Origin of the sequence: Pseudoalteromonas sp. PAB 2.2, from assembly GCF_001938575.1 — a bacterium.
Lineage (GTDB): Bacteria > Pseudomonadota > Gammaproteobacteria > Enterobacterales > Alteromonadaceae > Pseudoalteromonas > Pseudoalteromonas lipolytica.
The window spans coordinates 1-57671 of sequence record NZ_LYPI01000013.1; the positions used below are offsets into that span (position 1 = coordinate 1).

Below are 57671 nucleotides of genomic sequence, written 5' to 3' on the forward strand. Positions count from 1 at the left end.
ACAGTTACAGTTTCGTTTCGGAATAAACTCATTCCAATTACAGACCACATAATAGCTTCTAGCGGTAACCGCCTTCTGCGAACAGTGGCAACTCCCGCATGTTCAAATGCTTGTTCAAGAATATCTGGGTCAAGAACCTGCTTAAGTTTGTCGAGTGTATGTACATCATCTAAAAAGGAGGACATATCATCGAAGTGTTGAATTAGAGACATAAAAAAATCCGATACTATTTCTAATATCGGATTGTGAAGCTATGAAAAGATCAGTCAAGTGATCATAAAAATATGCTTAACTGATCTGCATTACGCCCGTTGGCGTGCTTTTTAATTATAGCTCGAACGGGGCAACACCGACGGCTTTCATTTTATAGCCTACTTGGGCTATTTCACCGGACCAAGTCTCAGTGCTTATTACCCCTGTTACCACAATGGCATCATATAGGCTCTCGATTGGTACGCCACCTTTAATGGTTACATGAACAATTTGATTAGGCGGTGGAGGTGGTACATGAATACAAGCTCCAAAATACGGCACAAGTAAAAACTCAGTAATTACCTCACTGTCCCCTTCAAGCGGGACGACAAAGCCCGGAAGGCTGACTGATTGGCCATCAAGTTCTTTGACTACAGGAGCATCAAGGTCTGGTTGTACCCAGTTTTGCTCGCTGCCTTCATGGTTTGCTTGTGCTTGCGTGTCAATTTGCACGTGCCCTTTAGGGATTAAATCTTCCCAGAAGATTTCCTTTGGTGGTCCAGCATAAGCCCCTGTGCATAGTAATAATGTCGCTAAGACTGCGAACTTTTGAAAAAACTGCATAACATTCCTTAAATTTTAATACTCATACCATCTGCAAGTGAGTAGAAATACGCGCGGGTCGCAGGAATTAACCCAACAATAAAGCCTGCTGCTATTATCGCAGCTAATAGCATGAGTTCATAGGATGACAATAACGCTATATTTAGACTTATTCCTGCATGGCTTTGCAAGTAATCTGCGCTCAGTAGCATTAAGCCATAGAACAGTACAATGCCGAGCAGGCAACCTAACCCAGTGATGAGAATCGATTCAACACTGATCAAGGTGAATATATGCCACGGTCTCGCGCCAACAGAACGCAAAATTGCCAACTCTCTTCGGCGTTGGTTTAGGCTCGATAACAGGCTAGTTAGCATACCAAGTAAACTAATTAAGACCACGACGATGGAAAACAGCAGCAAGATTTTTTCGACAATTGACAGCATCTCCCACAGTTCACGCAATGTGACTCCCGGCATAATCGCTAATAAAGCCTCCGGTTTATATTGGTTGATATTACGGCGAACTTGTAATGTGTAAAGCGGTGAATCGAAGCCAAGCAAAAAAGCGGTGATTTGCTTAGGATTTCCAACCAAATTAATCTCGTCATGCTCATGCTCATGCTCATGCTCATGCTCATGAGATTCATCTTCGACATGGTCGGCTTCGTGCGTATGAGATTTACCATGAATCGTGTCAATTGCAGCAAGTGGTATATGGAGAGTTTTATCAACCGGCGTACCTGTTGGCTCTAAAATACCGACTACCGTGAATGGGTTATCATCATGATTATGAAAACTAGTGTTACCCATGCCATGCGCAATAACGACTTTATCGCCCAATTTATAATTAAGCGAACTGGCAACTTCTGAACCCAGCACCACTTCAAATAAGTGATTAAACTGCTGGCCTGATGCAAAACGAAGAGGCTGCTTTTTTCCGAACCGATAATGGTTGAAATAATCTTTATTGGTCCCGAGCACTGCAAGGCCTTTGTGACTATCACCCAACGACAGTGGAATGGCCCATTTTACGCCACGTTGTTGCGTAATGTATTGATAGCTGTGCCAGCTAACCCCGTTATTAGCATGGCCAATACGAAACACCGAAGATAACAATAATTGGATGTCGCCGGTGCGAGCACCAACAATTAAGTCAGTGCCGGAAATCGTGTTACTAAAGCTACTTTTAGCATCGACCCGCACTCGCTCAATTGACATCAAGAGCATGACGCTAATGGCAATCGTAAATAAGGTGAGTAAGGCACTAGCTTTGCGGTTTAGTAAACTTTTAATCGCGAGTTTAAGCAGCGACATGTGTGCCTCCTTGTAACTCAACAAGGTTAACACTGCGCTTAAAAAGCCCTTGCAGGGTTTCGTCATGGCTCACAAATACCAGCGTACTGTGCGTTGCTTTAGCTTGTTCAAACAGCAGTTTAACGAATGCTTGGCGATTTTGTGTATCGAGTGCGGAGGTTGGTTCATCGGCAATAATAATTTCAGGGCTGCCAATGAATGCACGTGCAGCTGCAACACGTTGTTGCTGACCGATACTCAGTTTAGAGACAGCCTGATGCTGTAACGCATCTGTCAAACCAAGTGCTGTTAAAAGACGACTTGCTTCAAGGTTAATAGAAGGGCTGTTATTAAGCGCCTGCTTTTGCCGTAATTTAGAAAATTGGCAGCCTAAAATTACGTTTTCAATAGGTGATAAATACGGCAATAAATTAAAGTTTTGAAAAATATAACCAATGTGATCGGCTCGAAAACGATCGCGTTTACTATTACTTAATTGGTTAACAGCCTTATCTAAAAGAGTGATAGTCCCTTGGTTGGGAGTGGTGACGCCCGCAAGCAAAGACAATAGCGTCGACTTACCACAACCACTCGGGCCATGTAAAAACACATGCTCACCTTGCTCAATATGCAGCGAAGCAATATTAATGGTGGGCGAAGCTTGTTGTGCGTGCCATTTAAATAGCACATTTGAAAGCGTGATCATAACGACCTATTCGTTGTTACCATCGCCAGTAATTTAACTTTTTACGCATTTTAAAATTACGAATAAAGTTACGTGGTTTTGGCTTAAGTACTGGATTGTTCAATAGTAATTCATTGCTTGCTGCAAGTACACGCTGACTCGATAAGCCATCTTGGTAGGGGTGCAACTGCTGACAAAAGTGCTCAATTTTTGTCATCAGCTCAGTAGGCGTTGTGAGCGCATAATCGATTGCTTCTTCAACTTTATCTGGGTTTGTTACATCAATAAGGTGCTCACCGGGTGCTTGATTACAAAAAGTTACCACGGGCTTTCTTTGCAGTAAAAACATCAGCAGAATAGAGGAGGTATCACATAGCATGACATCTGCCGCTTGTAGTAGCGGTAATACGTTATCGGTTTCTACGAAAGTTAAATTATCGTTTTGTAAGTCTTTATATTGCTCGACTAACTCACTCGGCATTTTTGGGTGGAATTGCACTAAAATACGCCACTTACCTTGCTGACTGTATGCTTTAATGTGTTCGTAAAGTTTAGGGGCTAGCGATAATCGCTTTGAAAACGTTGAGCAGATCAATAAGGTCTTTCTAGGATCATTTGGGTTTTTATAAGGGTTATTTGCGATCTGTGAAAAGAACGGATCGAGCGTTGGCCAACCGGTTTCTTTCACTTCAAAAAAGCCATGTTTTGTTGCAAGTGCCTTAAATGGAGCCGTCGTATTCGGTCCTTGAGTACAATATAAGTCAAAACAACCACGAATTTTAAAGTGATCATTCTCGCCTTTTCTGTTTAGCTTTCCGGCATCAAACCCATGAAAAACGCCGACTTTAATTCCTGGAATAAATGTAGGAATAATATTTGAAGGTGCATAAACAACATCAGGTTGCCAGTTGTGAACCTCTTCTATAGTACTCAGAGTCTGTTCACCCTCATTTAAGAATTCATGATTAACGTTGCTACCCTCTAAAAACCACCTAACTTGGCCACCGCGCGCTAAGATTTCTTGCTGTAATGGGCGCAAAATAGCGTACGAATAGTTTTGTGAAATATACATTAAGTATTTTTTTTCTGCGGTAGCTGTTAAGTAATCCAAAAAAACCTCCTATTGCGAGAGGCGTATTATAGCTAAATATTGTTTATGACAGCAAAATTACGGAGATTTTAATTTTTTTTGATTTTATCTGCGGAGCCTCGTAGCGGATCTGAGCGCAATGATTGAGCTTTCACAGCGTCTAGATTATTATAGGCGGCCATAACCCCAATCCCATACATGTGCTTTTAAGAGCATGCCAAATACTATCGGAGATAGCATGACTAGCTATAAAGTTTTAGACGTAAACGATGATTTACCGATCCGTACCAAAGGTGCGGTACACAGTGGTAAAGTGCGTTCAGTTTATTGGTTAACTGATGAGGACAGCGCGCGTTTAATTAGTGAAAAAGGGTATCAGGTTCCAAAGGGGACTGAGCTTGCTATTATGGTTATCTCTGACCGTATTTCAGCATTTGATTGTATTTGGCAAGGTGAGAATGGCTTAAATGGCGTGCCTGGTAAGGGGATCGCGTTAAATTCAGTTGCATCTCATTGGTTTAAATTGTTTGATAAAGCAGGCCTTGCTGGTAACCATATCGTTGATATTCCTCACCCTTATGTGTGGATTGTACGCAAAGCAAGTACAGTCAAAGTGGAAGCAATTGCACGCCAATACATCACGGGCAGCATGTGGCGCGATTACGCAAAGGGTACCCGTAACTTTTGTGGTATCGATTTACCAGAAGGTCTAACAGCAAATCAAAAGCTAGATAACGTACTTATCACTCCTTCAACGAAAGGAATTATTACCGGCGTAGCTGAAATCCCCGAAGTGGATGATGTCAATATCACGCGTGAAAACATCACTAATAACTTGTCAGTATTTAATTTTAAGTCGGCAGATGATGTTGCGAAGTACGAACAGTTACTGGTTGAAGGCTTTAAATTAATCAGCGAAGAGCTTGCTAAACTTGACCAAATTTTTGTAGATACGAAATTTGAGTTTGGTTACGTTGAAGACGTTGATGGTTCTGACAAACTTATATACATCGACGAAGTGGGTACGCCTGATTCATCACGTATTTGGGATGGGCAAGCGTATCGCGATGGTAAAATTATCGAAAACTCTAAAGAAGGCTTCCGTCAGTTATTAATCAATAATGTGCCTGACAGTGATGTGTTATTAAACAAAGATCGTATGGATGAGCGTGAGCAGCTTGCAAAAGACTACACCTTGCCAGAATCTGTGATGCTTGAGGTATCAGATACTTATGTGGGTATTGCAAGTAAGATCATTGGCCAAGAGATCACTATTCCAAGTGATCCACGCAGTGAAGTGATTGCCATTTTAGATACAGAGTACGGCTTAATTAAGCAGGGCTAAGCTGTATTCTTTCGTAAGTGACGCACTGATGTAGCGTATAAAAGCCAAGTTTGCTAAAAGAGCACTTGGCTTTTTTGTTTCGAGATGGGTTAAATATGATACCAACCCGCAATAGTGCTTAATCATTGTGAGGGATTAAACCCGTCACTACCTGTGTTAAAAATTTCTTATTTACGACTGCATGGATGCAGGAGGTAGAGCAATGCAGGAGCAATTGCCGAGAACCACTAAATAACGAAATTTTTGTTTTGTTATCAACGAGGTTTTATTGTCTCAAAATAGACCACTTAATTAAGCGAGTTGCTATTACTCGTTTTAAATAAGCTGAGTCACGGCATGACTAATCTGTTCAGGCTTTATATCGCGAATAAATTCACTTTCTTTAAGTTGCTGACCATTGGCGACTAAGGCAATATAATTTTTTTGTTTTGGAGCAACCGTGCTCCAAGGTGAAGTACCTAAACCAACAACGGCAATGAAAGGAACATTGACAGCTGCAGCTATATGCATTGGTCCAGAATCGATTGATATTAGCAAGTCTAAGCTAGCAATTACATCAACCATTTCAATAAGTGATGTTTTACCAACTAAGTTAGTGATATGGATTGTATCTTGTTGAAGCTGAGAAGTTAGAAGCTCTGAGTCTTTTTTTTCAGTTGGATCGCCGACAAGATAGAAATGACAACTTTTATATTCAGCATTTATTTTTTGCAAAGCGTCAATTGCTAAGTCTACAGGATAGTGACGGTGTCCTTTGTTTGTCCCGCCAAAATAAATACCAATATTTTTGCTTTCACTTTTCTTAATTATCAAGTTACTTTTTTTATAATGTAAATTGGTATTGGGAAATTGGGAGAAAGGCTCGCCGTGACTTTCATTGACTAAGCGACAATAACGATAAATATAATGGTGGTTTTTATTCAGCTTAAACTTATGTGTTAAGAGTGGAGAGCGGCCGTTTTGTGCATAACCAACACGAAACTTTATACACGCTGCGTAACATAGTAGTGCTTCAGAAAGAGAATTACGGAGTATGATTGCTAGTCCTATATTCTTTTCTTTTAACTTTTTCGCTTGGCCTAATAAAGAAGTAGGTTGGTTTTTGTTAAACCTTTCATCACTGATAACATGGATTGTTTCATCTCTAGCAAGAATATCAACTAGATGAGGACGAGCAAGAACGTAAATTTGTTTTTGTGGATAAAGATTTTTTAATATGCCGATTGTAGGGGTACAGTTGACAACATCACCAATAAATTTTGGTAATACAATTAGTACATTTCCGCTGATTGAGAGGTTATTTATAGTTGATAAGTTTTTCATTAGTATTTAAATATGCTTCAACAATCCGTTTTTATATATTCGTTATAACTATTTTCTCAATATCTGCAGTTTTCACTTTTCGTTGCAAATACATGTTAATTCTATACTTTAGGTTCCTAAGGAATGTGGATCGTGATGAGTGCCTTCCAGAATTTGCCATCACTATATCACTTTCAAAACTTCTGTCTTCTGAAATTGGATAGGGTTTGATACCGATCATTTGTAGCCCTACCTCGCTATGAAATTGCATATCCACATCGACAGGCCGGCAGAAGGGTTTTCGAATAAGTAATTTTTCTGCTCCAGATAAGCTTAAAAGGTAGCCTTGTGTGCCATTTGGGGCTTTTCGATAATTACCAAGTGTGAAATTATGTTGAAGGCTTTTGCTATCAATAAACGGAAAATCTCTGTTGTCAGAAAGCTTAATGAGATCCCAACCATGCAGCGAACTTGATAAGTCTATGATTGATATTAGGTGCTCTTCAATAAACAGGTCGTCTTCAAGCACTAAACAATGATTAATTTTTTCATCGACCATTTTTTGCCATATACGCATGTGGCTTACATAGCAGCCTATTTCGCCTAGCGTTAAGTCACGATGATATTTTTGTTTATTGTTTTGCGGTGAATACCACTCATCTAATTGCTCTTTAGTGAGTTCCTTGCCAATTGTCGCAGGAAACCTCTCGGCGCTGATACCTATGTTCGTAAGTCTATTATTGAGTGTTTTCCAGCGCTTTTCACTGCCTTGCATGTTAATGACAAATATAGGAACTGACATGACTTCTATTAATTAACCTTTTCTAATTTTTATTCTAACATTTAGAATAAAAGATACATCCAGAATTTGAAAGTTTGATGAATTGCGTGAGCAGCGTTTAAACACTTATGACTAAACAGGAATTAAATGAAAAATATAGTCTCAGCCTCATGGTTAAATAATAACCTGACAGCGAAGGATCTGGTTATTTTTGATGCGGGTATGGTTCGCCCAGGTCAGGAGGGCAGCTACGCTCCAGCCGCTATGCTACCGAATGCACAGCGCTTTGATTTTAAAAATACACTGGCTGATAACTGTAATCCGGTCCCAAGTATGATGTGTAGTAGCGAGCAATTCACCGAACACATGCAAGTCGCGGGAGTTAATCAGAATTCACGTGTTGTTATTTATGAAGACCAAGGTTTATTTAGTTCAGCACGGGCATGGTGGATGTTTAAGGCTATGGGCTTTGATAACGTAAAAGTCTTAAGTGGAGGTTTAGCAAAGTGGTTGGCTCAGGGATTTGATGTTCACTCTGAGTATTATACGCCGACAACAAAAGGTAACTTTGTTGCACAGCCCCGTAAAGATTATTTTATCACGGCAGAACAGGTACTAAATTCACTTTCAGATACGAGTATTATCACGCTAGATGCAAGGCCTACAGCTCGTTTTACTGGCGAGCAAGCAGAGCCACGTGATGGCATGCGCAGTGGTCATATTCCGGGTAGTCGTTCTTTACCTTTGTCAGATTTATTGAATGGCGGGGAGCTTAAGTCTCTTGATGCATTACACACATTGTTCAACTCACATGTAAATGGACACACTCAGCTGCAATTTAGCTGTGGTTCAGGAGTGACGGCCTGTGCCCTTGCTTTGTGTGCGGATGAGTGTGGTTATACTAACCTTCGGGTTTACGATGGTTCATGGAGTGAGTGGGGAGCTTGTCACGATTTACCTATTGAAAAAGGCCCGCATCAATAAATGCAGCGTAGTTATGCCAGCTGCCGATACTATTTTTGTTAAGTGGCTGGCGAATTTGCTTTTTACTCGCTGTCGCAGATGCTGCGTTATTTTTATAAAATGCCAAACAGCTTGCTTGCCAATTTAAGTTACAAAATGCATAAAGCTTTTGGGTTTGTTTAATTGGCTCTTCGACTAACTGCTCGTAACTCTGTAAATACACTTGTTTAGGGTACTTAGTGGCAAAGTGCGTCGCTAAAGCGGTGTAGTCTTGGTGAAAGGCGACAATATCGTAAAATGTAAAGCTGTAATGGTGAAAGACACTTTGCGGGTTATATAACTGCCTGTAATTGGCTACGCTGCAATCATGCCAATTTCGTTGCATACACACTATTTTGGCGTGAGGAAAAGCCGCTAAAATAAAATCAATATAGTAAAAATTAAACGGTTGTTTATCACAACTGCGCAGTGTGTTACTGAGTTTTTCGGCTCGTTGTTGGTAGTGGGTTATTGTTTGGTGAATGTCAGCGCTAGCGTAAGCCTTGGCGAACATTTCACTATCAATAACACGGTTTGATTGTGTGCCATGTTGCATGAGTTGTGCGATATCATTCAGTTCGCCAATCCCTTGTAATTCATCACTTTGGTTAAGTATTTTTTCAACGAGAGTGGTGCCTGAGCGCGGCATCCCTACAACAAACACAGGGGCAAAGTCAGAGTTACTAGGGGATAATTGACTGTGTGTGCTGTGTCTCATTAATGTTTGGCAAAACTGACGATGTTGCTGTGATTGATAGTTAAGTTGTTGCGCAATAGCTTGTTTACTGTGCGTAAAGTACTTAAATGCATTCTCGTAGTCGTTTAAATGCTCATAATTTAAAGCAAGACTATGGAAATACGCCTGTTGATCACTCGCTGTATGTACGCGTTTAGCTTGGGGGTGTAACACGTTTAAGTGCTGCTTAGCTTCTTCGGTATTGTTCAACTCGGCCAGTGAATAATGGGCTTGATAATAGTGCTCGTGTTCAGTAATAAGCTGCTTTAATAGTGTTTTAGCTTCGCCAAACAGGCCGTGAACTTTTAAGGCCACTGCTAAGTTATAGCTTATTTGAGGTGTTTGCTTATCAAGTTGATAGGCTGATTGTTGAAATGTAAGGGCATCATCATAATAGCCTAAGCGAGTTGCAATGTTGGCGAGTGTATCTAACTCCAACGCACTGTAATGCTGTGTTGCCATTGCACTTTTATAATGAACAGTGGCGCGACTTATCTCCCCTCGCAATATAAGGTGCTTAGCGAGGTTTAAATGATAAATATTTAAAGGCTCAATACTGAGGGCTTTTTCAATTAACTTAACCGCTTTATTTAAATCACCGGCAGCTGTATTTACTTCACTGAGTAAAAAGTAGCTAACGTGATCATGCGGGTTTTGCTGCAGGCGTAAAACTAACTGCTGGTGGGCTTCAGCCAGTTGTTTATTCGCTAGAAGTTGATGTATATGTGTGCGAAGCGCGTGTTGAGTACTATTAAGCATGGTTCATCTTAAAAGCCTTGCGGTAAACCAGCAAGGCTTTTATGAGATAGGCTAATTATAGCTCAAAGTTATAACTAAATTTTAAGCCAATAGTACGGGGTGCTGTTGTGTAGTGGCCATATACACGTTGTAACTCAGGTAACTCTTTGTTTAGCTCAGCATATTGAGACTGTCCTGCCCATGACTTATCACGGCGTACAGAGGTAAATGCATACTTATCAAACAGGTTATCGATGTATAAGGTTGCTGACCACATATCGCCTGTAATTTTTGCTGATAAATTGCTAAGAGCGTAACCTGGCAGTATTTCACCGTCGGCTTTTAAACCTACTTTTGTGATTACATCGCTTTGGGCTGTAATCCCGTAGTTTACGCTAAGTAACTTATCACCGAGGATGTCTTGCTCATAACGCAGACCAAATGAGAACTGATGTTCAGGTGCTCCCGGTAAACGGTCTCCTTTTGCGCCGTCATAGTAGCTTTGATAGTGTGCAAGTTTGTCATCAAGAACACCAAATAAGTAAGGTGTATCTTCAGTTAGCTCTGCTTTAGCGTACGCGTAGGTTGCATAAGCAGCCCATCTGTCGCCGATCATGGCACGGGTAGACAGTTCAACACCTTTTGAATTGGCAGAGCCTGCATTTGACGTGATAAGTTCTTGGCCGTTAACAGTACTGCTGCCGACTTGTGCATCTTTCCAATCAACGTTGAATAGCGCGGCATTAAAGTGCAAGCGATTACGCAACCACGATGATTTAAAACCAAGCTCGTAGTTAACGGTGGTATCCGGTTTATAATCTTCTTCGTTTGGAAGTGCACAAACGATTTGTTGCTCTGGTAACACGTCTGGGCATGGTGCAATCCCATTACCACCACCAATACGGAAACCTTCACTGACGGTAAAGTAAGCAAGAATACCATTATCAAACGTGTAATTAGCATTAAACTTAAATAAGTTACCACTATCGCTTGCACTGACATTTTCCATTACTAGGTTATCAAGTGAATCAAAGTCGCCTGAATATAGTGGTGTTGCAGAGCCCGACGTAGTCGATACGTCATATTCATAAAAACGCGCACCTAAGGTGACATCAAACTGATCAGTGATGCTGTAGCCAATTTCACCGAAAATAGCTTTTTCAGTGGTTTCACTATCTGAAATGAGAATGTATTCAAGATCTTCTTCTACATTTAAAATGCCACCCCCCCAGTACTCAGTAAGACCCGGCGTATACTCGCGGTCATCAGAGTGGCTTTCTAGTTTGTTGTAGAAACCGCCGACAATCCAGTTGAGATTACTACTGCTGTTTGATACGAGGCGCAGCTCTTGAGTGAAATTATCGCGCTCTGATGTATCGTGCGTGTAACCAACAAATGCAGGGAAATCAGCATAGCCAGACCAAATATCGTAGAGTAGGTCTGTTTGGTCTCGTTGGCCCGACTGCTCGTAGCTTGACCAGCCAGATGCTGAAACAAGTTCAGCAAAACCAAGATCTGCCTTTATTTCTAAGCTTAATAAATCGTTTTCTTCTTCACCAGGTTCAAGCACTCGCGCGACATTGTCGTATTTACCTGATACGCCTTGCAAAGCACTGCTATCAGCCAACGAGCCGTATTGCGATGTTGAGTTGCCGCCATTTTCTTGTTTTTGATAGAAGTAGTTAAGCGTTGCATCAACTGTTTCTGTTGCTAACCAACGCAGTGATAAGCGGGCAGTGGTAATTTGCTCATCGTTCACGTCACTGACGCTTTTAAGGTTCGCATTAACGTCGCTACTGTCGCTAAAGTCAGGATTTGGGTTAGACACACCCGGCTCTTTAACCACGTGGGTGTAATCAATGTAACCTGGGTTATCGTAATAGTTCAAGCTGGCACGTAATGCGAGTTTATCGTCAATGAGTGGGGTGTTAAATACCACACCAAACTCACCGCCAGTGCCATCACTTTCATTCATGCTGAATACATCACCGGTTACTTTACCTTCAGTGATATCAAGTTCTGGCTGCTTTAATAAATAGCGAATTGCGCCACCTAAAGTACCTGCACCATACAGGGTGCCCTGCGGACCAATGAGGACCTCTACACGGTCAACATCAGTTAAACGCAAATCGATGCTGAGCGGTATTTCACCAACATAAGTTGCAACAGTGCCACTGTCAGAAATACGGTCTGAGGTATTTGTATTAAGACCACGTACAATGATCGGAGACCCTTCACGACCACCTTGGTCAGAAATTGTTAAACCGGGTACCCAGCGTGCAACATCTTCAAGATCGCCAATATTCTGATCGCTAATTACATCACCATTTAAAGCGGTGATATTAAGTGGCGCATCTTGTACTGAACCTGCTCGTCGCGTTGCAGTGATTTGAATAGTTTCAATTGATTTATCAAGTTCAACAGTATCATCAGCAGCGAGTGCGATGTTGCTATTGATTAAAACCGCAGAAATTGCACTGGCAAGTAGAGCAGGCTTAAAGGTATTCATGTTTGATTCCGATAAAGTTACAATAAAATTATGCTTAAAATACACACTAAGTTAATAGTTTAAGCAATAAATAAGGGATATTAAGTGAATTTATATCCAATTATAATGTATTTTTATTCTTTCAGTCATGCGTTATTTGCAATTAAATGCAAAATAACTGAATAAATACTCTACTTTACTGTTGTTTATCGGTAAATGGGCAGTGAGTGCAGCCATTGGAACAGCAATGACCACGCTTTAAAAAGAACCAGCGGCTAAATACCATGTAGTTGTTCTGCATTGTGTAATCGAGATTTTCTATTAAGTTTCCATGATGCGAAAAGGGTTTAGCAAAAGCCAATTGCTGTGCAAGGGGCTGTTCATATAGCGTAGATAAAAATAGATTTATCTTTTTAATTGTACAATCACGGCATAAACAGGATGTTGCGGCGTCATCAAGTGGTAAAATAGCAGGTAATTCATTACACCAGCATGCGTTTATATCGTCGGCACGGCATGTCAGTGTCGCATTACACTGTGAGCAACTAAGGATGGTCATTGGCTAGAAGTAATTTTTTGATATTAATAGGTAAGCATAGCAAATGGATAAATTAGACGCACTAAGTCAGTTTGCGAGTTTTGGTAAGAAACGCGAGCAAGCTGTGGCTGTAATCGTTAATACCGCAGATGATCAAGGCGCTATATATACACTCACAAAAGCAACTTTTTGTAATGTACTAGAGCGTGTGATCAGCAATGAAATTGATATTGATGAGTTAGAATTATGGGCGAGTGTTTTAGAGTCACGCCAAGATATCGATGAAAGTGCTGTTGAAGGGGCTATTTTTGCGTTGAGTAATGCTGAGCAAATGGGCGAGCTGAGTAAAGAGACGCTGATTACGTTATTAGCACTTATTAAGTAACTTTTTTGGCCGCCAACGCGGTGATTGCACAACCGGGAGTGAGTAATAAAAAACCGTGCTGCTTTAACAAACACGGTTTTATTATTTTTTATAGCTGTCGCTACTTATGATAACCCAAGCAAGTTTCTACTTCGTTTTTGGAACCTAAAATCACCGCAACACGTTGGTGAATGGCATTAGGTTGGATATCCATAATGCGCTCAGTGCCGGTAGAAGCAATACCGCCAGCTTGTTCAATTAACATTGCCATAGGGTTTGCTTCGTATAGTAAACGTAATTTGTTTGGTTTATTGGGATCTTTTGTGTCAGTAGGGTAAGTAAAAATCCCCCCTCGACATAACACGCGGTGAACATCTCCGACCATTGCGGCAATCCAGCGCATGTTAAAGTTGCGTCCACGAGGACCTGTATCACCAGCAATCAAGTCAGTAATGTAGTTTTGCATAGCCGGTTGCCAATGACGTTGGTTAGAGGCGTTAATTGCAAACTCACTGGTCTCTTCAGGGATACTGGCAAAGTCTTCTGTTAATAAAAAGGTACCGTGTGTTTTATCTAACGTAAAAAAGCGAGTGCCTTTACCCGTTGTTAATGCCAGTACTGTCGATGGGCCATATAAAACATAACCAGCCGCAACTTGGTTTTTACCTGGTTGCATGAAAATACTTTGGTCAGCTGGGTCTGCACCTTCAGGGGCTTCCATTATTGAAAAAATAGTACCAACTAAGGAGTTTATGTCGGTATTTGATGAACCATCAAGCGGGTCAAACGCCACAATATACTTTGCGTCCGGATTCCCTGCTACAGTGAAATCTTCTTCTTCAGAAGCGATGGCTTTTACGTAGCCCGATTCTAATAAGATATCTTTTAAAAGCTGGTTGGTAAGGACATCAAGCTTCTTTTGTGTTTCACCTTGAATATTTTCATCAAGAGTTGACCCTAATACGCCAGAAAGGGCGCCTTGGCCAACACGGAATGAAATTTCTTTACATGCCGCAAGAACCGTTCTGATCAATGAAATCAGTTCTCGTGGGCAGCCATCTTCTAGCAATACCGGTGGGAGTCTACGCATTCTATTTTCCTGATAACGTTGTAGCTAGACATTTTTTAGTGTGAGAGAGAATGTCTTAGCAAGCGCTGAATTTCGTCTTAAATAGCTGTTTTTTATCGGCGATACTTTATACTGCCTAATACCTGTACAGTATTTAAAACGCGAATAACAAAGATAAGATTATGCAAAAAATACCATTACTACGATACCTGCTCTTAGCTGTGTTACTTACTATGATAACCCAAGCACACGCAGCAATTAAGTCTATAAATGATTTTACTGAAAAAATGACACATTTTTCAGGTTACTTTTCCTTTTATTACGACACTGAAAACGGCAAAGTCTATGTTGAGGTAGATAAACTCACGCAGCCGTTTTTATTACAACAAAGCTTGCCGTATGGCGTTGGCTCGAATGATATTGGTCTAGACCGAGGGCAACTTGGCAATACCCACCTTGTGCAGTTCGAGCGTTTTGGCGATAAAGTCATGTTACGTGCACTCAATACGTATTATCGCGCTAACACTACCAATGTCGCTGAACAACAAAGTATAAAAGAGGCATTTGCGTCAAGTATTCTTGCCGGCTTTGATGTTGTCGCCCAATCCGATTCTGCCACCCTAATTGATTACACTCCTTACTTATTAAGTGATGTACATGGCGTTACTCGCAGCTTAGCAGCTCGGGGGCAGGGTAGTTTTAATGTAGACGCCAATCGAAGTGCGGTGTATTTAACGCGCTCAAACGCATTCCCAGAAAATACTGAGCTTGAAGCGGTTTTAACCTTTCAAGGTAGCAACCCTGGTAAGTATGTTCGTCAAGTTAGTGCGCACCCTTATGCGCTGACAGTGCACATGCATCACTCTTTAATTAAATTACCCGATGACAACTACACGCCGCGTAAATTCCATCCGCAGGCTGGTTTTTGGAGTATTGAACATAAAGATTATGCGGCACCACTGGATGAAACCATGTATGTGCGTTATATCCCGCGTCACCGTTTAGCTAAAAAAGATCCAAGCTTACCAGTTAGTGAGCCCGTTGAGCCGATTGTGTATTATTTAGATCCAGGTGTGCCTGAGCCAGTGAAAACAGCACTGATAGATGGGGCTAAATGGTGGAACGATGCTTTCACAGCAGCAGGCTACAAAAATGCCTTTATTGTGAAGGTGCTGCCTGATGATGCTGACCCTATGGATGTGCGCTACAACGTGATTCAATGGGTGCATAGAGCAACCCGAGGATGGTCATATGGCAGTTCAGTGATTGACCCACGTACGGGTGAAATTATTAAAGGCCACGTGACTCTTGGTTCATTGCGTGTACGTCAAGATATCTTACTAGCAGAAGCATTAGCTGCCCCGTATTTAGAAGGGAATGAAGTGGCAACGCGTTTACATGCGATGGCGCTTGACCGTATTCGCCAACTCAGTGCGCACGAAGTAGGGCACACACTGGGTATTTCTCACAACTTTGCAGCGTCTGTTGCCGACAGAGCCTCTGTCATGGATTACCCGCATCCTTTATTAAGTTTTAATGAGCACGGTAAATTGGATGTTAGTCGCGGCTATGCATCTGGGATGGGCGTTTGGGATACTCAAGTCGTTAAATATGGCTACAGTGATTTTAGCAATCAAGATGAAACAAAGCAGCTTGCTGCTATTCTTGCCGAAAACAAAAGTAAAGGTCTTGAGTTCATCTCAGACAGTGATGCTCGGGCACAAGGTGGGGCACACCCTACGGGACATCTTTGGGATAATGGCAGTTCGCCCAGTGATGAATTAATGCGTGTACTTGCTGTGCGCAAACAAGCACTCGCTAGTTTTGGCATTCATAATATTAAAACGGGTACTGCATTGTCGCAGTTAGAGGAAATGTTAGTGCCGTTATATTTGTTCCACCGCTATCAAGTTGAAGCTGCAGTAAAGCTCGTAGCTGGCGTAAACTACGAATATGAAGTACGAAATGGCTCACAACCTAAAGGTGCACAGGTGGTTGCAAAACAAACGCAACAATTAGCCGTTAATGCGCTTCTTGAAACGCTTAAGGCTGATAATCTTGTCTTGCCTGAATCGATATTATCGCTTATTCCGCCGAAAGCGTACGGAGAGTCAAAATCACGTGAGAGTATTGTTGGTCGTACAGGACTGACCCTTGATGCAATGGCACTTCCCGAAGTGGCGGCGACACATAGTTTAAGCTTACTGTTTAATAGTCAACGTGTTAACCGTTTGGCACAACAACACGCTAGAAGCGATGCGTTTTATGGGTTAGATGCGTTATTAGCACAAACGTATCAGCAAATTTTTGAGCAAAAAATGGGTGACGGCCTAGCGGGTAAAATAACTCAGCGTGTACAACTGTTAACGGCAAAGCAGTTCGCTGATTTAGTTGCCAGTGATGAGGTTGATCCTGAGGTGCAAGCGCAGTTTCGTTATTACTTGGCAAAGCTTGCAAAAAGTTATCAGCAAGAGTCAATGCTAGGCAGTGCCTCGGTAGGGAACAGTGCATTTAAGCAATTTTTGAGCGAGCAGGTGTCGCAATTTTTAGACACGGGGAAATGGCCGGATAACTTTAAGGCATTACCCATGCCTCCGGGCTCGCCAATTTAACTTATTAGTCTAAAAAGTAAAACGCCAAGCCTTACCATGGATGAACGTTTGAGCTATTGCGAAAGCGACGTTAGGCCTTGGCGTTTTACTTGCATAAAATTGGATATTTGCTAATCTAGCGGCCTCTCTTTTTTGTCTTTTTGGGGTGTATATGGCGTTACTCTCTCGCTCGTTATTGGCAGCGGCCATTGCATTCTCTAGCTTTTCTAGTTATGCCTCGTTAGAAAAAAAACAATGTGAGGTCGAGCTAAGTCATGGCTTAATTATTACTGACGATGTCATTCGTATTGTTGATAAAGGCCAAACTCGTGTGCAAATTAATAATAATAACCAGCTGTTTATTCGTGGTTATTGGGTTGATTTAAATCCAGAAGAAACCAAAGTTGTTGAGCAATTTAGTCTTGGTATCCGAGATACGGTGCCAGAATTAGTTGAACTGGCCACTGACGGTGTGAATTTAGGGTTGAGCGCAATTGAACAAGTTGTTGAAGGGATGTCTGATAAAGAGCCTGAAGTATTAAAAACTCAACTACAATATGTAGAACGCGCGTTGATGGATAAATTTAAGCGCGGTGATGACTTTTTCTTTATTGCTCCGCAATCATTATCGAAAATTGATGATTTCTTTACTAAAGAGATCAGTCAAAAAATTCACTCAGCGGTGCATGGTTCATTAGGCGCTATTTTAGTTTCGTTAGGGGATGCCTTTAAATCTCGCGAAGGAAATATTGAAGACCGCATCAACGACATGGGACAGCGTATGGATATTATATCTAAAGAAATAGATAAGTCCCTCCAAAAGAAAGCAGAGCAACTTGAAATGAAAGCTTCTGAGTATTGTGAGTGTTTGAACTCGTTAGATGTTACCGAGTCACGGTTGCAAAAAATAGTACCAGGGATGGCTGACTTTGATTTGGTACAGATTAAATCCTAGTACAGTTAAGGTCTTAGTTAGGTAATCAATAATAAAAAGCCCAGTTGTTTACTGGGCTTTTTAGTGTCATGTACTGTGTTGTTTTAAATGTGCTGACACATTGAGAACTCATTATGACAAATGCACATAAATAACACGTTAAGTGTACTCATTAGCTAAACTTAGCTGTTTCGGTTTCTAAGTTTATGGTGAGGCCTTTAATTAAATCAGTCGCAGTGTGTGCTTGATTTGATACATTGGCTGTTTGTGCTGCGGTATCAGAGATGGTCACAATACGTTTTGCTGTATCTTCACCTGCATCTAGCTGCTCCTTCGCTGCAATTGCAATTTGGTGACTCATTTGAGCAATGGCACTAAGCGAGCTGGCGACGCGATTAAGTGCTTCGTTCGCTTTAGTCGACTTTTCTACCGTTTGTTCACTGGTTGCAATACTTAACGACACGGATGATTTAGCGTCTTGCGTTGCTGATTGCAGTTTCCCAATCATATTACGTATTTCTTCGGTACTGGTTTGAGTACGCTGCGCAAGACCACGCACTTCATCGGCGACAACGGCAAAACCACGACCTTGCTCCCCCGCTCGGGCGGCTTCAATGGCTGCATTCAAAGCAAGTAAATTTGTTTGCTCAGCAATACCTTGAATAACGCTAAGTACGTTAGCGATATTATTTACCTCATCATCAAGTACTTGAATGTTATTGCCCGCATTGTCAATTTGCTTCTCTAACAGGGCAATGGTTTCGGCTGCTTCGTTGGTTAAATGGCTGGCACTTTGCCCTTGATTCTCAGCTTCTTGGACTGAATAAGCGGCTTGCTCAGCATGCTCAACGACGGTTTGCGCTGAGGCGGTTAATTCGGTAATTGCAGAGGCGACTATCTGCGTTTCCTCATTTAAGCTGCGAGTAAGTCTATCAAGTTCAATTGAACGTGATTCATTGTCAACACTTTGATTTTGTAAGCTGTCGGTCACGTCTTTAATACCGCCAACAACGCCTCGCAAACCTTGTTGCATATAATGCATTGCGGCAATAATGCTTTCACTAGGAGCATCTTGGCGAATAGGCGAATGTAAATTACCACGCGATACGTTTTTAACAATGCCAATTACTTCATCAATTTCACCGCCTAAAGCATTGGTGAGTGATGAGCCAAACCGAGCGATAGCAAACGTGAGAGCTATCGCAATGAGCATTGATAAAGCGAGCAACCATTTTGCGGTGCTCCAGTAGCGCTCATCAACTTCTTTTGCGCTGATACCAGTACCAACATACCAACCGAACAGAGGTGTTTTTTGCACGACAGAGGTTAAGTCGACGGTTTCACCGTCACGGACAGAGTCCCAATGATAAGTAATAATTTTATTGGTAGTATTACCCACCAGTTTTTCAACCATGCGACCAATACTGTTACCACTGGCATCTTTAAAGTCATTAAAGCTCGTACCATGCAACTCGGGATCATGCGGAGTAGCAACAAAATCAAGGTTGTTGTCGACCACATACACGTATTCAGAGTCGTGATATTTATTTTCTCTAAGTACTTGGATTGCGAGTTTTTTGGCTTGTGCTTCTTCAAGTTGACCGTTTTTAACCATCAACTCAAATTGTTCTACAATGTTGGTAGTACTTTTCATTAGTTGGTTTATGCGAGCGATATTGTCGCTTTCACTGGCATGACGTAATGATTGCAAACCTAGTAAAGCTATCGCTGATAACGCGATAAAAATAGCGATAGCAAAAAAGGTGATTTTTGTTTTTAAAGCTAGTCCTGATAACACAGTCAGCCTCCTTTATTATTTCCCCTTTAATCTTCTACCATGTTTATCAGCATTAATTAAGAAAAAATGACAGCGTTATCATGATTTTTACTCAAGTCCCTATTTAGAGTATCAGTTCAGCGTCTGTTAGCGGACGATACTCACCACTATTTAAGTTTTCATCAAGGTGAATGTCGCCTATTTTTTCACGATGTAATTCAACGACTTTATTGCCAACAGCGGCAAGCATTCGCTTAACTTGATGGTACTTACCTTCGCAGATTGATAAACGTAAACTGTAACTCGCAAGTTGCTCAACAATGGCTGGGCGAGTTAGCTCTTTTTCGTTATGTAATTGCACACCTTGCTGCAGAGCTAAAATAGCATCTTCATCGATAGGCTCTTGTGTTTCAACTAAATACGTTTTGAATTTATTGTGTTTAGGAGCCGTAATTTTGTGTGACCAATCGCCATCGTTAGTGATGATAACAAGACCTGTCGTATCGATATCTAAGCGTCCGGCAACATGAAAATCACTCATGTTTGGTTCGTCTAATAAATCAAACACAGTTGGGTGTAAGTCATCTTTATTTGCGCATACATAGCCTGAGGGCTTATTGAGCATAAAGTAGCGTTTACCTAAAAATACTAACGGTTCGCCTTGCCAACGTACATCGTCTTCTTGAGTTATTGAATAATCAAACGAGGTGATCACCTCACCATTAACGCTAGCGTACTTACGCTTTATACCCGCTCTGGTTTTACTGCGAGGTAACTCTGCAATATGGCTGATAAATTTATCTAAACGGCATGGAAATTTCATTGGGATCACATTTTTAGTCGGCTACAATGGCGGCGAGTATAGCGGATACTAGTGACCTATGACAGTACAGCAAGGACAAATTTTACAGTACTACAATGCGCAAATAGAGCAGGGAGTCTTAAGTGATGATGTTGCTCAGCGCAATGCCATTACTGCGCTTGATAGTTTAGCCTTTGAGTTAACAGTCCCAACACCTTTCTGGAAAAGACGAAAGCCAATTAAAGGCCTTTATCTGCACGGTCCAGTTGGACGCGGTAAGTCGATGCTGATGGATGTGTTTTTCCATCATGTCGATATCGAAGCAAAAGTGCGGTTGCACTTTCACCATTTTATGAAGCAAGTGCATGCACGTTTGGGAGAATTACAAGGACAAAAAAATCCGCTGTCTGTTATTGCCAAAGAGTGGGCCGCGCGAATTAAACTACTTTGTTTTGATGAATTTTTTGTCTCTGATATTGGCGATGCAATGATTTTAGCAGGGCTTTTTGAAGCGCTATTCGAGCATCAAGTTGTACTGGTTGCCACCTCAAATTGTCAGCCTGAGAGGCTATATTGGAATGGCCTACAACGTGCACGTTTTTTACCGACTATTGATTTATTACAACAACATTGCTGTGTGATGAGTATTGCGGGCGAGACAGATCATCGGCTTCGCTTTGGAAAACAAAATAAACATTTTGTTATCAATAATGATGAAGCAATAAAAGAGCGCTTTTATGCGCAAGAGCAAGCAATTACTGAGAATCAGGCTATAACGGTTCACAATCGACATATTCGCTCCGTGCTAAAGGCAAAAGAAGCCATTATGTTTGATTTTATGGCGCTGTGCTCAGGAGCACGCAGTACGGCTGATTATATCTATTTAGCTGAGCAGTTTAAGCGAGTGTATTTACTTAACGTCCCCGTTATGGGACGAGGTGCGACAGGTAAGCAGATAGTACACGGTATTGAAGATAGTTATCAGCGTGAGAAACAAGATTTGCAAGAACATTTTTTAGATGATGAAGCGCGGCGTTTTATTGCTTTAGTGGATGAATTTTATGATAGAAATAGGCTGTTGATTATATCAGCCGAGGGGAGCATAAGTGAGTTGTATCAAGGGCACAAGTTAGCATTTGAATACGCCCGAGCAGAATCACGCCTTATTGAGGTACAAACATGGTGAAAAAAAGACGAAGCCATCACGCTTCGCCTTTACCAGGGATTGCTTGGGAGCATTAAAATATTTTTTTAGAAGCTATATTGCGCTCCAATAAACATATAGCGGCCTTTACCACCACCCCAATCAGAGTTGAAGTTACCTGTTCCATGTGGGAAAAACGCCCCATTGTTATCAAAGATGTTGTTAATACCACCTGATAAACGTAATTCGCTGTTATTATCTAGTTCCATAGTGTATGAAGCTGCTAAGTTGTGTTTTATAAATGAGCCAAACTTTTGAAATGCAAGTGGCTCAGGGTTACTAATACAATCAGCTGATTCATTTGCACACTTTTCAGTATTTTTAGCAATCGCTTTTTCGTAATCTCGATCTAGCTGTTCATCTTCTCGGAAGCTTCCTTGGAACTGAGAGCTCCAACGAATACGTAAGTTTTCATTGCTCCACGAAAGCGAGAATGCAGCTTTATCTTTACCTCGTCCATAGCCAACATAGTTGGTTGTTACGAAATCACCATCTTCACCTAAAAATGTTTGAGAGTGTTCAATGATATGGTTGTAATCAAGTTTGACTGCGATATTACCCATGTCATCTAGGTCAAAGTTATAGGTAGCTACAACGTCATAACCGCGAGTTCTAATTTCATCAAGGTTATATTCACGCTGCTGTATCTTATTGATTTGTCCATCACTACCGCGGGTAATATCATTACAAAATGGGTTAGTCGTACCATAGCCAGTATTTGATGCGTAACATTGATATAGAATATTCTCATTACTTATTTCATCAATTGCATCCTCAATTGCGATATCGTAATAATCAACCGCTAAATTGAAGTCTTTTAGACTCTCTGGTGAATAAGTAAAGCCAGCAGTATAAGTATCTGCGGTTTCTTCTTTTATATTACTGTTACCAGATGATGGAGAATAACCACTGTTGTCATCATCAAGTTCAAAACTAGCATCCTCTGTAATTAGAGCTGCGATAGCTGGATCTAGACGACAGTTATTGTGACCTATATCGTCAGAAGTTGCTGTCACCCCATCACAGATGTCTTTGTATGAATCGTAATCACCACGTTCAGGTGACATGAATTCGGTAATTGTAGGAGCGCGTTGAGCTCGTGCATAATTTGCACGTAAAGCGAGTGTATCAACAGGTTTCCAAAATAACCCTAACTTATAACTAGCAACAGTGCCTACTTCGTCAATGTCGTAGTTAGAGATACGTATTGATGTTTCAGCGTCTAAACTTTTTGCTAAAGGAGCATCACGTAAAAGGGGAATACCAAACTCTGCGAAGGCCTCAACTACATCAATTTCACCGTAAAATTCTGGCATGTAGTTATAAGTAATACCGCCCGTTTGCATGTCTGTAGATGTTTTAATGTCTTGCGAATCTCTACGGTATTCACCACCAAAAACAGACGACACATAACCCGCTGGTAATTCGAATAAATCACCACTAATGTAACCCATTAAGGTAAGTTGTTCATTGGTTGTTTCAAGTACTGGTGTCGAGCGGATCCAGTCAGCCATTTCAGGTGTGATAGAGCCTTCACCAAATAAATTAACAGCCACACAACCTTCATCACGTGCATCACTGTCAGCACATTGAATAGTGCCATCATTTAGCTTTTCAGCATCAAGGGCTTGTGCTAAACGTACTAAGCTAAGTTCATTGGCGCGTACTTGTTTTTGCTTGTATCGACCATAACCTACAGAAACATCCCAATCCCACATTTCATCAAACATAGTGCCTTGTAAGCCCGCCCATGTTCGAATTGTCTCGCGGTTATTGTCAGTGCTAATATTGCCCACTTCATTGAATCTTCGGTCCCAATATATACGGTCTTTATACGGGTCGCTATCGATAATTCTTTGCGGTACGTAAGGGTTATCAATAGGAATATAACCAGCTGAGAATGGTTCTGCTTCACCAGTCGTTGGGTTAATATAAACGACCTCACTGCCTTCTGATGTGTCTTCTGGTGATTTGTTATTAAATGAACCACTTTTACTAAATTGCACTTGCGCATATGCAGTAGTGCTATCATTGATATCAAAATCAGCTTTTAGAGCAAGTGATAAGTTATCACTCGGTACGTTTAACATTACATACTGAGCTGAGTTGATGCCGTATAATTCTTCGTTTCCAGCCCAATCATCACGTAAATTTGTACCGTCATACCAAAACTGCGTATCATTCTTTGAGCTTTCTAAGAAAACACCGCCAGGAAGACCGTCACTTCTATCTCGCCAGTCAGCACGTGTGGTATCGCGCATACATTGGTCGCCCGTAGTTGTGCCAACACCATTACATAGTTCATCTTCGTTATAGAATACGTCGGCTTCCATCTGGGCACGCTTTCTATCGTAGTAACTAATACCAAAATCGCGGTCCCAGTTTGCACTGACATACATATAACCACGATCTTCTGCAAATGAACTGCCGTAGTTTGCATCTATGGTAAAGGTTTTACCTCCACCTTCATCAGTGCGGCCAGTTTTAGCCGAAAAGTCAAAGCCTTCTTTTTTCGACTGGGTAATAATATTAACTACACCGGCTACGGCATCAGCGCCATAAGTAGCAGAGGCACCACCACTAATGATTTCAACACGTTCAACCATACCACTCGGGATAGTGTTAAGGCTTACATAGTTACCACTGTAACTATTTGCTACAACACGACGACCATCTATTAGGGTAAGAGTTCTATTAGCACCTAGATTACGAAGTTCGACAGTTGATAAACCTGTATTAGAGTTATTTGATTGGCTAGTTGTGTTACCAATATCTATACCTAAACCGGGCATATTATCCACAAGTATATCTGATAAATTAGATAAACCAGTGTCTTCAATCGCCGCTTTGTCCATCGTTACTAAGGGGGTTGTTACAGAAAAACTATCACGCTTTAAGCGCGAACCAGTAACAATGATTTGCTCAACGTCTTCTTTGGCTTCGGGTTTAACATTAACAGAGTTCGTTGTTTGTTGACGGTCAATTTTAACTTCTTCAGCTTCATTTGCATAAGCTTGCTGGCATAAAGCGCTCGTTACAGCAAGCGCGATAGCACACGGTTTGATTAGTTGATTTCTCACGGGTGTTCCTACTTATGTTGTGTTTATTTTTAGTTCTAAAAAACCAGAGTGAAGCTCAATTAAGGGCAGTTAAGTATAAATGTACAGCGAGCAACACTCTGGTTGTCAGGTATTGACGTTAAAACTTTTATATAAATGTGAATGCAACTACAACTAATCATGACTCGTTTATGTCTCTATTTAACATCTATTGAATGTCTATTTATTTAAAATCAGTTGGTTAACTGTGAAGGTGCTATTAACTAGTTCTTAACTTTAAAGCTGGTTAAAAGGGAGGATTTAAGATAACTTGAATAAGCTATATACTGCTGCATACCAACAATGAGGGTTATTTTGAGTTAATGGAAACAACTAATCGTGCTTATCAATTGGGTCGTTGTGTTATTAACCCGCTAGAAAACAAACTGATCCATGATAATAGCGAGCAAATCCTACAACCAAAGTTTATTGAATTACTCGCTTGTCTTGTTGCGCGTTATCCTGAAGCTATTACCCGAGAAGAGTTAATCAATATTGTATGGGAGGGGAATTTTTATGTTGGTGAAAAAGCATTAACCAATGCAATATGGCATTTACGTAAAGCATTTAAAGAGCTTGACCCTGAACAGACTTATATAGAAACGTTGCGTAAAACAGGATATCGACTGGTTCAACCTCCCTCTGAATGTGCGTTAAGTGGAAACGAAAAAAACAAAAGTAGGCGCTTATCATTGATTAGGCCGATTCTTGCGGGGGCTTTTGTAGCCATTTCTGTTATTAGTGTTGTTGCTTTGTATTGGCAGTTTTCTACCCAACCTGATAATCAAGATAATACTGCATTTTCACTCCCCCTTAACAGTATCGAAAGCGTAACAGCAAGTCCCGGGCGAGAAATATACCCTGCGATATCAAACGACCAGCATTATTTAGTGTATTTATGGCGACAGTTAGGCAAACCGACCAACTTATACTTACGTGATTTGCACTTTCCTGAGCACCCAGCAAAACAACTCACTGACTCACCTTACACTAAAGGCCACTCTGTATTCAGTCCTGATGCAAAGACTCTCTATTATTATCGGTATCAAACAAATAAGTTTTGTGAGATTGTTAAACTCTCTTTAGTGAACGCAACCAGTGTGGTACTGACTGAGTGTAGTCGTCAGTTTCGAACTGATTTAGACATTAGTGCTGATGGTCGTACATTAGTTTATATTGATGAACAAATTTCTGAATCTGGTAAGTCTGTTAGTCGCTTAAAACTACTTGATTTACATGCTAATCAATTAAGTGAAACATTTATACCCTGTACAGATCACTGTGACGTAATCGATGAATCAGTGTCATTTTCTCCGGATGCTCAGCAAGTAGTGGTGACTCGAAATGTTGAAAATGATCAAAAAGCATTGTTTTTAATCGATGTGTCTTCTGGGGAAAGCCGCCGCATTACCGATAATTTTGTTGATATTCATGGCGTTGATTGGCATCCACATAAAGATAAACTGGCTTTTACAGCTGTGGAAGCAGGAAAGCGTTATGGGTACTTTTACGACATAAGTGACAACTCTTTAATAAATACACAAATTGCAGGTATGAGTTCACCTAACTTTAGTAGTGATGGCAGTGTGTATTATCATCAGTGGGATCTCGATAGAGTGATCACGCGCTTGAAAATAGACGAGCAAGTTGCAAGTTCACCTTTTTCAATGCTTTCAACTAATTTTAGCTCTCGTTTTCCTGAATATAACGAGCAACAGAATAAACTTTTATATGTATCTGATGAATCTGGTAGTTCACAATTATGGATTGTGAACCCTGATAGTAGTTCTCGCAAACAGCTTACTGATTTTAGTCATGTTACAGGGCAAATACTCGATCCTACGTGGTCACCTGATGGCCGCTATATTTTGTTCTTTTTGGAAAACAAAGGACGCACGTCTTTATATTTTTATGATTTCAAAGTCGAGCAAAGCCAAGCGCTAACGCTGCCATTTAAGCCTGATATTAAGCCGAGATTTTCAGCAGACAGTCAATCGTTTTTGGTGTCGGATGGTGATTATTTATACCGTTATGATTTAAATGGGCAAATTAAAGGCAAGGCTGTAAATACTAAAGCTCGTTATGGTATTGAGACATCGCAAGGCGATATATTATTTAGTAACTCAAATGATGCTATTTGGGTTAAGCATCACGACACAGGTGTAGAAGAATTACTGGTACAGGATATTAATTTAGCGCATCACTATACATGGTTATATGTTGCTGAAAATGCTTTTCATGAAGGGCGTATTTATTACTATAAAGTGCGCTTAGGCGACTATCGTATTAGCTATTATGATTTAGAAACACAACGTCATTTTGATTTAATTGCGTTACCTGAACGAGCATACAGCCGCTCATCAGGTTTAACCTACATACCTAATGAGCGTTGGTTAGTCTATACCGCTTATTTATTGCCTGATATAGAGATCAAGCGTTTACCTGCCGAGTTTATACCCTAGTTTCTCTAACTCTAGTTTTGCTGCCACTGTTTTACAGCTTTGCCGGTAAGTATTAAAAGAAAAGGCATGTATATGTAATTACGGTGTCTTTATCTGATAGCCAAGGCAGCGAAATAGGGGACAAATTCTGTGTAAAACAAGAGGGCTTAAGGCTAAGCGCGTACAAGACTAAGTGGGTTTTAACACTGTGGGTTTAAAACTAAATGCCTTAAGTGCAAGTACGTCTTAATCTGTTCAGTTACCTGTTATTCATTACCCATTCTCATTAACGGTGTAGTTAACTGCAACATTAAGCACTCCTTTAAGCATTGGGTGGTTAATGTTGCAGCTTTAAATTGCATTTATTACAGTGGCTTTTTTTCACCGGTAAGCGTTGCTCTAAAAAACTGGTTGTTTTCCCATAGGAGCAATTCACCTTCTTTTCCTCGTTTGATTGAGCTGTCGATCGCGATAACCTTACCATCGAAACGCGTTTCGATTGATGGCATTGAAGTATGGCCTACGATTACTTTACTCGCTTGTAACTTTCTTAGCACGCCAGCAACCGCTTCATCTTTAAGTTGCTCATCTCTAAAGTAGCCTCGATACCAGATAGGGCCTGTTTTTCCATGTAAAGTAGCCCATAAAGGATTGGCTTTTAATTCCTTCTTACTTTTAGATATGCTGTCTCTAAACGCTTGGTTTGCACTTTCAAGTGTCATGTTTAGATTCAGAAAGTCCTCATGAATGCCCCCATGTAAAAAAATAAAGTCATTTAATTTTATAATGGTTGATTTACTTCTTAACCAGCGGCCTAACACACTTTGCACGCTGTATTGCTCTGTTAGATTATCGTTAAAAAACGAGACGGTATGTTTATATTTGGGGTGCAGGTAGCGTTGGTCATTTCGCAAAACTAGATATTCATGATTACCGAGAAGGTAATGAACGTGACCTCCGGCAATTGCTGCTTGTTGCTCAAGCTTGAATACTAGCCAAAGTGCTTCTGTAACAGTGTCGCCACGGTCAAAAATATCGCCAGTTATGATTAGGTGCCCAGTACCATACTGCCAATTTAATGCGTCGTTTATTACACCATTGTTGATGAGCAATTTTTTAAATATTGCAAATTGCCCATGGATATCACTGATTGCAGCAAACTTTTTTACATCACTATATTGATCCTTGTCTGTCGCTTTAAACTCCTCAGGAATAGCAAGTGGGCCAGCATAGTTTGTAATTTCTAGCTTGCTGTTAATCACATCAAATTGTTGGATGTGATTGTTATTATAAAATAAATAAGGGCCATCATCATACTTGGTGCTTTTTTCATCGTTATTGTGTGCCAATGCTGTGGTGATAAACAATGAGTTTGTAAGAAGTAATGTGTAAATTAAAAACTTAGAAAAGAGCATGTTAATACCTCGGGTTCTCTTTAATTGCGTATTACAAAGCTTTAAGTGATATAAAGCAAAGTGAGTAAATATATAAAGAGCAGATTAATGTAACGAAAATAATAAACGTAAAATCAAGCATTAAAGCCAGTACACCTTTTTGCTCTTCACGATACTTATGCTTTCGCTTTGCTATGGAGTGATTATTCATTTTTACCTCCTAATTTTCTATGTGCGTTACGTTATTTGTCTCTATCATCAGGTGCTAGGGATGTACTCGAAGGTGTTAATTCATTGCAACATCCATCACTAAGGTAAGGCGAAAAGAGCACCTGTAATGAGTTATCGCAATTACAGAATGAGGTAACAAATCATTTAAACTCTATTTTTGATGGCTTATATGTCTTTTTTACATCTATTTTTAAATATTGTTTAATAAAAACAATTTGTTATGTTTTTGATGATTTTAAAGAGAAGCGAATAAGATTGTAGCTATGTAACTCATTAGTCTAAAGTGAGTACGTTAAAGCCAGTACCTAAAAGCCAGTACCTAAAAGCTAGTAACTATGTAATATTCGCTCTCTTTTGATGGTTTATTAGCTTGTTTTATTACTGAGTCACACCTTGAAAAAGCGACTACTAAGATAAGAGCATTCGGCGCTGAAATAGTGTTAGAGGGAGAGTAAAGCATTGAGTGAGAACCACGACACTAATCTAAGTGTACTGAGGATGTTCGCTTAATGACTAAGCAAGCAAGTTATTATCATTTTTAAACAGCACATTCTTTTGATTTAAAGGGAGAGCTGAATATGCACAGAGTTGCTCATTGGGTTTTGTATTGTTGCCCAATGAGCGTGGTGAGTGCTTACTGCTTATTTGTTGCCTTAAATAGAAATGAAATGCTTATGAACAGAGTTTCTAACTCAGCAAATTGTTTAACACTTGCAGTAAATGTCTGGGTTCATGTCGGAAATGTTGACACTTAAGCTGTACGAACGACGACAGTATGTTCTTAAACAATTCAGCAATTGCTCACTCAAGAGTTGCTTTTGTTCAACGGTACGACCTTGCATTATCGATGCGCTAATGTGAATAAAACCGTCTTTTCCTTCACCTAGCTGGTAGTGTTGATAAGCGATGGCACGCGTTTTTATGGTTGATAGTTCGAATAAACCAGAATCAAAGACTGCCAAGTGTACTTTTTCAACCAGCACTTGCGGAAGAATTGGTAAGTCTTCAGAGTGTTCAATAACAATATGCGGCATGGGGTGTTCCTTAAAAGCGGTAGCTAAAACCGATGTTTGTCTGAAATTGGTTCAACACATCACCGTCGAAATGCCAAAGGCATTGTTCGTTTTCTGATGTGGGCAAGGTACATGACACATTACTTGCATTATTTACAATAGTCGCCAACCAGCGACTTTCAACATAAACACGTACATTGTCGGTAAATAAGTACTCAGCACCGGCATATAAGCCTGTGGTAAAAAAGGTATCAGACTCTGTAAAGTTGGTACTAACATGGTTTGCACCAATTTGTGCACCGACAAAGCCATTGATGTTTTTACCTAGAGGCACTTCAACAGCACTTTGAAATAGTAGGTATTGCATCTCGATTTTCTTATCACTCTGTGCTTCCATATTCAATGTTGTTGCTGAGTAAAATAGCCCATACCGTGCTGATTCAATAGTTCGGTCAATGCTGAATGTAAATTGACTATCATCGTCGAGATCAATTTTTAGGTTTTCTTCGGTTTCTAATGATTGACTGAAATTCTTGCCAAAACCTGCACTGACAGAATACCCAGCAGAGGCGGTGAAACTCGTTAGCATTAAGCACAATACAGTTAGCGACTTTTTCATTGTTTAGGTGCTCGTTGTTGAGGATGTTTTGAGATAGTATTGAAACATAGCAGGCAAATTGTTGTAAATGCATAACGCGCGTTTTTATAAGGATAACTAACATGAAGTTACTGAAATATGTAGCCTGTGCAGCGACTTTGGCGTTGCTCAACGGCTGTTCGGATGAGGCTGCGTCAGTCAGTTTAGGGCTATTTACGACTAAAGATATTAAAGTTGTATCACAACAAGACCCACTTATTAGCGGTGTAACCTGTCATATTAGTCATATTGAGGCTAACCTCGATTTTGCCGATCCATCGGATATGTCGATATCGTGTCGTCAAACGGGACCAATTACGGCTCAGCAGTTACAAAGTATCGATCGTAGTAAATCTGGTGACGTGGTGTTTAAGTCATCGAAAAGTATTTTATTTAAATCGTTAAAAGTCCGTCGCATTTATGATGCGCCAACGCGTACTTTATTGTATCTGTCTTATTCAACCAAAGAGTCAACAGGCAGCCATCATCACGCCTTATCTACGGTGCCTTTGTATAATACCGAAGCATGGCAGTGGGCACTTTCACAAGAGTAAATTATGTTAGCACTATTTAAATCAGCCCCATTAGTTGATGAACAAGAACAACAATGGTTAATAGACACGTTTATGTGGGCTGTTGAGCACTTTGACAGCGATTACTTTTTAAATCAGACACAAATAATTTTGCCGAATAGTCAGTTCTTTCCTGACAGTGTGTCTAGCATTGAAGACATGGCAAAAAAGGTATTTGCCCGCGTTGTTGATTATGCCGGCATGCAAGCGTGGCCAGTTAATTTGGTCTCGCCCTCGCAATTAACACCACAGGTATTTCCTCATTTTGCGTTTCAAGACTCATTAAGAGGGGAAAGTGCAACGCTTATGGTACCTGCCAATCATTTGATTAATGTGTCGTTTAACCAAAATCAAATTAACCAACCACAAGATTTAGTGGCGAGCTTTGCTGGTACGTTGGCAACCATATTGATTCATCATGTTGGCGTGTTACCGCCAGGTGGAAAAGAGTTTTTACCACAGGCCAGTGATGCACTTGCGTGTTATTTAGGGTTTGGGGTTATGATGAGTAACACGGTCTATCAGTTTAAAGGTGGATGTGGGTGTGGTTATAATCCGTATGCAAATCGTCAGGCTGCATTAACAGAGCCTCAAACGTTATTTATGCATGCACTGGTCACGCACTTTAAAACAGACAATCAAACTAAAAAATATTTGAAACCACATTTACGTAGCCAATATAAAAAAGCACAAAAGCAGATAAAAGCCTTTATTAATGATAGCGCTAATCCTTTGCTACTTGCTTTAGATGAACAAAAAGTAGGTTAGTTAGCACGTGCAATATGTTGATGAATTTTTATTAATTGCTGTGGCGCATTTTTTTGCTGTGGCAAGCCCCGGCCCTGATTTTGCTGTTGTGCTTAAACAAAGTATTCAACAAGGGCGTAAAAATGCGCTTTGGACTAGTGCGGGAGTGGGCGCGGCAATACTGCTGCATATTGGCTATTGTGTTTTAGGCGTGGCGCTTATTTTGTCACAATCACCCAGCTTATTTATGGTGCTTAAATACGTGGCAGGTGCATATTTAGCTTATTTAGGCGTACACGCAATTCGCAGTGCTAAGCCCGCTCACACTGATGAACAAACACTCACGGAAACTGCACCTGAATCCTACTTCAAAGCGTTTCGACGTGGCTTTTTTACTAATGCGCTTAATCCTAAAGCGACATTATTTTTTATGTCGTTATTCACACTTGTAATTAGCCCAGATACGCCAGTTGGAGTGCAAGCTAGCTATGGGGTGTATATGGCTGTGGCTACTTGGCTGTGGTTTTCATTTTTATCACTGGTGCTTTCTAAGGCATCGGTTCGCGCATTTTTTTTAAAGCGTGGTTATTGGTTTGATAGAGGCATTGGTGTGGTGCTAATTGCCTTAGCCATTCGTGTAGTCGTGTGAGGTGATTATGACAGTATATAACTTTTCATTTGGGTCAAACATGTCGTCAAGTCGTCTATTAGCTAGGCTGCCTGAAGCAAAGCGTGTCGGGACAGCGGTATTGAAAGGCTACGAACTGACGTTTGATATGGTGAGCACAGATGGCTCAGCTAAATGCAGTATTCGTCAAACCCACGAGCCTGAAGCGTTAGTTTATGGTGTGGTGTATCAGTTAAGTTTAGCTGAAAAAGCGATATTAGATGAAATTGAAGGTCCACGATACGATTGTGTTGATGTGTGTGTAGAATTAGTTGAAGGTGAGCAATTGACAGCGCATTGCTACATTGCAAATACATTAGACAGCGCGTTACTGCCATTCGACTGGTATCTTCAGCATGTTCATCGCGGCGCACTTGAAGCTGGCGTGCCAAATCATTACAGTGAAGCTATCCTATCGCGAGACAGTCGCGATGATCCAGATAAAACCCGAGCAGCGAAAGAGTTCGCTATTCATAACAATAAAAATCACCAAGGTACATTATGACATTCCGTAAATTAGCCGTAGCAGCTGCGCTGTTAACTAGCTGTGCATTTAACAGCTATGCCGATATCGACACGAAAAAAATAGAAAAAGTTATTGAAACCTCAATGGCACGTTTTGATGTACCGGGGATGGCTGTTGCGATTGTTGAAAATGACAAGGTAGTGCTAGCTAAAGGCTTTGGTATTGCGAACCTTGATACCGGTAAAAAAGTGAACAAAGACACGTTATTTGGTATCGCCTCTAATACAAAAGCGTTCACGGCAGCCGCGTTAGCAAAACTGATTGATGAAGGTAAGTTAAATTGGGATGACAAGGTGATTGATCACCTACCTGAGTTTCGTTTATACGATTCGTACGTGACCCGAGAAATGACCATACGCGATTTATTAAGCCATCGCAGTGGCCTTGGTTTAGGCCAAGGCGATTTAATGATCTGGCCTGACACGGATAAATCGATTGATGAGATTATCGCAGGTCTAAAATATTTAAAACCGGCAAGTAGTTTTCGCAGTAAGTATGCGTATAACAATTTAATGTTTGTTACGGCAGGCGAAGTCGTTGCACGCGTATCAGGCATGAGCTGGAATGATTATATCGAAAAAAACATACTACAACCCCTTGCGATGGAAAATTCACGAGCAGGTTTTTCACGTATTCCTAAAAGCAATAAAAACTGGGCAATAGGCCACATTCCGATGGATGGTCAGTTACACCCATTTTTCGTTAATTACTTAGAAGATTTTCGTGGTGCAGGTGCAATAGCATCCAGTGTAAACGATATGAGCCAGTGGCTACGTACACAACTTGCTCACGGAAAAATGCCTAACGGTGAGCAATTATTCACAGAAAAACAACAGCAGCAAATGTGGCATCCACACATTACCTCACTGGCATCAAAAAGTGCCTATGACATGTATCATCAGCAATTTAGAGGTTATGGCTTAGGGTGGAGTATTGAAGACTTTCATGGAATTAAAAAGCTAGGCCATGGTGGGGGGATTCTTGGCATGGTTTCGCAAGTAACGTTACTCCCAGAGAAAAACCTTGGGATTGTCATTTTAAGTAACCAGCAAGCATTCAGTGCATTATCAGCTGTGACTTACGAAGTATTGGAAGATGCCCTTGAACTTGACGATAAAGATTGGGTGGAAGAGTTAGCGAAAAAGCATTTTGAGAACAAAGAAAAGGCCTACGCGAACGCTACGCCAGAAACCCCCGCTGATTATCAACCTAAACTGCCTAATATTAATTACACAGGCACATTGCATGATAACTGGTATGGCGATGTAATAATTGAAGAATTAAATGGTCAACTACGTATTGATTTCACTCATACCAAACGTTTAAAAGGCCAGCTTGAGCATTACACCGGTAATACGTTTATTGTTAAATGGGATGAGAAGCTGCTTGAAGCAGATGCGTATATCGAGTTCCAAATGAACCCCGATAACCGTGTCAGTAGCGCGACAATGCGTGCCGTTTCGACCGAGGTCACTGACTTTAGCTTTGACTTTAGAAACCTCGATTTACAGGCTAAAAAGTAAACCAAAGTCGCAAAGCCGCCACATGGCGGCTTTGTTATAATCGGAGAAAATTGTTCAAGGAGCATGTTATGAGAACGGCTGTTATCTCACACCCAATGTGCCGTAAACACAAAATGATAGAAGATCATCCAGAGTGTCCAGCACGATTAGATATGATCACTGATCGCTTACTGGCAAGCGGTGTTGATATTGCGGTAACTCATTTACAAGCGCCTAAAGCCACCCGGAATGACTTCTTACGTGCTCACGATGAATCCCTTGTTCGGCATGTTGAGCAAACGATTCCAAGCTCAGGCCTTGCTGAACTAGATGGTGATACATGGTTATGTCCCGACTCGATGAAAGCCATTGAGCGAGCCGTAGGGGCGGGCATACTTGCGGTTGATGAAATTCTTGCTGATAACATTGATGCGGCATTTTGTTCTATAAGACCCCCTGGCCATCATGCTAACCGCACCACTTCTGCAGGGTTTTGTGTCTTTAATAATTTAGCAATTGCGGTTAAGTATGCCCAAAGTAAAGGGGTTCAGCGCATTGCAATTGTTGATTTTGATGTCCACCATGGTAATGGTACGCAAGACATCTTTTTAGACGATGAAAATGTATTATTTTGCTCTTTGTTCCAACATCCTTTTTATCCGAATACGGCTGTTGAAAATAATCAAACTCTGGTTAATTCCCCCTTGCCAATTGCCAGTGATGGTAATGATTTAAAAGCTGTTTATCTTGAGCAATGGCTTCCTAAACTGACTGAATTTCAGCCTGAGTTATTATTCATAAGTGCGGGATTTGATGCTCATTTAGAAGATGATATGGCAAGCTTAAAGTTTGTAGAAGATGACTATGCATGGCTAACATCTCAGCTCGCTGAGCTGTGTGAGCAACAACACTGCCGGGGTATTGTGTCTTTTTTAGAAGGGGGATACGCTCTTTCTGCATTAGGTCGCAGCGCCGTTGCTCATGTAAAAGCGCTGGTGGATGCGCCCTAAGACTCCAGCAGTGAAAATGCTTGTTGCGTAGTCAGTCTCGTTACCTTACTGAGACAACAAATACCTTCTTGAGTTAAATGTTGCGTTACGCGCTTTGCCAGATCTGTATCACTCAATGGGGCGAGTTGGTTATTATTTAAGTCAAAGTGCTGGCCGTTTTTGGCTATTAAAATGACCTGATTTTTTTGATTTTCATCTAAATTAAATAAGAAACTCTCCAGATCACTCTCATCTTTTAAGTAATCCAACTCCTGCTGTGCGCAGATGATCAAGGGAAATGATTGGTGCATTTATTGTCCTGCATCAAAGCTACATAGGTTGAAATGATTATAATTGCTAACTCCTTTCAAAACTAGGTAAGTTTGCTTATGAATCAACCAAGACGCCATCAAAAGGTCGGTGATGTTTTCTCGCAAAAGCTGGTATCGTGCCCTGCGCATACTCCGCTGGTTGATGCTGTGCGGTTGATGCATGTTCATAATGTAACGGCTATTTTTGTTAAACACGAACAATCAATTGTCGGTATTTGGACCGAAGCTGACTGCTTACAGGTAGACATTACCAGCCCTGTTTTTAAAAATGTGGCGATTCACGAGGTGATGTCGGCGCCAGTTGTTTCTGTGCCAAGTCAGTGCTTGCTGAGTGATGCGACATTACGTTTTCAGCAGCATGGGATTCGTCACTTGTTGGTATTGGATAACGATAAGCAGCCTGCGGGAATGCTCAGCCTTTCTGATATAGTTCATAATCAAGGACTTGATCATTATTTACAGTTTAGACCCATTCATGAGCAATACCGCACCGATTTAGAAATTGTGGACTCAGCGATGTCTATCGAAGGCGTAGTTGAGATTATGCGCGCGAAGCGCCTTGAAAGCGTTCTTGTTTATAATCAAGCGTTAGATATTCATGGCATTATTACGCAGCGTGATATTGTTGGGTTGATCATTCAAACTGAATGGCTCAATCCTTGTTGGCAGTATGCAAGTTATCCATTGATTGAAATTGATAGTGAAAGCAGCCTATTTGATGCGTACCGATTGATGTCTGATCGAAATGTACGTCATCTTGTTGTGAGAGATACCGATATTTGTGGCGTTATTTCATTTGCCGATTTGATTACTGAAATTGAATCGGCTTATTGCTGTGAATTAGAGCGTGCAATTGAACAACGCGACATTGCACTACAAAAGTCTCAGCGTAACTTATTCCTTGCTAATAAGATTATTGATGCTTCACTCGATGGCATTATGCTGACTCAAAGAGACGGCACGATTATTCAAGTAAACCCCGCGTTCACAAAGCTAACAGGTTTTGCTGAGCATGAAGTCATCGGCAAACGGCCGAGTATTTTAAGTTCTACAAAACACAGTCGTTCTTTTTATCAGAAAATGTGGCATGCCATTGAGTACGACGGAGTTTGGCAGGGAGAAATTTGTAACTGCAAAAAAGGGGGGGAAGAGTTTGTTGAGTGGTTGACCATCATTAAAATTAAAGACCCTAATGTTGATGAAATTCTTTACGCTGCTATTTTCAGTGATATCACGGAGCGTAAGCGCGCAGAAGAAAAGATTTCACAGCTTGCCTATTACGATGAATTGACCGGTCTGCCTAATCGACGCTTATTTAATGACCGGCTTTCAATCGCATTAAGTGCGGCTAAGCGAAACGATGATCTACTCGCTGTGATGTTTATTGATTTAGACCGCTTTAAAGAAGTCAATGACAGCTTAGGGCATGATGCTGGCGATAACTTATTAGCGCAAGTTGCAGATCGTATTTTATCTATTCTCCCCCAAGGAGACACTCTAGCGCGTTTAGGTGGCGATGAGTTTGTATTGCTGTGCGAAGTGAGCCGTGTTGAAACTTTATTGGGCTTCGCAGAGCAAGTATTACAACAAGTCAGTATGCCACTATTAATTAATGAACATGAGGTTGCGATTACTGCTTCAATCGGCGCGGCTGTTTACCCCGATGATGGCATTGATAGTGCAACGTTGCTTAAACATGCCGACATAGCGATGTACCGTGCTAAAGAAGTCGGACGAAACTCATTTCAGCTCTTTAAGCCCGCGATGAATGCACGTTCTTTAGAGCGTTTAGCGATGATGAGTCGTTTACAAAATGCTATCGAAAGCGATGAATTCGAATTGTACTTTCAGCCTAAGCAGCATTTAAATAGCGGTAAAATATTAGGCGTTGAGGCATTATTACGCTGGCAAGAGCCGAGTTTAGGTGTGATATCGCCTGCCAAATTTATCCCCCTTGCAGAAGAGCTTGGTTTAATTGTTAAGCTTGATTTATGGGTGATCGAGCAAGCCTGTAAGGAATTAACCAAATGGCGGCAATATGATATTGAGGCAGGCCGTTTAGCGATTAATATTTCGGCCAATCATTTACGTCAGGGGTTGCTGGCATCTAATGTTGCGCGTTTACTTGAACAATATGATGTAGACCCCCGCAAGTTAGAAATTGAGCTAACAGAAAGCTGCTTTATTAGTCATTTTAGTGAAGCGAAGCAAGAGTTACTTGCACTAAAAAAACTCGGTGTGCATATTACGCTTGATGATTTTGGCACGGGGTATTCTGCGCTAAGTTATTTAACCAAGTTACCCATTGATACATTGAAAATTGATGCCAGTTTTATCGCCAAAGTGCCGGATGAATATGGCAATAGTGAGATTGTAACTGCAATAATTACGCTTGCAAAAAGTCTAAGTATTCATGTGGTTGCTGAAGGCGTGGAGAAAATAGAGCAGCTAAACTATTTGCAAATGCTTAACTGCGATACCATCCAAGGGTATTACTTTTGCCGCCCCATAGCGAAGCAGCAATGGTATGACTTTTATCTTGCTAAAGCCCAGAGTGCTTAACCCAGAGTGACTTCATAAGACGTAAATTTACGAATATTAATGACGCCAGTATCAAAAATGAGGTACTGACCTTTAATACCTTGAAGTACGCCAGATACCTCAGGGTTTTTATCAAAGTTAAAAGAGCTAACCTTTGTCGGATACTCGCTAACAGGGTAGTCTAGTTCAACAACGTCTTCGTTAAGTTTTTCAATGGCTGTTGCACCAAAAAGCGCTGCAAGTTCAGAGAGCTTAGGCTCTATTTGCGGAATAAGTTCTGCAGCAGCAGCTTTTAAATCGATGACTTCTGATTGGCCTTTTAACATGTTTCGCCAGTTCGTTTTATCGGCGATAAACTGTGCTAAAGCAACTTCAACAAGACCCGATTGAAGTCGAGTTTGCACTTTAAAGATAGGAAGTGCTTGGGTCGCGCCTTGGTCAATCCAACGAGTGGGGATTTGCGTGTGACGGGTAATACCGACTTTTAATCCAGAAGTGTTTGCTAAATAGACATAATGAGGGATCATGCAGTTTTCTTCCCCCCATTGTGGCTCGCGGCAAGTCCCTTTATCAAAGTGGCATGTTTCTGGTTTCATAATACACATATCACAGCTAGCGAGCTTACGCATGCATACAAAGCAGTGACCTTGCGAGTAACTTTTTTTGGTTTTCTTGCCGCAGTTGCTACAAAAAATATTGCCTGTAAAAGTCAGTGTCAGTGTTTTGCCAATGTAATCATTTAAAGAAACGAGTTCATCACCAATTGGCAGGTGGTATTGAACGGGTGCAGCGTGCGACGATTTTAATTTGCGAAGTGTGCCTTGCATCTTTACATAGCCCCTAAAGATGTAAAAAAGGCTAGTGTAACATGCTCTATTTAGAATGTGTGGCAATTAACGACAGGTACTCATCGAATGGAATCGCTTTGCTGTAATAAAAACCTTGTCCTTGGTCGGCGCCCATTTTAATTAATAACTGTTCTGTCGTTTGATCCTCAATGCCTTCAACGGTGATATTCATATCCAGGTTATGAGCCATATCAATGGCTGTTTTAACGATAACTTGGTGTGTCTCGTTGTTGGTAAGGTCGAGAATAAATGACTTATCAACTTTAATGGTACTAAATGAATAATTAACTAAATAATTCAATGAAGAGTAGCCTGTACCAAAGTCATCAAGAATCACTTGGCTTCCTAATTTATTTAATTCATTTACGAAACGCACCATATCAGTGTGATTTTTTATCAGTGCAAATTCAGTTAACTCAAATTTTAACTGCGCAGCAGAAACCCCGTGCTTTAAGATACTGTTTTCGATTTTTTCGATTAATTTAGGAATGGCTAAATTTTTAGCACTTAAATTCACACTAATCGTGTGATCGTAATAGCCTTGTTGATTCAGTTTTGCCACTGTCTGACATGCTTTTTCGATAACCCATAAGCTTAGCTCGTTGATAAGGCCTGTGCGTTCAGCAAGTAAAATTAGTTGCTCAATATCAAGGTGCTTATCGGCTGATGGCCAGCGCAATAGCGCCTCAGCACCCACGATAGTTCCGGTGCGTAAATTGACAATGGGTTGCAAGTAAATGGCGAGAGAGTTGCTGCGAATCGCGTGTTGTAATGACACCGCTAAACTTAAATCCATGTCGATATGTGGGGCGGTTGTATCTGTATTTTGGTGCTTTTGTGACAGCCCTAAATAGCCGCGTTGTAACCAAGAGTCAAAACCATCATTTTCCACAGGTTCTGTAATACTGAAGCGGTAATAAAGCTGTAAATCTAGCCCTGATATTTGATACTGCTTTGGCAGTTGTTTGCAAAGCGTATTGAGTTCTTCGTTGAGCTCGTCTTGCGGTTGAATTTTGGTTGAAACAAAAGCCAGTATGCCGTTGCCTAAATCGGCTACCTTTGGGGCGGTATCCAGTGAGGATTCTAAGCTTATAAACTGTCTTTGTTTGCTAAGTTGGTGCTCTAAAGATTTAGCAACTGTGGTAATGATATGACTGCTTTGGGTCGGATTTAAAATGCTCATTAAGGCATTAAACTGCTCGATTTTTAACAAGCATAAGTTGGCGTTTCTATGCTCATTTATCATTCTCATGTAGGCTTGCTTTAACATGGCCTGATTAAGTAATTTTGTTTGCTGCGAATGAGTCGCATGATACAGCGCTTTCTCTCGTTGGTACCGTACACGGTCGGCCAAAGCCATTGCCATTAATACGATCTCGCATAAAATCGCAATTAAAAATAGGTGGCGAGTTGCAAAACTGTAAGGGATAAAACCCGTTAATTCGAGTGGTTGCACAGCAGCACCTATTATTAACGGGACCCATGACATCACATAAAACTTTGCCCAACGAAAGCCACTCACAAGCTTTTTGTAAATCATGCAAATACATAAAATATACAGCGGCACCATTAAGGCAAAGAAAATCTTTGACGAATGGTACTCCAACATAAAGAAGCTAATTAAGCTAAAACTGAACAGTAAGGCTAAAAAGCTAATGCTGAGTTTGTAGAGAAGACAGTTGTCTTTGTGGTAACGCAAAAACATGGTGCAAAATGCGACCGTGAAAAAGGCAATGGCATAGTTACTAAAAACGACGTGTTCATTAAAAAATAGTTGCCATGAAAGAGGCCATAAATAAAAACCAAAACCCAGTACTGAGCCCATAAGTAATAAGGCTGAAATGATATAACCAATGTAAATTAGGTAAACACGGTCACGAATACCAAAAAATAACACTAAGTTATAAAGGGCCGCCATGATAAGCACGCCAATAAATATCCCCCAAATCCCCACTTGTGAGCGAATAAGGTGTTGAAATTCGTTTTTACCATAAATTTTGATGGGGGTTTTGCTGATACCAACCGTATCAATTTTTACAACCAGAGTTGTTTGTTCGTTAGCCTGTAATGTGAGTAACGCATGAGGCGTACTGTACTGAAATAAGTTAAGCCCAGTAACTTTATCGCCTAATCTCGTTTTTTTGATCAGCTTTTGATCAGCATCCAATTCAAACAGGGTTAAATAGTCAACCATGGGATTGTCGAAGTGGATAAATAAATCAATTGCTTTCGATTGTCTATTTTCCAGGTCTAGCTTGAGCCAGTAATCTTTTGCCGCTAAATCCCATTCTATGTACTCGAAGGGTTGCTCAATTAATTTCTTTGGCTCAGAAAGGAGCTCTTTAAGGGTTAATGATTCAGTGTCGTCAATACGGTAAGCTGTGTGGGTGTATACAGGCGCTGTTTTATCAATAGTATAACGAGTAGGGCTTGCAAGATGAGTCGACAAAGTCGTGATGATAAAAAACAAAGTTGCAAGAATAAAAAATGAAACAAAATGATATTTCAGCGTTTTATTATTCAAAATGGGTTCTTTAACAAATTAATACTTTACTACAGTGTAGCATTAAAAAAGCGCAGTTAAACTGCGCTTTTTTCACAAGGGTACAGGTTCGACCTTAATGCTGTTCACGTGCAATAGCACGGTAAGCGATGTCGGTGCGATACTCCATACCATCCCAGCTGATTTGCTCAACTAGCTTATACGCGCGTTGCTGTGCTTCGGTTACCGTATTACCTAGTGCGGTTGCACATAATACGCGACCACCCGCGGTTACAACCGCATCAGCATCTTGCTTAGTGCCAGCATGGAATACCTTTTCGCCTTCAGGGTAATTAACAAGTAAACCGTTAATTGCATCACCTTTCGGGTAATCACCAGGATAACCTTTCGCTGCAAGAACAACACCCACTGCTGCACGCGGATCAAATTCAATGCTTGTTTTATCTAATTCTTCACGGTTAGCCGCTTCAATTAATTCAACAAGATCTGATTTCAAACGCAGCATCATTGGTTGTGTTTCAGGATCACCAAAACGACAGTTATACTCGATCACTTTTGGTGTACCGTCTGCAGTGATCATTAAACCTGCGTACAAGAAACCAGTGTAAGGGTGGCCTTCTTGCGCCATACCTTCAACCGTAGGGTTGATCACTTCATTCATAACACGTTGGTGAATTTCATCTGTAACAACGGGGGCAGGTGAGTATGCACCCATACCGCCAGTGTTTGGACCTTTATCGCCATTGTAAGCACGTTTGTGGTCTTGGCTTGTCGCGAATGGCAATACGTTTTTACCATCAACCATGACGATGAAAGACGCTTCTTCACCTTCTAAGAACTCTTCGATAACCACACGGCTACCCGCTTCACCAAAGCTATTACCTGCAAGCATGTCGCGGATAGCTTCTTCAGCTTCGCTCTCAGTCATTGCAACAATAACACCTTTACCTGCCGCTAAGCCGTCTGCTTTAACAACAATTGGAGCGCCTTTTTCTTTTAAATAAGCAAGAGCAGGGTCGATTTGTTCAAATGTTTGATAATCAGCTGTTGGAATATTGTGTCGTGCTAAAAAGTCTTTCGTGAATGACTTTGAGCCTTCCAGTTGTGCCGCACCAGCTGTAGGGCCGAAGATAGCAAGACCGTGTTCACGGAATGTATCAACAACACCCAGTACCAATGGCACTTCAGGACCTACAATGGTGAGCTCTACAGCGTTTTCTTTTGCAAACGTAACAAGACCTTCAAGGTCTTCAACATTGATTGCAACGTTTTCAAGTTTTGGCTCTAGTGCCGTACCAGCATTACCTGGCGCAACGAATACCGTGTTTACTTTACTATTTTGGGCAGCCTTAAACGCAAGTGCGTGTTCGCGGCCGCCACTGCCGATGACAAGTACATTCATGGCGAAATAATCCTATTTAAAGCGGTTTTTTAAACTTCAGCGTCATGCGGTCACTTTCACCAATCGCTTTATATTTTGCAGCGTCTTGTTCGTCAAGCGCTAAGCGTGGTGGCAATGTCCATACCCCTTTAGGGTGATCTGCTGTGTCGAGTGGGTTTGCATTAATGTCACTAGTTGCTACCAGTTCAAAGCCTGCTTGTTTTGCAATATCAATCACATAGCTTTGTTTCATATAACCTGAAGATTTCTGATCGTCATCACTACGAGATTCAGGAAGGCGATGTTCAACAACGCCTAGTGTGCCACCAGGTTTAAGTGCTTTATAAAATGCTTTAAATGCACTTAAGGTGCCTTCTTTCTCTTTACCCATGTACCAGTTGTGTACATTTCTAAATGTGAGTACTAAGTCAGCACTGCCGGCTGGGGCAATATCAAGGTGAGTAATGGGAGCAAATTCAGTGAGTTTCACTTCACTAAAACGTGCATCATCGCTCATCTTTTTCTTAAAACCCGCTAATGAACGTTGATAATAACCGACTTCTGAATCAGCTGGGAAATGTGCCGCGTAATAGACGCCATGACCTTTTACAGCCGGCGCTAAGATTTCGCTGTACCAACCACCACCAGGGGCAATTTCTACCACTGTCATTGTCGGTTTGAAACCAAAGAATTCAAGGGTTTCAATAGGGTGGCGATATGTATCGCGCGCGCTGTTTTTAGCGTCACGTTCACTTGATTGTACAGCACTTGTAAGCGCTGATTCATGGTTGTGACTGAGTGCGTGTGCAGATGCAAGTGCTAGGCTTGCAACAAGTAGCGATTTTACGGCAAATTTCATCATCTATTCCTTCATTTTTAGGGTTATTAATAATCAGAATACGTGAATTAGTAGCAAACAAAAAGGGTTAAACAATTTGCTTAACCCTTTATGTGATTAGTGGCGGAAATGGCGCATACCAGTAAATACCATTGCCATACCCGCTTCATCAGCTGCCGCGATAACTTCTTCATCGCGCATTGAACCACCAGGTTGAATAACCGCTGTGATACCAGCGTCGCGAGCTGCATCAATACCGTCACGGAACGGGAAGAATGCATCAGATGCCATTACAGAGCCTTTTACTTCAAGGTTTTCATCAGCTGCTTTAATTCCTGCAATTTTCGCTGAGTAAACACGGCTCATTTGGCCGGCGCCTACACCAATAGTCATACCGTCACGAGCGTAAACAATTGCGTTTGACTTAACGAATTTTGCAACCTTCCAGCAGAATAATAAGTCTTTTAATTCTTGCTCAGTAGGCTGACGCTTAGTAACAACTTTAAGGTCACCTTGGGTTACCATACCTAAATCACGGTCTTGAACTAAGATACCACCATTAACACGTTTGATATCGTGACCAGTTGTCTTGGCAGACCATTCACCGCATTCTAATAAACGTACGTTTTGTTTAGCTGAAACGATCTGTGCTGCGGCTTCTGATACTTTAGGAGCAATGATAACTTCTACGAATTGACGAGAAACAATCGCTTCGGCTGTGTCTGCATCTAGCTCTTTATTAAAAGCAATGATGCCACCAAATGCTGATGTAGGGTCAGTTTTGAATGCACGGTCGTAAGCTTCAAGAATATTTTCACCGATAGACACACCACATGGGTTCGCATGTTTTACGATAACACAGGCGGGTACGTCGAATTCTTTAACACACTCTAATGCAGCATCCGTATCTGCGATGTTATTGAATGATAATGCTTTGCCTTGAAGTTGTACTGCAGTTGCAACAGATGCCTCTGCAACGTCATTTTCAACATAGAAAGCAGCATCTTGGTGTGAATTTTCACCGTAGCGCATGTCTTGCTTTTTAGTGAATTGCATGTTGATTGTACGAGGGAATTTAGTTTCTTCAGCAGCTTCCTCTGTATAATCAGGAACCATTTTGCCGAAGTAGTTTGCAATCATACCATCGTATTGTGCTGTGTGCTCATACGCAGCAATCGCTAGGTCAAAACGTGTTTTATACGTTGTTGAGCCATTGTTGCTTTGCATTTCGCTGATTACACGGTCATAGTCTTTCGCATTAACAACGATAGTCACGTCTTTGTGGTTTTTCGCTGCAGCACGCACCATTGTTGGACCGCCGATATCAATGTTTTCAATTGCATCTTCAAGGCTGCAGTCTTCTTTCGCAACTGTATTTGCGAAGGGGTATAAGTTAACTACAACGATATCGATAGCAGAGATATTGTTCTCGCTCATTACATCTTCATCTTGGCCGCGACGCGCAAGAATGCCGCCATGAATTTTTGGATGAAGTGTTTTTACGCGACCATCCATGATCTCAGGGTGACCAGTATGGTCAGATACTTCAGTGACTTTAATGCCATTATCAGCAAGTAATTTGCAAGTACCGCCTGTTGATAAAATATCTACGCCTTGAGCTTCAAGAGCGCGAGCAAATTCAACGATACCGGTTTTATCTGACACACTTAATAGTGCGCGACGAATTGGACGATGTGTATCCATTGTAGTTTTGATTACCTCAATGTTTGAGCTAGCTTAGAAAGGCGGTATTTTAACTGAATATTGCTGAGAAAACGATGTTTTAAGCGTGAGGAATTTGCATAGTTTTTAACGGTTATAAAAAAAGCACCCTAAGGTGCTTTTTTGTCGAGTATGCAGTGACCCACATACTCGCGTTGTATTGGATTGGTAACCTATTAAAACGACAGCGCGTTAGAATGATTACGATTTCAATATAACGGTATTAGTTCATGCCATATTTTTTAAGCTTCTTACGTAAAGTACCACGGTTGATACCTAGTAAGATTGCTGCACGAGTTTGGTTACCACGCGTGTACGTCATTACTTCTTCAAGTAATGGTGCTTCTAGCTCAGAAAGAACAAGGTCGTATACGTCTTGTACGTCTTGACCATTAAGTTGCTTCAAGTAGTGATGAACCGCTTTTTTCACTGCATCACGCAACGGCTGTGGTTTCTCGTGTGACTGTACATGAGGGTTTGTGATAAATGGAGAAGTCACGTTTTGTTCGAACATCGTTATATGTCTCTTTCTTTCTTAGTTAGCTGCTAGTGTTTTAAAGTATTGCTCTAATGCGTCGACTTGTGCCTGTGGGTTATCTAACGCATTAAATACTCGCCTAAACTGACCGTCACTGTCATGGGTTTGCAAATACCAAGATACATGCTTACGAGCGATACGCGCTCCCATTGGCTCACCGTAAAACTGATGAAGGTTTGCTAAGTGCTCCATCAAAATGCTACGCACCTCTGCAATTTCAGGTGCTGGCAAATGTTCTCCAGTTCGCAAATAGTGGTCTATCTCCCTAAATATCCAAGGGCGACCTTGGGCGGCTCGACCAATCATAATGGCATCTGCACCCGTATAATCCAAAACCTGTTTTGCTTTTTCTGGTGATGTAATATCACCATTGGCAACGACAGGGATCGACACTGAACGTTTAATATCCCTAATCGTGGCGTACTCTGCTTCACCTTTGTACATACATGCGCGCGTACGCCCATGTACAGCCAAAGAAGCAATGCCATAACGTTCAGCTATTTTCGCAATCTCGACACCATTACGGTTATCCTGATCCCATCCAGTACGGATTTTTAAGGTGACAGGGACATCGACAGCATTAACAACTGCATCGAGTATCTCTTCCACTAATTCAGGAAACTGTAATAAGGCTGAGCCTGCGAGTTTCTTATTCACTTTTTTAGCTGGGCACCCCATATTAATATCTATGATCTGTGCACCGTTGCTAACATTGAATTGTGCTGCCTGTGCCATAAGCTCAGGATCGGCTCCGGCAATCTGCACCGAGCGAATACCCGATTCACCGCTGTGATCCATACGGTTCATCGACTTTTCGGTTTTCCACACTTTTGGGTTTGACGAGAGCATTTCAGATACCGCAAGCCCCGCACCTAAGCGACGGCAAAGTTGTCTAAATGGTCTGTCTGTAATGCCTGCCATTGGCGCGACAATTACGTTGTTCTCAAGTTGGTATGAACCGATACGCACTGTTATTCAATAGGCCTCTTTTCAAGGGGCGCTAAGTTTACGGCTTTTTTTGCAAAAATCAAAGGCTATAAATTGAACAAAAGTGACTTTTTTTTGCCTATTTTGTATTGACTTTTGATAACAGTTTGACGAGCGGGTTGATTTGTTTGTTATTTAACCAGAAAAAAATTCGCGTGAAAATAGATAACAAATTGAAGAGTGTAAAAATAAGGTAAAGCCTGTTAAATACTGGCTTTACCTATTAAATGTTCAGATGTGTATTATGACTTTTTGGTACCACTAACACGTGTCCATTCACCTTCAACAGCAATCTCGTCAAGTGCTAAAAACGGTGCGTAAACATCGGCAACAGATTGTGCTTGTTCCTCTAAAATACCCGACATAGCAATTTTACCGTTGGGCTTTAATAGTCCCAAAATGACTTCATGAAGCTCTTTGAGAGGTTGTGCTAAGATATTCGCAACAACCACATCAGCACTAAAATCAGGTTGATCTTCAGGTAAATACACTTCGAGCTTGTCTGCAACACCATTGCGCTCAGCATTATCGCGACTGGCCTCAATTGCTTGAGGATCAATATCGATGCCGATCATACGTTCAGCACCTAATTTGATCGCTGCAATTCCTAAAATACCTGAGCCACACCCGAAGTCGACGACCGTTTTTCCGGTTAAATCTTGGCTTTCTAGCCACTTTAAGCATAGCGCTGTCGTTGCATGTGTGCCCGTGCCAAAAGCAAGACCAGGATCAAGCAATACATTGACTGCATCCGGTTCTGGAATATCACGCCAGCTTGGACAAATCCATAAGCGCTCACCGAACTTAATCGGGTGGAAGTTATCCATCCACTCACGTTCCCAGTCTTTGTCTTCAAGTTGCTCAATTTTGTATACGAGTTTGTCAGCGAGCGTCGGTTCAGCCTTAAGTACGGCTACGACGCTGTCCATATCATGATTAGCATCGTATAAACCAATCACCGTGGTATCAGCCCACAGTTGTACTGTACCAAGTTTTGGTTCATAAATAGGGGTGTCTTTCGCATCAACATAAGTAACCGATGCGCTGCCAGTGTCCATAAGTAAGTCGCTGATCATCTCGGCATTATCAGCGTTTGCATTTATGCGAATTTGGATCCAAGCCATGGTCGTCTCTCAAATAGAAAAAAGGCCGCAACAGCGGCCTTTTAGTTAATATATTAATAATGCTATTTATTTAGCATCTAAGAAGCTTTTTAGTAAGTCTGAGCGAGAAGGGTGACGTAATTTACGTAACGCTTTCGCTTCAATTTGACGAATACGTTCACGTGTTACGTCAAATTGTTTACCTACTTCTTCTAAAGTATGGTCGGTGTTCATGTCGATACCGAAACGCATACGCAGTACTTTAGCTTCACGTGCTGTTAGACCTGCTAATACGTCATTGGTTGCGCCTCGAAGAGATTCCATTGTTGCAGAATCAATTGGCGAATCAATGGTTGTATCTTCAATGAAGTCACCTAAGTGCGAATCTTCATCATCACCGATAGGAGTTTCCATCGAAATTGGCTCTTTAGCGATTTTAAGTACCTTACGAATTTTATCTTCAGGCATTAACATGCGCTCAGCTAACTCTTCTGGGCTCGGCTCACGGCCCATCTCTTGTAACATTTGACGAGAGATACGATTTAACTTGTTGATCGTCTCAATCATGTGCACAGGAATACGGATGGTACGCGCTTGGTCAGCAATTGAACGCGTAATTGCTTGACGGATCCACCATGTTGCATAAGTAGAGAACTTATAACCACGGCGATATTCGAACTTATCAACCGCTTTCATTAGACCAATGTTACCCTCTTGGATAAGGTCTAAGAATTGTAAACCACGGTTGGTGTATTTTTTAGCAATTGAAATTACAAGACGTAAGTTGGCTTCAACCATTTCTTTCTTTGCACGGCGCGCTTTAGCTTCACCAATGCTCATACGACGGTTGATATCTTTAATACGCTCAATGCTTAAGCCTGTGCTTTCTTCAATTGCAGATAACTTGCTAATACAACGAATTATTTCTGGTTTTACTTCTTCAAGTGCTACTGAGTACTTCTCGTTTGCAGCAATTTCAAGATCAATCCAAGCAGTGTCTGTTTCGTTGTTAGCGAAGTGCTTCACAAAGTTTTTCTTTGGTAGCTTCGCAATTTGTACAGCTTGCTTCATGATAAGACGTTCTTGTACACGAACGCGATCCATCATTTCACGCATGTTGTTTACCATGCGATCAAACTGTTTAGGAACTAGTTTAAATGTTTTAAACAGTTCACCGATTTCAAAAATAGCAGCTTGTGAATCAGGGTGTGAGCGGCCTTTTGCTTCGAATGTATCGCGTGCTTTATTGTAAAGCTCACGCAAATGTTCGAAGTGGACACGTGCTTCTTCAGGATCTGGACCTGTGTCACCATCTGCATCATCATCGCTGTCATCATCGTCGTCGTCGTCGTCATCGTCGTCTTCGTCGTCGAGCTGTTCTTCATTTAGATCTGAACCGATGTGAGTCGCAGAAATTTGTGATTCGTCTTCATTATTAGGATCAAAGAAACCAGAAATAATGTCGCTTAAGCGCATTTCTTCTGCTTCAAACTTGTCCCATTGCTCGAGTAGATATGTAATTGCTTCAGGGTATTCAGCAACAGAAATCTGAACTTGGTTGATACCTTCTTCAATACGCTTGGCGATAACAATTTCGCCTTCACGTGTAAGTAGCTCAACAGTACCCATTTCGCGCATGTACATACGCACAGGGTCAGTCGTTCGACCGATCTCTTTTTCTACAGTCGCAAGTGCAGCGGCTGCGGCTTCTGCTGCGTCTTCGTCTGTCGTTGTTTCTTGCATCATTAATTCATCGGCATCAGGCGCGTTTTCACTTACCTTGATACCCATATCATTAATCATGCTAATGATATCTTCTACCTGATCTGAGTCGATAATGTCTTGTGGAAGGTGATCATTAACTTCTGCAAAAGTTAAATAACCTTGCTCTTTACCTTTTTGAATCAGAAGCTTTAATTGTGACTGAGGAGTTGGATCCATAGAGATTTTTTCTTCCACTCTGAAAGTTGATACAACAGGCGCCAGCTCGCTTAAAAAATAAGCGACACGAAAACTAACTAGACGCAGTGAATAGCACAGTATAACAGCTTTATTCAATTCTGACTAGCTGTTGCTGCCTTTTAACGCTTGCGTCAGTAAGTGGCATTCTAGCCGTTCTTCGCTGCTTAAGCCTTGGGTCTTGTCTTTTATTAATAGGGTCTCTAGTCGATAATTTAAACACTGGTCTTCAATAAATTTAAAAGTATTTTTGAAAACTGTCTCTAAACGATCGTCATTTATTTGATGCTGCCAAGTTGCTAATTTCACTAATGCATCATATTCAGCGCTATCTCGGAACGATTCTAAGATTTGCGCGGTTGTAATACCATGTCGTTCAAGTGCTAAATGCTGTATCCGTAAAAATAGCTCAATGCCGGCAATTTTCATTTCAGCAAGTTCAGGCATGTAAGCGATGCTCGTTGCTAGATTCGGATGCTGCAATAAAATACCTATAGCTTGACGCATCGGCGTTATTTTAAATTTACGCTCAATTGCATGTTGCTGCTTCGGGGTTTTAACCCGATTACTCAATTGCTCTCGTGTACGACCAATTAATCGGCCTAAATGTTCCAGTATATTTTCTTGGTAAAATTCACTCGGTATTTTTTCGATTAAAGGTAAGGCATCACTGAGTAACTTTGCTTTGCCAGCGTCTTTCGTTAGGTCAATCTCTTGGCTTAGCTTGCTGAACAACACTTTGCTGAAATCATCGGCCTCTGCTAGGCGTGCTTCGAATGCCTCTTTTCCTTCTTTTTGTACCAATGAGTCGGGGTCTTCACCGTCAGGTAAAAAGACAAATTGAAGTGATTTGCCATCAGCTAGATAAGGTAGGGCATTTTCGAGTGCGCGCCATGCTGCATCACGACCCGCTCTATCACCATCATAGCAGCATATCACTTTATCAGTGGTTCTAAACAAGGTGTGCATGTGCTCAGCTGTGGTTGCTGTGCCAAGTGCTGCTACAGCGTATTCAATGCCTTGCTCTGCTAAGGCAACCACATCCATATACCCTTCAACAATTAAAATATGTTCAAGTTTCTTATGTGCTTGTTTCGCTTCGTATAAACCATAAAGCTCAAAACCTTTGTGGAAAATACGTGTCTCAGGAGAGTTAAGGTATTTTGGGCCTTGATCGGCTTGCATCACGCGACCACCAAAGGCAATAACCCGGCCTCGCTTATCACGAATAGGAAACATGAGCCGATCACGAAAAAAGTCAAATTGGCGACCCGGCGACTTTTCAGACGCGAGTTTTAGCTCAATTAATTGCTCTTTTTGCTCTTTATTTCGGCCTAATTGCTGGCACAGTGCTTCCCATTCACTTGGCGCATAACCAATCATGAACTTTTTAGCAGTTTCACCGCTTAGGCCACGGCCTTTTATGTAATCAATTACCGCTTTTGAGTTGCTATGGTGTTTTAATTGGTGCTGATAAAAACGGGCGGCATGAAGCATTAAATCGTAATCGGAACGTTTTTGCTCGGCGGTACGCTGTGGACCTGAACTAGTGCCTTGCTCACGTGGTACGTCTAAATTTAGAATACTAGCCAGCTCTTCAATAGCATCAACAAACTCTAATTTGTCGTATTCCATGACAAACGAAATGGCATTACCATTCGCTCCGCAACCAAAGCAGTGGTAAAACTGTTTATCTTGAGAAACAGTAAATGACGGGGTTTTTTCGTTGTGAAAAGGGCAACATGCTTGGTAGTCTTTCCCGGCTTTTTTTAGGCCAACTTTTGAATCAATTAGCTCAACAATATCTGTTCGTGCGAGCAAATCATCAATAAATTGTCGAGGGATTTTTCCGGCCATAGCTGTTGTTTTTCCTGCGCTATTTTTGCGTTCTAAAGTGAGATTTGAACACAATTACTCTCTTTATGAAAGACTAAAAACAAGAAACCGAGCACTAGGCTCGGTTTGCTTGAATCATACGTCTGTATGTGGGGGTTAGGCAGTTAATCGTTGCTTGATTAAGCCAGAAATCTTACCTAAATCGGCACGACCTTCGGCTTTGCTTTTGATTACTCCCATTACCTTACCCATGTCTTGCATACCTGCTGCGTTTGTATCAGCAATAGCCGAGTCAATAAGAGCAATGATTTCTTCTTCACTCAATTGTTGAGGTAAGAATTCTTCAAGAGCTTTAATCTCATTGGCTTCAATTTCTGCTAAATCTTCACGACCCGCATCAATATACTGGGTGTAAGAGTCGCGACGTTGTTTTACAAGCTTCACTAAAACAGCGGTAATTCCGTCGTCGTCTAGCGTGATTTGCTCGTCAATTTCACGTTGCTTGATTGCAGCAAGTACCATGCGGATTGGCTTAAGACGGTCTTTGTCTTTTGCTCTCATCGCATCTTTTTGCGCATCTTTTAGCGTTAATAAAAGGCTCATTTATACAAGACCAAATACTGATTAGTATAATTTAACGCGACGTGCGTTATCGCGAGAAAGCTTCTTCATGTGACGCTTTACTGCAGCAGCTTTTTTACGCTTACGCTCAGCTGTTGGCTTTTCATAGTGCTCGCGACGACGAACTTCTGAAAGGATACCTGCTTTTTCACATGAACGCTTGAAGCGACGAAGTGCTACGTCAAACGGTTCGTTCTCTCTTACTTTAATTACTGGCATTAAAAATTCACCTACCTAAATAATGAGCGTTGCTCAAGTTGATCGAATAACGATCAAGTGGTTCAAAAATGGTGCGGTATTGTAATCCGAAGCAACACCACATGTAAAGAATAATATTAACAGAAACTGAGGCGGCTAAACAGTATTAATTTAGCTCTCGTTGATACAAACGACAAATTACCTGCCCTGCAGATTTCTCCTTTAAAAGCAGCCAGTTATCTGGGGGAGTGAAGCTGCTTAGCTCACTTTCAACTTCCACATAAATCAACGCTTGCTCAGTTAACCATTGATTTGATTCGAGTAATAAACAACTTTTTTCAGCTAAATTTTGTCGGAATGGCGGATCAACAAAAACAAGATCAAACTGCTCATCTAGCGAATTATTTGCCAATAATGCGAGGCTATCGCCCTGTTTAATTGTGGCATTTTCAAGTTTGAGGGTGCTTATATTTTGTATAAGTTGAGATGCAGCACTTTTATCAAGCTCAAAAAATACAGCACGTTTAGCAAAGCGTGACAACGCTTCGAATCCTAACCCGCCAGAACCTGCGAAGCAGTCAAGGACCGCTGCATCACGCGTATCTTGCATTAACCAGTTAAACACGGTTTCCTTAATGCGATCAGTCGTTGGACGTAAACCTTGTACATCTTTAACAGGAAGTTTTCTGCCACGAAATTGTCCGCTAATAATACGGATAAAGCCATTTGCTGATTTATTATTGCTAGCGTTTACTTGGCGGTTAGCTGTTGATTTTTTTCTCATTTAACTCACTAATTATTGGTAACTGACCCCCAGCTCAGATAATATTGCAAGCAATAGCTGGTGTGTCATTTTTCTACTGCGCTAAAAATGGTAGTATTGCGACCTTAGCGATAGATGGTACCCGTTTCGGTTTGGCTGAGCATAGCTGAACTATCACCAAACTATTATTCATGTAAGTTTATCAGATTTTTATAAGTGGTTATTAGCAAGTATGGCAAAAAAAAGTAAATTCTTGTCTTGGTTTGGTTTTGGCAAATCAGAAAAACAACAAGCAGAGCAAACAGCAAATGAGGCTGATAACCAAAAGCAATTAGAAGAACAACAGTGTATTGAAGCTGAAAAAGCGCAAGCGGCGAGCTTAGAGCAGGAACGTATTGCAGCAGAAAAAGCTGAAGCCGAGCGTGTAGAACAAGAACGCATTGCAGCAGAAAAGGCTGAAGCTGAACGTATCGCAGCAGAACAGCAAGCAGCAGAGCAACGTCGTCAAGAACAACAAGCGCGTCTTGCAGAGCAAGAAGCGGCCATGAAGTTAGAACAAGAACGTATTGCAGCGGAACAGGCACAAGCTGAGCGCATAGAGCAGGAACGCGCTGCGGCAGAAAAGGCTGAAGCTGAACGTATCGCTGCAGAACAGCAAGCAGCAGAGCAACGTCGTCAAGAACAACAAGCGCGTTTTGCAGAGCAAGAAGCGGCCATGAAGTTAGAGCAAGAGCGTATTGCAGCTGAACAGGCGCAGCGTGAAGCAGAGCAAATTGCAGCACAAAAAGCTGAAGCCGAACGTGTAGAACAAGCACGCGTTGCAGCAGAAAAAGCAGAGGCCGAACGTGTAGAGCAAGCACGTGTTGCAGCCGAGAAAGCTGAAGCCGAACGTGTAGAACAAGCACGCATTGCAGCAGAGAAGGCACAAGCCGAACGTGTAGAACAAGAACGCGTTGCAGCCGAAAAAGCTGAAGCTGAACGTGTAGAACAAGCACGCATTGCAGCCGAAAAAGCTGAAGCTGAACGTGTAGAACAAGCACGCATTGCAGCAGAAAAAGCTGAAGCTGAACGTTTAGAGCAAGAGCGTATTGCAGCCGAAAAAGCTGAAGCTGAACGTTTAGAACAGGAACGTATTGCAGCAGAAAAAGCTGAAGCTGAACGTGTAGAACAGGAACGTATTGCAGCAGAAAAAGCAGAAGCTGAGCGTGTAGAACAGGAACGTATTGCAGCAGAAAAAGCAGAAGCTGAGCGTATAGAACAAGCTCGTATTGAAAAAGAAAAAACAGAGCAAGTTACTGATAAACCGAAAAAGGAAGGCTTTTTTGCCCGCCTTAAAAAAGGCTTATTAAAAACTCGCGTTAATATTGGCTCGGGCTTTGCCTCTATTTTTAGTGGTAAAAAAATTGATGATGAGCTATTCGAAGAGTTAGAAACACAGCTATTAACGGCTGATTTAGGTGTCGATACAACCATGAAGTTGATTGATAACCTAACAGATGCAGCCGATCGAAAACAACTTAAAGATGGCGATGCACTTTACGAGCTAATGAAGCAAGAAATGGCCGCAATGTTAAAGACAGCTGAGCAGCCATTAACTGTGCCAGAAAATAAAAAACCGTTTGTTATTTTAATGGTGGGTGTAAATGGGGTGGGTAAAACCACGACCATTGGTAAGCTTGCTAAGCAATTCCAAAATGAAGGCAAATCAGTCATGCTGGCTGCGGGGGATACTTTCCGTGCCGCCGCGGTTGAGCAATTACAAGTGTGGGGCGAGCGTAACAGTATACCTGTTATTGCACAGCATACTGGTGCAGACAGTGCATCGGTTGTGTTTGATGCCTTTCAAGCGGCGAAAGCTCGTAATGTAGACGTATTAATCGCGGATACAGCAGGGCGCTTGCAAAATAAAGATAACCTCATGCAAGAGCTTGAAAAAATAGCGCGTGTAATGAAGAAAATCGACCCAGATGCGCCGCATGAAGTCATGCTAACAATTGATGCGGGCACGGGGCAGAATGCTATTAGCCAAGTAAAACTATTTAATGAATGTGTTGGCTTAACGGGTATTACCTTGTCTAAACTGGATGGGACAGCAAAAGGGGGGGTTATCTTTGCTGTGGCAGATAAGTTTAATATTCCAATTCGTTACATAGGCGTTGGCGAGGGAATCGACGACCTGCGTACTTTTAATAGTAATGACTTCATTGATGCGTTGTTTAGCCAAGATGAGGACGACGTATAATTCATAAAAAAGGGAGCATGCTCCCTTTTCAGCTGCAAGATGATTGATAACTAAAATGATAAATTTTCAGCAAGTCAGTAAAACATACCCCGGCGGTCACCGTGCGCTGGAAAAAGTCAGTTTTCATATTAAGTCAGGCGAGTTGGCTTTTTTAACTGGGCATAGTGGCGCAGGTAAAAGTACATTATTAAAGCTGATTAGTTTGATGGAACGTCCATCGGCTGGCAAAGTACTAATTAATGATATTGATTTAAATGCTGTTAAGTCTCGTCAAATTCCTTATGTACGCCGTGATATAGGGATTATTTTTCAAAACCATCGTTTGTTAGAACGCTATTCGGTATTTGATAATGTCGCTTTGCCGTTGATTATTGAAGGCACACACCATAAACAAATTGCAAAGCGTGTGCATGGTGCGCTTGATAAAGTGGGCTTACTTGATAAAGCCAAATGTAACCCTGCGACTTTATCTGGAGGCGAGCAACAACGTGTGGGAATTGCGAGGGCTATCGTAAATTCACCGCCTATTTTGTTAGCTGATGAACCGACCGGTAATTTAGACCCCGAACTTTCAATGGATATTTTACGCTTATTCGAAGACTTTAATAATCATGGTACGACGGTGTTAATTGCCACCCATGATATTGGTTTAATTGCACGGATGCGCTATCGCAGCCTAACCCTTAAAGATGGACGTATGATCCAGGATCCATTAGCTGAGGGAGCGCTATGAGCCTATTATTTAAAAGTAGAGCCAGTCACAATGATCGTCAGCAGAAATCAATTCTAGCGGCGCCGTATTTCTTTTTTATTAACTTAATCCGTCAAGGTGTGCATAGCTTAGGTGAAATGTGGCGCACGCCACTTGCCTCCTTGATGACTATTGCGGTATTAGGGCTAAGCTTAACGTTACCAGCGACCTTGTATTTAGTCGTGAAAAATGTGTCTCAGGTAAGCAGCGGGTTTGAAGATGCCGCTGAAATTTCGTTGTTTGTTAAAGAGTCTATGACAGAGCAACAAACACAAACATTAGTCAAACGTTTAGCGCTTTACCCTGAAATCGATAAGGTTGAGTTTATTTCTAAAGCAGATGCGCTTGTTGAATTTAAGCAGGTGTCAGGATTTGGACAAGCATTAGAATACTTAGATGCGAATCCACTGCCCGATGTTGTTATTGTGACACCGACGGCACGGTATCGTCAGCCAAATGCTGCTGAACAGTTACTCAAAAAACTTGAAGATGAGCGTGAAGTTGATTTTGGTAAACTGGATATTGCATGGCTTGAGCGCTTAAACGCACTGTTAAGCTTATTAAAAGAGAGCGTCATTACCATTGCTTTACTATTATTAACCTCGGTGACTTTGATCATTGGAAACACGATTCGTTTATCTATCATGGATAAAAAGGAAGAGATCCAAGTTATGAAGTTAGTGGGGGCAACCAATGCATTTATACATGCGCCATTTTTATGGACGGGTATTTGGTATGGCATTATCGGTGGACTATTTTCATTTATTTGTGTTGCTTTGATGATGTGGTGGCTAGGTGCAGCGGTGAGCGAAGTCGCGGGAGTTTATGGCAGCCGTTTTAATTTAATCGGTTTGACGTTATCTGAATTTGCCATTTTAGTTGCACTTGCAACGGGGCTTGGTTTTGTCGGCTCGTATTTGTCTGTAAATAGATATATAAAAGAAATAGAACCCGATAAAGTATAACAATAAAGTGTAACAATTCGTTGTTACACTGCTTTATTAGCACTAAATAAAAGCAGTAATAAATTTATCGCTCTTTCAATTAAAGCTAGAATTCACCGCATATTCAGCGTGTTAGCGTAGACTAAAAATAGATACAAAAACCACTTGATTTGAGCTTTAAAAAAGTTTTTAATTGAAGTTAGCACTCTCG

Annotated in this window: 48 protein-coding genes; 17 read left to right on the forward strand and 31 right to left on the reverse strand. The window is 41.3% G+C overall.

What is annotated here, in order from left to right:
- The 5 genes from BWD47_RS12315 to BWD47_RS12335 form a co-directional block, all read right to left on the reverse strand.
- On the reverse strand, nt 1-212 hold a 212-nt coding region (locus BWD47_RS12315; protein ID WP_178387088.1), incomplete at its 3' end, for a transposase domain-containing protein.
- A gap of 115 nt (nt 213-327) precedes the next feature.
- Nucleotides 328-816, reverse strand: a complete 489-nt coding sequence (locus tag BWD47_RS12320; RefSeq protein ID WP_036971118.1) for a DUF3299 domain-containing protein — start codon at nt 814-816, stop codon at nt 328-330.
- An 8-nt stretch (nt 817-824) separates the two neighbouring features.
- Nucleotides 825-2111, reverse strand: a complete 1287-nt coding sequence (locus BWD47_RS12325; protein WP_036971115.1) for an FtsX-like permease family protein — start codon at nt 2109-2111, stop codon at nt 825-827.
- Nucleotides 2098-2796 carry an ABC transporter ATP-binding protein gene (locus BWD47_RS12330; protein ID WP_036971112.1) on the reverse strand — a complete coding sequence of 233 codons (699 nt, stop codon included), beginning with the start codon at nt 2794-2796 and terminating at the stop codon, nt 2098-2100. The genes BWD47_RS12325 and BWD47_RS12330 overlap by 14 nt, the downstream gene beginning before the upstream one ends.
- 16 nt (nt 2797-2812) lie before the next feature.
- Complete coding sequence (locus tag BWD47_RS12335; RefSeq protein ID WP_178387089.1) at nt 2813-3886, reverse strand: CDP-glycerol glycerophosphotransferase family protein; 1074 nt, start codon at nt 3884-3886, stop codon at nt 2813-2815.
- 217 nt (nt 3887-4103) lie between these two features.
- On the opposite strand from BWD47_RS12335, the gene BWD47_RS12340 reads away from it, so the two are divergent.
- The gene (locus BWD47_RS12340; RefSeq protein WP_065978141.1) at nt 4104-5210 is read left to right on the forward strand and encodes a phosphoribosylaminoimidazolesuccinocarboxamide synthase; all 1107 of its coding nucleotides are present in this window, start codon (nt 4104-4106) and stop codon (nt 5208-5210) included.
- Between the two features lie 315 nt (nt 5211-5525).
- Here the strand turns inward: BWD47_RS12340 and BWD47_RS12345 are convergent, their stop codons facing one another.
- Nucleotides 5526-6533 carry a glycosyltransferase family 9 protein gene (locus tag BWD47_RS12345; RefSeq protein WP_075594063.1) on the reverse strand — a complete coding sequence of 336 codons (1008 nt, stop codon included), beginning with the start codon at nt 6531-6533 and terminating at the stop codon, nt 5526-5528.
- 31 nt (nt 6534-6564) lie between these two features.
- Nucleotides 6565-7314 (reverse strand): glycosyltransferase family 25 protein, encoded by a 750-nt coding sequence (locus BWD47_RS12350; protein ID WP_075594064.1) that lies wholly within the window; start codon nt 7312-7314, stop codon nt 6565-6567.
- Nucleotides 7315-7440: 126 nt separating this feature from the next.
- Here BWD47_RS12350 and BWD47_RS12355 point away from each other — a divergent pair, with 126 nt between their 5' ends.
- Complete coding sequence (locus BWD47_RS12355) at nt 7441-8277, forward strand: sulfurtransferase (protein ID WP_075594065.1); 837 nt, start codon at nt 7441-7443, stop codon at nt 8275-8277.
- Here the strand turns inward: BWD47_RS12355 and BWD47_RS12360 are convergent.
- The 3 genes from BWD47_RS12360 to BWD47_RS12370 form a co-directional block, all read right to left on the reverse strand.
- Nucleotides 8252-9790 (reverse strand): sulfotransferase, encoded by a 1539-nt coding sequence (locus BWD47_RS12360; RefSeq protein WP_036971096.1) that lies wholly within the window; start codon nt 9788-9790, stop codon nt 8252-8254. The two genes, BWD47_RS12355 and BWD47_RS12360, sit on opposite strands and share 26 nt — an antisense overlap.
- Before the next feature lie 55 nt (nt 9791-9845).
- Nucleotides 9846-12278 carry a TonB-dependent receptor gene (locus tag BWD47_RS12365; protein ID WP_065978137.1) on the reverse strand — a complete coding sequence of 811 codons (2433 nt, stop codon included), beginning with the start codon at nt 12276-12278 and terminating at the stop codon, nt 9846-9848.
- 175 nt (nt 12279-12453) lie between these two features.
- Complete coding sequence (locus BWD47_RS12370; protein ID WP_075594066.1) at nt 12454-12816, reverse strand: DUF5522 domain-containing protein; 363 nt, start codon at nt 12814-12816, stop codon at nt 12454-12456.
- A gap of 43 nt (nt 12817-12859) precedes the next feature.
- Here BWD47_RS12370 and BWD47_RS12375 point away from each other — a divergent pair, with 43 nt between their 5' ends.
- Nucleotides 12860-13180, forward strand: a complete 321-nt coding sequence (locus tag BWD47_RS12375; protein ID WP_036971092.1) for a hypothetical protein — start codon at nt 12860-12862, stop codon at nt 13178-13180.
- 100 nt (nt 13181-13280) lie between these two features.
- Here the strand turns inward: BWD47_RS12375 and BWD47_RS12380 are convergent, their stop codons facing one another.
- The gene (locus BWD47_RS12380) at nt 13281-14249 is read right to left on the reverse strand and encodes a class 1 fructose-bisphosphatase (RefSeq protein ID WP_075594067.1); all 969 of its coding nucleotides are present in this window, start codon (nt 14247-14249) and stop codon (nt 13281-13283) included.
- Nucleotides 14250-14410: 161 nt separating this feature from the next.
- On the opposite strand from BWD47_RS12380, the gene BWD47_RS12385 reads away from it, so the two are divergent.
- Nucleotides 14411-16840: a zinc-dependent metalloprotease gene (locus BWD47_RS12385; RefSeq protein WP_075594068.1), complete on the forward strand. Its 2430-nt coding sequence runs from the start codon at nt 14411-14413 to the stop codon at nt 16838-16840.
- A 151-nt stretch (nt 16841-16991) separates the two neighbouring features.
- Nucleotides 16992-17774, forward strand: coding sequence for a YggN family protein (locus BWD47_RS12390; RefSeq protein ID WP_036971085.1), 783 nt, complete (start codon nt 16992-16994; stop codon nt 17772-17774).
- A 151-nt stretch (nt 17775-17925) separates the two neighbouring features.
- On the opposite strand, the gene BWD47_RS12395 is transcribed toward BWD47_RS12390, so the two are convergent.
- On the reverse strand, nt 17926-19551 hold the full coding sequence (locus BWD47_RS12395) for a methyl-accepting chemotaxis protein (RefSeq protein ID WP_075594069.1): 1626 nt from the start codon (nt 19549-19551) through the stop codon (nt 17926-17928).
- 103 nt (nt 19552-19654) lie between these two features.
- Nucleotides 19655-20353 (reverse strand): 16S rRNA pseudouridine(516) synthase RsuA, encoded by a 699-nt coding sequence (gene rsuA, locus BWD47_RS12400; RefSeq protein WP_075594070.1) that lies wholly within the window; start codon nt 20351-20353, stop codon nt 19655-19657.
- Nucleotides 20354-20411: 58 nt separating this feature from the next.
- Here rsuA and zapE point away from each other — a divergent pair, with 58 nt between their 5' ends.
- Nucleotides 20412-21518 carry a cell division protein ZapE gene (zapE, locus tag BWD47_RS12405; RefSeq protein ID WP_075594071.1) on the forward strand — a complete coding sequence of 369 codons (1107 nt, stop codon included), beginning with the start codon at nt 20412-20414 and terminating at the stop codon, nt 21516-21518.
- A gap of 65 nt (nt 21519-21583) precedes the next feature.
- Here zapE and BWD47_RS12410 read toward each other — a convergent pair whose 3' ends face one another.
- Nucleotides 21584-24616: a TonB-dependent siderophore receptor gene (locus tag BWD47_RS12410; RefSeq protein ID WP_036971073.1), complete on the reverse strand. Its 3033-nt coding sequence runs from the start codon at nt 24614-24616 to the stop codon at nt 21584-21586.
- Between the two features lie 341 nt (nt 24617-24957).
- Here BWD47_RS12410 and BWD47_RS12415 point away from each other — a divergent pair, with 341 nt between their 5' ends.
- Complete coding sequence (locus tag BWD47_RS12415) at nt 24958-27096, forward strand: winged helix-turn-helix domain-containing protein (RefSeq protein ID WP_075594072.1); 2139 nt, start codon at nt 24958-24960, stop codon at nt 27094-27096.
- A gap of 344 nt (nt 27097-27440) precedes the next feature.
- Here BWD47_RS12415 and BWD47_RS12420 read toward each other — a convergent pair whose 3' ends face one another.
- The 3 genes from BWD47_RS12420 to BWD47_RS12430 all read right to left on the reverse strand — a co-directional run bounded on the left by BWD47_RS12420 (nt 27441) and on the right by BWD47_RS12430 (nt 30332).
- Entirely contained in the window at nt 27441-28490 is a 1050-nt protein-coding gene (locus BWD47_RS12420; RefSeq protein WP_036971067.1) for a metallophosphoesterase, read from the reverse strand.
- Nucleotides 28491-29404: 914 nt separating this feature from the next.
- A complete protein-coding gene (locus BWD47_RS12425; protein WP_065978132.1) occupies nt 29405-29734 on the reverse strand; it encodes a 5-carboxymethyl-2-hydroxymuconate Delta-isomerase in 330 nt (109 codons plus the stop codon).
- Nucleotides 29735-29744: 10 nt separating this feature from the next.
- Nucleotides 29745-30332, reverse strand: a complete 588-nt coding sequence (locus tag BWD47_RS12430) for an outer membrane beta-barrel protein (protein ID WP_075594073.1) — start codon at nt 30330-30332, stop codon at nt 29745-29747.
- Between the two features lie 101 nt (nt 30333-30433).
- Here BWD47_RS12430 and BWD47_RS12435 point away from each other — a divergent pair, with 101 nt between their 5' ends.
- The 6 genes from BWD47_RS12435 to BWD47_RS12460 all read left to right on the forward strand — a co-directional run bounded on the left by BWD47_RS12435 (nt 30434) and on the right by BWD47_RS12460 (nt 35374).
- Nucleotides 30434-30904, forward strand: coding sequence for a CreA family protein (locus tag BWD47_RS12435; protein WP_075594074.1), 471 nt, complete (start codon nt 30434-30436; stop codon nt 30902-30904).
- 3 nt (nt 30905-30907) lie between these two features.
- The gene (locus BWD47_RS12440) at nt 30908-31690 is read left to right on the forward strand and encodes a hypothetical protein (protein WP_036971055.1); all 783 of its coding nucleotides are present in this window, start codon (nt 30908-30910) and stop codon (nt 31688-31690) included.
- Between the two features lie 7 nt (nt 31691-31697).
- A complete protein-coding gene (locus BWD47_RS12445; protein ID WP_036971052.1) occupies nt 31698-32318 on the forward strand; it encodes a LysE family translocator in 621 nt (206 codons plus the stop codon).
- A gap of 7 nt (nt 32319-32325) precedes the next feature.
- Nucleotides 32326-32841 carry a gamma-glutamylcyclotransferase family protein gene (locus BWD47_RS12450; RefSeq protein WP_036971050.1) on the forward strand — a complete coding sequence of 172 codons (516 nt, stop codon included), beginning with the start codon at nt 32326-32328 and terminating at the stop codon, nt 32839-32841.
- Complete coding sequence (locus tag BWD47_RS12455; RefSeq protein WP_065978128.1) at nt 32838-34385, forward strand: serine hydrolase; 1548 nt, start codon at nt 32838-32840, stop codon at nt 34383-34385. The genes BWD47_RS12450 and BWD47_RS12455 overlap by 4 nt, the downstream gene beginning before the upstream one ends.
- Nucleotides 34386-34453: 68 nt before the next feature.
- Nucleotides 34454-35374, forward strand: coding sequence for a histone deacetylase family protein (locus BWD47_RS12460; protein WP_036971046.1), 921 nt, complete (start codon nt 34454-34456; stop codon nt 35372-35374).
- Here BWD47_RS12460 and BWD47_RS12465 read toward each other — a convergent pair.
- Nucleotides 35371-35664 carry a DUF4144 family protein gene (locus tag BWD47_RS12465; protein WP_036971045.1) on the reverse strand — a complete coding sequence of 98 codons (294 nt, stop codon included), beginning with the start codon at nt 35662-35664 and terminating at the stop codon, nt 35371-35373. The genes BWD47_RS12460 and BWD47_RS12465 overlap by 4 nt on opposite strands.
- A 78-nt stretch (nt 35665-35742) precedes the next feature.
- Here BWD47_RS12465 and BWD47_RS12470 point away from each other — a divergent pair, with 78 nt between their 5' ends.
- Nucleotides 35743-38247, forward strand: a complete 2505-nt coding sequence (locus BWD47_RS12470) for an EAL domain-containing protein (RefSeq protein ID WP_075594075.1) — start codon at nt 35743-35745, stop codon at nt 38245-38247.
- Here BWD47_RS12470 and BWD47_RS12475 read toward each other — a convergent pair.
- The 13 genes from BWD47_RS12475 to rsmD form a co-directional block, all read right to left on the reverse strand.
- Nucleotides 38244-39053, reverse strand: coding sequence for a DUF2797 domain-containing protein (locus BWD47_RS12475; protein ID WP_036971040.1), 810 nt, complete (start codon nt 39051-39053; stop codon nt 38244-38246). The two genes, BWD47_RS12470 and BWD47_RS12475, sit on opposite strands and share 4 nt — an antisense overlap.
- A 46-nt stretch (nt 39054-39099) precedes the next feature.
- A complete protein-coding gene (locus BWD47_RS12480; RefSeq protein WP_036971037.1) occupies nt 39100-41598 on the reverse strand; it encodes an EAL domain-containing protein in 2499 nt (832 codons plus the stop codon).
- A gap of 94 nt (nt 41599-41692) precedes the next feature.
- The gene (gene purD / locus BWD47_RS12485; protein WP_075594076.1) at nt 41693-42979 is read right to left on the reverse strand and encodes a phosphoribosylamine--glycine ligase; all 1287 of its coding nucleotides are present in this window, start codon (nt 42977-42979) and stop codon (nt 41693-41695) included.
- A gap of 16 nt (nt 42980-42995) precedes the next feature.
- Nucleotides 42996-43817, reverse strand: coding sequence for a class I SAM-dependent methyltransferase (locus BWD47_RS12490; protein WP_065978125.1), 822 nt, complete (start codon nt 43815-43817; stop codon nt 42996-42998).
- Nucleotides 43818-43913: 96 nt separating this feature from the next.
- Nucleotides 43914-45500 (reverse strand): bifunctional phosphoribosylaminoimidazolecarboxamide formyltransferase/IMP cyclohydrolase, encoded by a 1587-nt coding sequence (gene purH / locus BWD47_RS12495; protein WP_065978124.1) that lies wholly within the window; start codon nt 45498-45500, stop codon nt 43914-43916.
- A gap of 241 nt (nt 45501-45741) precedes the next feature.
- A complete protein-coding gene (fis, locus tag BWD47_RS12500) occupies nt 45742-46032 on the reverse strand; it encodes a DNA-binding transcriptional regulator Fis (RefSeq protein ID WP_002957804.1) in 291 nt (96 codons plus the stop codon).
- Between the two features lie 21 nt (nt 46033-46053).
- Complete coding sequence (gene dusB, locus BWD47_RS12505) at nt 46054-47025, reverse strand: tRNA dihydrouridine synthase DusB (RefSeq protein WP_036971025.1); 972 nt, start codon at nt 47023-47025, stop codon at nt 46054-46056.
- A 260-nt stretch (nt 47026-47285) separates the two neighbouring features.
- Nucleotides 47286-48167: a 50S ribosomal protein L11 methyltransferase gene (gene prmA, locus BWD47_RS12510; protein WP_036971022.1), complete on the reverse strand. Its 882-nt coding sequence runs from the start codon at nt 48165-48167 to the stop codon at nt 47286-47288.
- Nucleotides 48168-48233: 66 nt separating this feature from the next.
- Nucleotides 48234-50087, reverse strand: a complete 1854-nt coding sequence (rpoD, locus tag BWD47_RS12515) for an RNA polymerase sigma factor RpoD (protein ID WP_036971019.1) — start codon at nt 50085-50087, stop codon at nt 48234-48236.
- A gap of 123 nt (nt 50088-50210) precedes the next feature.
- Complete coding sequence (gene dnaG, locus BWD47_RS12520) at nt 50211-51962, reverse strand: DNA primase (protein WP_075594077.1); 1752 nt, start codon at nt 51960-51962, stop codon at nt 50211-50213.
- 135 nt (nt 51963-52097) lie between these two features.
- Entirely contained in the window at nt 52098-52544 is a 447-nt protein-coding gene (locus BWD47_RS12525) for a GatB/YqeY domain-containing protein (RefSeq protein WP_036971016.1), read from the reverse strand.
- Nucleotides 52545-52565: 21 nt separating this feature from the next.
- Nucleotides 52566-52781: a 30S ribosomal protein S21 gene (rpsU, locus tag BWD47_RS12530; RefSeq protein ID WP_002957797.1), complete on the reverse strand. Its 216-nt coding sequence runs from the start codon at nt 52779-52781 to the stop codon at nt 52566-52568.
- A gap of 145 nt (nt 52782-52926) precedes the next feature.
- A complete protein-coding gene (gene rsmD / locus BWD47_RS12535) occupies nt 52927-53544 on the reverse strand; it encodes a 16S rRNA (guanine(966)-N(2))-methyltransferase RsmD (RefSeq protein ID WP_075594078.1) in 618 nt (205 codons plus the stop codon).
- A 211-nt stretch (nt 53545-53755) separates the two neighbouring features.
- Here rsmD and ftsY point away from each other — a divergent pair, with 211 nt between their 5' ends.
- Genes ftsY through ftsX form a run of 3 tightly spaced genes read left to right on the forward strand, consistent with a single transcriptional unit; the run spans nt 53756 to nt 57481 of the window.
- Nucleotides 53756-55765 (forward strand): signal recognition particle-docking protein FtsY, encoded by a 2010-nt coding sequence (gene ftsY / locus BWD47_RS12540; protein WP_075594079.1) that lies wholly within the window; start codon nt 53756-53758, stop codon nt 55763-55765.
- A gap of 55 nt (nt 55766-55820) precedes the next feature.
- Nucleotides 55821-56498, forward strand: a complete 678-nt coding sequence (gene ftsE / locus BWD47_RS12545; RefSeq protein ID WP_075594080.1) for a cell division ATP-binding protein FtsE — start codon at nt 55821-55823, stop codon at nt 56496-56498.
- Nucleotides 56495-57481, forward strand: coding sequence for a permease-like cell division protein FtsX (gene ftsX / locus BWD47_RS12550; RefSeq protein ID WP_065978123.1), 987 nt, complete (start codon nt 56495-56497; stop codon nt 57479-57481). The genes ftsE and ftsX overlap by 4 nt, the downstream gene beginning before the upstream one ends.
- Nucleotides 57482-57671: the final 190 nt, after the last annotated feature.

Bases quoted from the DNA above. Each gene is read 5' to 3' on its own strand.
- BWD47_RS12320 (WP_036971118.1), bottom strand. From the start codon at position 816: ATGCAGTTTTTTCAAAAGTTCGCAGTCTTAGCGACATTATTACTATGC.
- BWD47_RS12440 (WP_036971055.1), top strand. From the start codon at position 30,908: ATGTTAGCACTATTTAAATCAGCCCCATTAGTTGATGAACAAGAACAA.
- ftsX (WP_065978123.1), top strand. From the start codon at position 56,495: ATGAGCCTATTATTTAAAAGTAGAGCCAGTCACAATGATCGTCAGCAG.
- BWD47_RS12470 (WP_075594075.1), top strand. From the start codon at position 35,743: ATGAATCAACCAAGACGCCATCAAAAGGTCGGTGATGTTTTCTCGCAA.
- BWD47_RS12350 (WP_075594064.1), bottom strand. From the start codon at position 7,314: ATGTCAGTTCCTATATTTGTCATTAACATGCAAGGCAGTGAAAAGCGC.
- rsuA (WP_075594070.1), bottom strand. From the start codon at position 20,353: ATGAAATTTCCATGCCGTTTAGATAAATTTATCAGCCATATTGCAGAG.
- BWD47_RS12365 (WP_065978137.1), bottom strand. From the start codon at position 12,278: ATGAATACCTTTAAGCCTGCTCTACTTGCCAGTGCAATTTCTGCGGTT.
- purH (WP_065978124.1), bottom strand. From the start codon at position 45,500: ATGGATACACATCGTCCAATTCGTCGCGCACTATTAAGTGTGTCAGAT.
- BWD47_RS12330 (WP_036971112.1), bottom strand. From the start codon at position 2,796: ATGATCACGCTTTCAAATGTGCTATTTAAATGGCACGCACAACAAGCT.
- BWD47_RS12355 (WP_075594065.1), top strand. From the start codon at position 7,441: ATGAAAAATATAGTCTCAGCCTCATGGTTAAATAATAACCTGACAGCG.
- BWD47_RS12425 (WP_065978132.1), bottom strand. From the start codon at position 29,734: ATGCCGCATATTGTTATTGAACACTCTGAAGACTTACCAATTCTTCCG.
- BWD47_RS12385 (WP_075594068.1), top strand. From the start codon at position 14,411: ATGCAAAAAATACCATTACTACGATACCTGCTCTTAGCTGTGTTACTT.
- BWD47_RS12465 (WP_036971045.1), bottom strand. From the start codon at position 35,664: ATGCACCAATCATTTCCCTTGATCATCTGCGCACAGCAGGAGTTGGAT.
- BWD47_RS12525 (WP_036971016.1), bottom strand. From the start codon at position 52,544: ATGAGCCTTTTATTAACGCTAAAAGATGCGCAAAAAGATGCGATGAGA.
- BWD47_RS12380 (WP_075594067.1), bottom strand. From the start codon at position 14,249: ATGCGTAGACTCCCACCGGTATTGCTAGAAGATGGCTGCCCACGAGAA.
- BWD47_RS12325 (WP_036971115.1), bottom strand. From the start codon at position 2,111: ATGTCGCTGCTTAAACTCGCGATTAAAAGTTTACTAAACCGCAAAGCT.
- prmA (WP_036971022.1), bottom strand. From the start codon at position 48,167: ATGGCTTGGATCCAAATTCGCATAAATGCAAACGCTGATAATGCCGAG.
- rsmD (WP_075594078.1), bottom strand. From the start codon at position 53,544: ATGAGAAAAAAATCAACAGCTAACCGCCAAGTAAACGCTAGCAATAAT.
- BWD47_RS12450 (WP_036971050.1), top strand. From the start codon at position 32,326: ATGACAGTATATAACTTTTCATTTGGGTCAAACATGTCGTCAAGTCGT.
- ftsE (WP_075594080.1), top strand. From the start codon at position 55,821: ATGATAAATTTTCAGCAAGTCAGTAAAACATACCCCGGCGGTCACCGT.
- BWD47_RS12475 (WP_036971040.1), bottom strand. From the start codon at position 39,053: ATGCAAGGCACACTTCGCAAATTAAAATCGTCGCACGCTGCACCCGTT.
- BWD47_RS12435 (WP_075594074.1), top strand. From the start codon at position 30,434: ATGAAGTTACTGAAATATGTAGCCTGTGCAGCGACTTTGGCGTTGCTC.
- purD (WP_075594076.1), bottom strand. From the start codon at position 42,979: ATGAATGTACTTGTCATCGGCAGTGGCGGCCGCGAACACGCACTTGCG.
- BWD47_RS12415 (WP_075594072.1), top strand. From the start codon at position 24,958: ATGGAAACAACTAATCGTGCTTATCAATTGGGTCGTTGTGTTATTAAC.
- BWD47_RS12430 (WP_075594073.1), bottom strand. From the start codon at position 30,332: ATGAAAAAGTCGCTAACTGTATTGTGCTTAATGCTAACGAGTTTCACC.
- BWD47_RS12340 (WP_065978141.1), top strand. From the start codon at position 4,104: ATGACTAGCTATAAAGTTTTAGACGTAAACGATGATTTACCGATCCGT.
- BWD47_RS12490 (WP_065978125.1), bottom strand. From the start codon at position 43,817: ATGAAATTTGCCGTAAAATCGCTACTTGTTGCAAGCCTAGCACTTGCA.
- BWD47_RS12460 (WP_036971046.1), top strand. From the start codon at position 34,454: ATGAGAACGGCTGTTATCTCACACCCAATGTGCCGTAAACACAAAATG.
- BWD47_RS12455 (WP_065978128.1), top strand. From the start codon at position 32,838: ATGACATTCCGTAAATTAGCCGTAGCAGCTGCGCTGTTAACTAGCTGT.
- dnaG (WP_075594077.1), bottom strand. From the start codon at position 51,962: ATGGCCGGAAAAATCCCTCGACAATTTATTGATGATTTGCTCGCACGA.
- ftsY (WP_075594079.1), top strand. From the start codon at position 53,756: ATGGCAAAAAAAAGTAAATTCTTGTCTTGGTTTGGTTTTGGCAAATCA.
- BWD47_RS12370 (WP_075594066.1), bottom strand. From the start codon at position 12,816: ATGACCATCCTTAGTTGCTCACAGTGTAATGCGACACTGACATGCCGT.
- rpoD (WP_036971019.1), bottom strand. From the start codon at position 50,087: ATGGATCCAACTCCTCAGTCACAATTAAAGCTTCTGATTCAAAAAGGT.
- rpsU (WP_002957797.1), bottom strand. From the start codon at position 52,781: ATGCCAGTAATTAAAGTAAGAGAGAACGAACCGTTTGACGTAGCACTT.
- BWD47_RS12360 (WP_036971096.1), bottom strand. From the start codon at position 9,790: ATGCTTAATAGTACTCAACACGCGCTTCGCACACATATACATCAACTT.
- BWD47_RS12390 (WP_036971085.1), top strand. From the start codon at position 16,992: ATGGCGTTACTCTCTCGCTCGTTATTGGCAGCGGCCATTGCATTCTCT.
- BWD47_RS12375 (WP_036971092.1), top strand. From the start codon at position 12,860: ATGGATAAATTAGACGCACTAAGTCAGTTTGCGAGTTTTGGTAAGAAA.
- BWD47_RS12345 (WP_075594063.1), bottom strand. From the start codon at position 6,533: ATGAAAAACTTATCAACTATAAATAACCTCTCAATCAGCGGAAATGTA.
- BWD47_RS12420 (WP_036971067.1), bottom strand. From the start codon at position 28,490: ATGCTCTTTTCTAAGTTTTTAATTTACACATTACTTCTTACAAACTCA.
- fis (WP_002957804.1), bottom strand. From the start codon at position 46,032: ATGTTCGAACAAAACGTGACTTCTCCATTTATCACAAACCCTCATGTA.
- zapE (WP_075594071.1), top strand. From the start codon at position 20,412: ATGACAGTACAGCAAGGACAAATTTTACAGTACTACAATGCGCAAATA.